Raw genomic sequence first — 55,656 nt, 5'->3', positions numbered from 1 at the left:
GCCGGGTCTGTCCGCCGCGGACCTGTTCACCGAGAGCCTCAGCCTCGTGGTGGGCGACCTCCACCCGCACGCAGGGCGCACCGATCCGCTATCTCTGGACGAACTCGCCGCGGTCCGGCTCGCGCTGCTCAGCGGCGACTTCGCGACGCGCGTGCACATCGACGCCCATTTCACCCGGCACGCGGTGCGGCCGGACGTCGCCGTGGAGGCCACCTCGATCAACGCCCTCACCGAGATCGTCCGGTACTCGCCGCTGGCCACGGTCCTGCCCGACGCCCTCACCCGCGACCGCCCCGGCCTGCACACCGTCCCGCTCGACCCCGCCCTGCCCGCGCGTACGGTCACGCTGCTGCACCGCGAAAGCGGCTATCGGAGCGCCGCCGCGCGAGCCTTCACCGGGCTGGCCCACGAGTGGTCCCAGACGCAACTGGCGAACCAAGAACATCAGTTGAAGGGTTGACGGAGACCCGACAATCAGTAAGGTCTAGGCCAATGAGTCGACCGAGGCGCCCGGTTGCCTCTTCCCCCTCATCCCCCCATGCCCAGAGGGAGCAGAGATGCATTCGAAGCGGAAACTGGCCGCGATCATCGGCGCGGGCTTCGCACCCGTACTGGTCCTGACCACGGTCTCCCCTGCCGGAGCCCACGGCTACGTCAACTCGCCCCCGAGCCGACAGGCCCAGTGCGCGGCCGGCACCGTGGCGTGCGGCGACATCACCCACGAGCCGCAGAGCGTCGAGGGCCCCAAGGGCCAGACGACCTGCAGCGGAGGCAACGACCGGTTCGCCGAGCTCGACGACGACAGCAAGGGGTGGCAGACGACCGACGTCGGCTCCTCCCAGGACTTCAGCTGGAAGCTGACGGCACGTCACAGCACCAGCACCTGGCAGTACTTCGTCGGCGGCAACAAGATCGCCGAGGTCGACGACGGCGGCGCCCAGCCGGGCGAGACCGTCACCCACAAGGTCGACTTCGGCGGGCTCACCGGGAAGCAGAAGGTTCTCGCCGTGTGGAACATCGCGGACACCGCGAACGCGTTCTACGCCTGTATCGACGTGAACATCAAAGGCTGAGGAGACCCGAGGAGATTCGCCTCGGCCGAATGGATCCCTGAGGGATGACTGAGGGATCCTGAGGTGGTCCCCCACATTTGCCACCTCGCCCGTTTCGCCGGACCACGATCGGTCCGGCGGAACGGGCTTTTTTTATTTTGCACTCCATGTGTTTAGCGGCGCTTCGACAGGACACCCGGAGTCCAGGAGCGGTTGATCATTGCGACTCCCTCCGATAATCATCATCCTGCACTGCAGGCATCGATCTAGGAGTCCTGAATGAACAACGAAATGTGGAGCTACGTTCCGACCGCCGGTCACGGCCCCGACAGTGATCTGACGGGTTACAAGGTCGAGGCGGCGGACGGCCATATCGGAAAGGTCGACAAGCATTCCGACGAGGTGGCCAATCAGTACATCGTCGTCGACACCGGTGTGTGGATCTTCGGCAAGGAGGTCCTGCTCCCTGCCAGCACCGTCACGGCCATCGACAACGAAGAGCGGCGCATCCTGGTCTCGCTCACGAAGGAGCAGATCAAGAACGCGCCCGAGTTCGACAAGGAAAAGCACCTCGGCGACCCGGCCTACCGCGATCAGCTCGGCGGGTATTACGGATCCGGTCACTGAAACGGACCGAGAAACTCTAGCCGTTCGGAGAGTTTCAAGAGTTCCTGAGAGTTGCCAAGAGTTTCCGAGAGTTGGAGGATCCATGATCGCACTCGGCCTCATCCTGCTCGTCATCGGTCTGCTGGCCGGTGTGTCCATCCTCTGGACCATCGGCGTCGCACTCCTCGTCATCGGTGCGGTTCTGTGGGTCCTCGGCACTGCGGGACACGCGGTGGGCGGCCGAAAGCATTATTGGTGAAATGTAAATGCGGGAAGGGGCCCGGGCCGTAGCCCGGGCCCCTTCCTGTTCCCGGCAGCCGGGTGCGGCCCGTGTGACCTCACGGGCCGCACCCGGCTGCGCGGGCTTGTCACCCAAGTGCCAAGACTCCGGACAGGGATGCGCATGTGCGCGCGTAGTGAGCTGCAAGATCGTGAACTACGTTGCACGAGCTCCACCCCCCACGCACCCCTCCCCGGAGGAGAACCCTCATGCGCATGCCCAGACCGCATCGCACAGTGGCAGCCGTGGCCGCCGTCACGGGAATCGCCGCACTCGGCCTCGGCGCAGGTCCTGCCGCCGCCGCTCCCGACACCCGGGATCCCTTGCACTACGTCGCCCTCGGCGACAGCTACAGCGCCGGGTCGGGCGTGCTGCCCCTCGACCCCGGCGCGCCCCTCCTGTGCGCCCGCACCTCGCTGAACTACCCGCACCTCCTCGCCTCCTCGCTCGGCGCCCGCCTCACCGACGTGACCTGCGGCGGCGCCCAGACGACGCACTTCACCACGTCCCAGTACCCGGGGGTCGCCCCGCAATTCGACGCGCTGAAGAGCGACACGGAGCTGGTGACGCTCACCATCGGCGGCAACGACAACAGCACGTTCATCAACGCGATCCTCGCCTGCGGCAGCGCGGGCATCGTCTCGGGCGGCAGGGGCAGCCCCTGCAAGGACCTCTACGGCAGCAAGTTCACGGACCAGATCGACGCGACGACGTACCCGGCGATCAAGAACTCGCTGAGCCGGATCAAGGCGAAGTCACCGAAGGCGAAGGTCGCGATTCTCGGCTACCCCTGGATCACCCCCGCGAAGGCCGAGCCCGGCTGCTTCGCCAAGATGCCCATCGCGGAAGGCGACGTGCCCTACCTCCGGGATCTGCAGGCGCACTTGAACGGCGCCGCGCAGCAGGCCGCCGCGGAGACCGGCACGACGTTCGTCGACATGGCCGCCGCGTCCGACGCGCACGACGCCTACCGGCCGGTGGGCCAGCGCTGGATCGAGCCGGTCCTCTTCGGCACGAACTTCGTCCCCGTGCATCCCAACGCCATCGGCGAGGCCGGGATGGCCAAGCAGACGGCCAAGGCCTTGAACCTGTCCTGACCCGCACGCCCCGCATTGACCCGCCCTTAACCGCTGAACCCGCCCTTACCGGACGCCCGCCGCACAGGCCGCACACAGGGCCTGAGATCCTTGCCGGGTGAACGGGATCAAGTGGCCTACCAGCAACAACCGCTCCGAGCGGACCGATGAGACCCCTTCGGCGCGGCCGACCGGCGGCGCCGCAAGGGGCCGGGCCCTGCGGGCCGGTCTGGGCGGCACGCTGCTGCTGGCGCTCCTCGTCGGATGCTCGACCGCCGGATCCGACACCTCCGCCGGGTCCGGCGCATCCACCGGATCCGGCGCGGACGACGTCCGGCAGCCGCCCGTCGACGCGAAGTTCGACTATCAGCTGGGCGGCCCGTACGCGCCCCCCGCCAAGGTGCGCGCCGTCTCCCGCGACCGCACGGCCGACCCCGCCCCCGGCCTCTACAACATCTGCTACGTCAACGCCTTCCAGACCCAGCCCGGCAAGAAGGCGAAGCGCTGGTGGCAGCGCGAACACGGCGACCTCCTGCTGCGCGACGACGAGGGACGGACGGTCGTCGACGAGGACTGGCAGGAGCCCCTGCTCGACATCTCGACCCGGAAGAAGCGCGAGGCGCTCGCCGAGATCGTCGGGAAGTGGATCGACGGCTGCGCGGAGGCGGGCTTCGACGCGGTGGAGCCCGACAACCTCGACTCCTACGAACGCTCCGACGGCCTGCTCACCACCGACGACGCGGCGGCCTTCGCCCGGCTCCTCGCCCAGCGCGCGCACAGCAAGGGCCTGGCCATCGCGCAGAAGAACACCACCGACCTCCTCGACGAGCGCAAGCGGATCGGCTTCGACTTCGCGGTGACCGAGGAGTGCGCCCGCTACAAGGAGTGCCCCGACTTCGCGTCCGCGTACGACGGGAAGGTCTTCGACATCGAGTACGTGACGAAGGACTTCGACACCGCCTGCCGCGCCTGGGGCAAGAAGCTGTCCATCACCCTGCGCGACCGTGACGTCCTGCCTGCGGGCGAGGACGGGCACGTGTACCGGCACTGCTGATACCGGCACCGCGCACACCGTGCAGTATCGGGAGGGGCCGCCCGGCGCGGCGCCCTCCACCGACCGGAAGGATTTCCTTGCCCACCAAGACACTGCAGATTCCCACCGCGGACGGCAGCGCGGACGCCTTCGCCGCCTTCCCCGAGGGCGGCGAGCGGCACCCCGGAGTACTGCTGTACCCGGACGCGTTCGGCCTGCGGCCCGAGCTGGAGCAGAAGGCCCGCGAACTCGCCGGGCACGGGTATTACGTGCTCGTACCCAACCTCTACTACCGGCACGGACCGGCCCCCGTGCTCGAACTCCCCGCGCACATCGGCGCGGAGGAGCGGCCCGCGGTCTTCGCCCAGGCGATGCCCCTGGTCGAGGCCCACACCACCGAGCGCGTCCTGCGCGACGCCGACGCCTACCTCGGGTTCCTCACCGCCCAGCCCGAGGTCGGCCCCGGACCGGTCGCCGCGATCGGCTACTGCCTGGGCGCCGCCCTGGCGATGCGCACCGCCACGGCCCACCCCGGCCTGGTGGCCGCCGTCGCCGGATTCCACCCCGGCTTCCTGGTCACCGAGGCACCCGACAGCCCGCACCGCCTCGCCCACGAGCTCACCGCGGAGGTCCACCTCGGCCTCGCCGAAGGGGACTTGACGCCCGAGGCGATCAGCGAGCTCGACCAGGCATTCGACGCCGCAGGGGTCGGCCACACCACCGAGATCTACCCCGGCACCGTCCACGGCTTCACCATGTCCGACACCGACGCCTTCGACCCCGCGGCGCTGCGGCGCCACTGGGAGCGGCTGCTCCCGCTGCTCGACCGCACCCTCGGCAAGAACTGAGCCCCGCCCGCAGGCGGTCAGCCCGCGGGCTTCGGCCCCGCCACCAGCTCGGCCAGCTCCTCCGCCGTGCGCGGCCCTTCACCTGCTCCGGTCGGCAGGCCGTGCGCGCGGAGCAGCTCTCCGACGGCGATCCCCCACGGCAGGTGCAGGCCCGCCTGCGCCAGGAGGTCCCGTTGCCCGAGCATCTCGGTGACCGGGCCGGTCCGTACGCCGGAGGGGGTGAGCAGCGCCGCGTCGTCGGCCCAGCGCAGGGCCAGGTCCACGTCGTGGGTCGCCATCACCACGGTCGTGCCCGCGTCCCGCAGCCCTTGCAGGGTGGCGAGCAGGCGCTCCTGGCCGTCGGGGTCGAGCCCGGCGGTCGGCTCGTCGAGGATGAGGACGCGGGGGCGCATCGCGACGGCACCGGCGATGGCCGTCCGCTTCCGCTGGCCGTAGGAGAGGAGATGGGTGGGCCGGTCGGCGAGCGCGACGATGTCGAGGGCGGCGAGCGACTCGGCGACCCGGGCGCGGACCTCGGGGTCGGGCAGGCCGAGGTTGAGCGGGCCGAAGGACACGTCCTGCTCGACCGAGGCGGCGAACAGCTGGTCGTCGGGGTCCTGGACGACCAGCTGGACGGTCGTACGCAGCCGGGTCAGGCCCTTGCGGTCGTACGTGACGGGGGCGCCCTCCAGGGTCAAGTTCCCCCGGTCCGGGCGCAGTCCGCCGCTGAGCAGGCGCATCAGGGTCGTCTTGCCGCTGCCGTTGCGCCCGAGGAGCGCGAGCGCGCGCCCCTCGACGACGTCGAAGTCCAGGCCGCTGAGCACGGTGGGCCCGTCCTCGTACGCGTACGCCGCCGCTTGCAGGGCGACCACGGACCCGCGGGGTCCGCTGGGAGCGTCCGGCTCGCGAAGAGCCCTCGGCTCACTCATGGCAGGAACCTTTCCAGTACGAGGGTGAGGGCCACCAGGCCCACGAGAAGTGCCGCGCCCGCCGTGATGAAGGGGCGCGAGATGCGGGCCTCGGGCACCAGGACGCGCAGGGTGCCGTCGTAGCCGCGGCCCGCGAGCCCGGCCTGCAGACGGCTCGCCCGGTCGAAGGCGCGCACGAACGCGGTGGCGCCGAGACCTGCGAGGGAGCGCCAGGTGGCGGCGCGGGTGGTGTGCCCGAGCCGGGCGGCCTGCGCCTGCCGGATGCGGCTCATGGAGTCCAGGAGCAGGAAACTCATCCGGTAGGTGACGAGTGCGACGTCCACGACCGGTGCGGGCACGCCCGCTTTCACCAGGCGGGGCAGCAGGTCCGACATCGGTGTGGTGAAGGCGAAAAGCAGCACGCCGAGCGAGGCGGCGGAGGTCCGCAGGAGCAGCCCGCCCGCACGCGCCGGACCGCCCTCCGCGAAGGTCACGAACCCTTCGGGGCCGCCGACTTGGACGAGCAGGGTGAGTGCGCCGGTGACACAGAAGCCGAGCGGCACGCGGTAGGCGCGCCACAGCTTGCGGGGCGGCACACCGGCGGGGCCGAGCAGCAGGACGACTGCGGCGGCCAGGACCAGGACGGCGCCCGGCCAGGGCGGCAGCGAGATGGCGAGGATCGTGAGGCCGAGCCCGAGCACGGCCTTGTCCACGGGGTGCCGGCGGCGCCAGCGACTGCTGTGCGCCGCCGCATCGAGGGGCAGCACGCCGGGTCAGACCTGCTCGGTCTCGGCCCGGGCACCGTCCGCGCCGACCGGCGCGTCCGGCCCGGCAGCCCGCTCCGCACGCGCCTGTTCCGCACGCGCCTGTTCCGCGCCTTGCTTGCGGCCCTTGCGCAGCCCGAAGTAGTAGGCGAGGACGCCCGCGCCGAGGGCGGCCTGCAGGGCGAAGAGCGCCGACTCGACCTCCCCGGACGGGGGTTCGTACAGCGGCGAGAACCACGGCTCGTAGTCCGGCTTGATCTCGGTGATCGCCGTCTCGGCCTGGGCATCGGCCCCGGCGAACGGCTCCTCCTCGTCGTCGCCGAGTCCCAGCGCGATCGGCAGCACGGCGAGCGCGGCCACGATGAGGAGCAGCAGGGTGTTGATCTTCGCGTTGCGGCTCATCAGGCACTGGCCCCCGTCTGCGTCTCGGTCGACTTTGTCGGCTCGGCCGACTTGCTCGGTTCGGTCGGCTTGGTCGTCACGTCCGTCTGCTTGCGCTGCAGCAGCACGCCGAGGCGCGTGAGTTCGCCCTTGCTCGACTGCACGAGGAGCCGCATCACCAGGACGGTGAGGAGTCCTTCGCTGACCGCAAGCGGAATCTGCGTGACGGCGAAGATGCCGCCGAACTTGCCCAGGGCGCCGAGGAAGCCGCTGCTGGGGTCGGGGAACGCCAGGGCCAGCTGGACGCTGGTGACGCAGTACGTGGACAGGTCGGCGACGAACGCGCCGAAGAACACGGCGACCATGAGCGGCACGTCGTACCGCTTGAGGAGCCGGTAGACCGCGTATCCCGCCCAGGGCCCGACGATCGCCATGGAGAACACGTTGGCGCCCAGGGTGGTGAGCCCGCCGTGGGCGAGCAGCAGCGCCTGGAAGAGCAGGGTGATGGTGCCGAGCACCGTCATGATCGGTGGCCGGAACAGGATCGCCCCGAGTCCGGTCCCCGTCGGGTGCGAGCAACTGCCCGTCACAGAAGGGATCTTCAGGGCGGAAAGGACGAACGTGAAGGCTCCGGAGGCGCCGAGGAGCAGGGTGCTCTCCGGGTGTTCCTTGACTTCACGGGTCAGGGAGCGGACTCCGTGTACGACGAACGGCGCGGACGCTACGCCCCAGGCGATCGCGTGCGCCGGTGGGAGGAAACCCTCGGCTATGTGCATGGCTCGGCAGACCCTCTCCAGCACCTCGTGGATGGACAACGCGCCTTGGCCGGTCTCCTGGCTGACGGGTCGTACCGACCGGACTCCGCCTTCCCGGGCACGTGAGTACCCAGTGGCTGCCGCGAGGGCTGGAGCCGGACTTCCCGATCACAGTGGCGAGGGCCGCACCGGCATCACACCGGATTTCCCGTTCACCAAGGCGTGGCGACATTAGTGCGCAACGGACGTGCTGACAACTTGCGGGCTCGTTGCGCCGGTGGCACGCGCGAGCGCGCATACACCACGTGCGCCCCTGTTCAGAGGCTGTGCACCGAGTTGGCAGGTGGCGTGGAGCGGACGCGGCAGGGGGGCGCACAGGGGACGCAGAAGTGGGTCTGGAGCCGTCAGCTCCGGGCGTCCGGCGGCGGGGGCGGCTTCGGCGCTCCGCGCGGGGGTGCGATCTTCGCGTACGCGACGGGGGATCCGGCGGCGGCCGGGACCTTCTCCGCGGCGCGGTCCGGGTTCGGCGGCAGCAGTACGTCACGGCGGGCACCCGGGTCCCAGCCGGTCTCCACGACGCGCTTCTGCACGACGATCGCGCCGAAGAGGACGGCCACGCCGATCAGCAGCATCAGGACGAACCCGCCAGTCTCCTCCGTCTTGGCCGCATAACCGACGAGTGTGCCGAACCAGCCGAAGTCGGCGCCCCCGAAGGTGGTGTTCTCCTCCCCGAAGGCGCCGAGGACCTTCAGGAGCAGCGCGGGCAGGAAGGTGATGATGACGCCGTTGACGAAGGCGCCGAGGGCCGCGCCGCGGCGGCCGCCGGTCACGTTGCCGTAGCCCCCGGCCGCGCGCCGGTGAAGAAGTGCGGGACCAGACCGGGCAGGACGAGGGCGAGTCCGAAGGCCGGGTGGAAGATCCAGGCGAGCAGGCAGAGGCTGACGAGGCCGCCGACGAAGCTGGAGATGAAGCCGATGGGGACGGCGTTCTGTGCGTAGGGGAAGACGATGGGCGCGTCGAGGGAGGGGACCGCGCCGGGCCCCAGTTTCCTGGCGATGCCCTGGAAGGCCGGGACGAGTTCGCCGAGGATCGTGCGGACGCCGAAGAGGATCACGGCGACGGCGATGCCGAACTGGAGGCCCTGCATGTTCGCGCCAGTCGGCCGCGGGCGCGTCGAAGGGCACGGCTGCCACGGGGAGGATCTCGTTCAGCGCTGCCATGTCCATGATTCTCTCCGACGCGCGCGGCCCGGCACGTCCGCAGCGCCGTTCGGGGCGGAGCCACGCTGGGGCGCCCCCGGAAAGAGTGACCTGGCGAGGGTGGATGGCCCAGGGGTGATTGGCCCCACCGCTGCGGGAGGTACATCTGCGGCTGCACCGCCACGGACCCTGCGGCGGCCGCACCGCCACGAATGGAGACGCCTTGAAGGCAGCAACGACAGTCCGGGCCACCCGCCGCACCCGGATCGGCGCGAAAGTGCTCGCGCTGGTCGCCACGGCCTCGCTCACCGTGGGCGCACCCTCCTACGCGAGCGCCCCCGCCTCCGAGGACGCCCCCGCCCCCCGGAGCACCTCGCCCTTCACCGGGCAGTCCGCACGGCAGAACCCGGTCCTCGCCGTGAAGTTCGACAACGCGCGCCGGGCCCGGCCGCACACCGGTCTCGACCGGGCGGACATCGTGTACGTGGAGAAGGTCGAGGGCGGGATGAGCCGCCTGATGGGCGTGTACTCCAGCAAACTCCCCCACGCCGTCGGGCCGGTGCGCAGCGCCCGTGAGTCGGACATCGAGCTGCTGCGTCAGTTCGGGCGGCCCGCCCTCGCCTACTCCGGGGTGCGCAGCGCGCTGCAGAAGGTGCTGAGGAACTCCTCGCTGTACGCCCGCTCGCACGGCCGGCTGCCCGGTGCGTACTTCCGCCAGAGCGGGCGCCCCGCCCCGCACAACCTCTTCGTGCGGCCGAAGGCGGTGCTGCGCTCGGCGCCGCGGGCCGACCGCCCGGCCGACATCGGCTTCCGCTTCGGCCCGGCCCCGGCGGGCGGTGCCCGCACCGCGGCCAGGACCGTCCGGTACCCCTCCGCAAGCCACACCTTCCGCTGGTCGCCGCGGCAGGGCCGCTGGCTCGCGTCCTTCGACGGCGTCCCGGCCCGCAGCACGTCGGGCGGGCAACTCGGGGCCCGCACCATCGTGATCCAGTACGTGAACATGCGTCCGTCGCGCTTCAAGGACGTCAACGGCGCGGTGACGCCGTACATCGAGACGGTCGGCCGCGGCAAGGCGCTGGTGCTGCGGAACGGCAAGCGCTACCTGACCCGCTGGGAGCGTTCCGCGGCCACCGGCGGCACCACGTTCACCCGGCCGAACGGGCAGCCGATGCCCTTCGCCCCGGGCCAGGTCTGGATGGTCTACGCGGACCGCCACTGACCCGCGGGAAAGACCGAACGGGCCGGTCGGGGCACTCCCCCCACTTCAGGGGTGTCCCGACCGGCCCGCTCAGCGAGGACCGCGGTGTGTCACCTGCCCACAGGGGCCAGTTCCCGGTCCGTCTCGGCGTCAGGCGTGCCCGTGTCGCCGAGGTTCTTGTGGAGCTTCTCGCCCTCCACGTCCACGTTCGGCAGCGCCCTGTCCAGCCAGCGCGGCAGCCACCAGGCGGACTTGCCGAGCAGTGCGAGGACGGCGGGCACGATCGCCATGCGGACGACGAAGGCGTCGAAGAGGACGGCGATCGCCAGGCCGAAGCCCATCATCTTGATCATGTCGTCGTTCTCCATGATGAAGCCGGAGAAGACGCTCATCATGATGATCGCGGCCGCGGCCACGACCCGTCCGCCGTGGGTGAAGCCGGTCACGACCGACTCGCCGGGGCGCGCCCCGTGGACGTACGCCTCGCGCATCCGCGTCACGAGGAAGACCTCGTAGTCCATCGCCAGGCCGAACACCACGCCGATCATGAAGATCGGCATCATGCTCATGATCGGGCCCGGCTGGTCGACGCCCACGACGTCGGCGAGCCAGCCCCACTGGAAGACCGCGACCACGGCGCCGAGCGCGGCGGCCACCGAGAGCAGGAAGCCGAGCGCCGCCTTGAGCGGGACCAGGATCGAGCGGAACACCAGCATCAGGAGCAGGAAGGCGAGTCCGACGACCAGGCCGAGGTAGGGCAGGAGCGCGTCGTCCAGCGTCTGGGAGAAGTCGATGGTCATCGCGGTCTGGCCGGTGACCAGGATCTCGGAGCCGGTGTCGGCCCCGATGCCGTCGGCGGTCGAGCGGAGCGACTTGACCAGTTCCTCGGTCTTGTGGTCGCTCGGGCCGGTCTTGGGGATGACGTTCAGGATCGCGGTGTCGCCGGCCTTGTTGGCCTGGGCGGGCGTCACGGCGGCGACGCCGTCGATCTTGGCGATCGAGTCGCCGACGGTCTTGGCAGCGCCCGCCACGTCGGAGTCCTTGCTGACCGTGACCATCAGCGGGCCGTTGAAGCCTGCGCCGAAGGACTCGGACAGCATGTCGTAGGCCTTGCGCTGCGTGGTGTCCGGCGCCGACGTGCCCTCGTCGGGCAGGCCGAGCTCCAGGCTGGCCGCGGGCACGGCCACGGCGCCGAGGCCGAGGACGGCGACCAGGAGCACGGAGAGCGGGTGGCGCAGCACGAAGCGGGCCCAGCGGGTGCCGAGCTTCGGCTTGGCGTTCGGGTCGCGCAGCTCGCTCGCGGACTTCTTGCGGTCCTTGCGGCGCAGCACCTTGCGGCCCGCGAAGCCGAGCAGCGCGGGGATCATGGTGAGCGCGATGAGGACGGCGATCACGACGGTGGCCGCCGCGGCCAGACCCATCTTGGTGAGGATCGGGATGTTGACGATCGCGAGGCCGGACAGGGCGACGACGACGGTGAGGCCGGCGAACACGACGGCAGAGCCTGCGGTTCCGGTCGCCCGGCCCGCGGCTTCCTCCGGTTCGCGGCCCTCGGCTATCTCCGCTCGGTAGCGGGAGACGATGAAGAGGGCGTAGTCGATGCCGACGGCGAGGCCGATCATCATCGCAAGCGTGGAGGTCGTGGCGGAGAGGTCGAGGACGCTGCCGAGCGCCGCGATGCCGGAGATGCCGATGCCGACACCGATGATCGCGGTCAGCAGCGGCATGCCCGCGGCGACCATCGAACCGAAGGTGATGATCAGGACGACCGCGGAGATGGCGATGCCGATGAGTTCGGCGCTGCCACCCATCTCCTGCTCGGCCATGACGGCGTCACCGCCGGTCTCGACCGTGAGTCCGGCGTCGCGGGTGGTGTCGGTCGCCTTGGTCAGCGCGTCCCGGGCCTTGTCGGTGAGCTCGGTGGCGGCGACCTTGTAGGTGACCGAGGTGTAGACGGTGCTGCCGTCCTTGCTGACGGTCTTGGCCTTGTAGGGGTCGTCGACGCTCGACACCTGCGGGCCCTTGCCGATGGCCGCGACGAGCCGGTCGACCTCGCTCTTGGGCTGTCCCTCGGTGATCTTCTTGCCCTCGGGGGCGCGGATCACGACACGGGCGCTGGCTCCTTCGGCGCTGGCGTCGGGGAAGTTCTTCTCGAGGCGGTCGAAGGCCTTCTGGGACTCCGTTCCCGGCATCGAGAAGGAGTCTTCGGGCGGGGAAGGAGCGGCCGACGAGGCGAAGATGGCGCCGGCCAGCGCCACCACCCACAGCAGCGCCACGTAGCGGCGCCGCCGGAAGGCGAGGCGGCCTAGTTTGTACAGGAACGTAGCCACGGCGAAGGGGACTCCCGTCGGGTTCAGCAGGCAGGGACGACCCACTGCCAATGCGATCGCCGCACGTCAGGGGGTCCAGCAGGATTTCCCCTCTATCCTCACTGCCGATCCAGGGGAACAAGTCCGCCTGCGAGCCGGACTATCGGCCCACGGTCGCTGTACTGCGTCGCGCGAAGTGTCATCCCATGGGAGGAGAGCCGATCTCCCTTTCTAGGCCACAGGGTGCAGTCACGTGTCAACAGTTTCTTCATCATTGGCGCGGAACCATCGACTCCCCTTATCTCGCGCCGCAGCTCGGTCCGCATGTCTGCACCACACACGCATTTCCGCCGCCAGGAGACAGTTACAGCCGTTGGCCGAATTTCGCCCTAACCACTCGCTCTACGTCTCAGCGCTTGAGGGCCGCCATCCCCTCGGCCGCCTGTTCGTCGGCCCTGGCGCGGGCCACCGCGGCCCGCGCGTCCTCTCCCAGATCGTCGGCCAGGCGGGCCTGGGCCCGCCAGTTGTACGGGCAGACGGGCCGCAGGTTGATGCGCTCGCTCAGCAGGGTGCGGGCCAGCTCGTGGCGGCCCGCGCGCAGGGCGGCCTCCAGCAGGGTCTTGTGCACGGCGTCGCGCTGGGCATGACTGCCGCCGCACTCCCCAACACGGTGCCGTACGGGGATCAGCAGGTCCACGGTCCGGTCGTAGTGGTGCTGCCCGAAAGCGATCAGCGCGCGGCACACGGGCAGCCCGACCTCCGCGGTCATGGCGTGGTTGGACATGCCTGAGCCGCTGCCCGCGACATAGCGCTCCCGCTCGCGCACCAGGGCTTCGGCCTCGGCGGTGCGGCCCGCGCCGGTGTACGCCATCACCGCGTGCACGTCGTTGAAGGCGTAGTACGCGCCGTCGTGACGGGCGGCCCAGGCGTCGGCGAGCGGCTGCCACCGGTCCCCCGCGTCCTGCCCGGCCAGCTGCAGCCGCCACAGCAGGGCCGCGGCGTCCAGGAGCTCCATCGCCGCGCCCGTCGACCCCGCGTGGTGCAGGGCGGCGTCGTAGATCTCCAGTACGCGCGGGATGTCACCTGCCTCCAGGGCGTAGAGGCAGTAGTGCCACCAGTTGTGCACGTTCAGGTAGTTGCCCGTCGCCCAGTCCGCGGCGCGGGCGTCGAGGAAGCGGATGCCGTCGCCGAACCGCCCCTGCATCTCGTAGGTGTGCACCACGGCATGGACGGCCCACACGTCGCGAGGGCGGCGCTCGACGGCCTCCAGGCCCGTCTCGCGGGCCCGCTCGTAGTGGCCCGACTCCTCGAGCCCGAAGGCGTACATGCCGAGGATGGGGCCGTAGTGCGGGTCCGCCGCGTCCCAGGCGGACAGCGCGCCGCCGATGCGGTCCCGCAGCCGCGTCGCGTTGCCGGTGAAGAAGTCGATCTGGTGGCCGACGGCCAGCGCGAGCACGTCGTGCGGGTACTCCACGGAGATCTCGCCGAGCACCCGGCCCGCCTGGTGGATGTCGCCCCGCAGCCAGGAGGTGGCGGCGGCGACGTGCATGCGCTCGCGCGGTGTCATCTCGCCGCGGTGCACGTGTTCCTTGAAGCGCTCGAACGCGTTGCGGGCGTCGGCCGCTTCCTTCTCCTCCGTGCCGAGCAGGCCCAGGTGGGCGGCGAGGACGTGGCCCATGACCGAGCGCGGTGCGGCGGCGAGCACCTGCCGGGACGCGTCGGCCACGTCGGCGCGGAAGAACAGCAGGTGTTCCAGCGCCTGTTCGTAGTGCTCGACGGCCTCCGCGCCGGTGCGGGACATCGGGTGGCCGTGCCGGTCGCCTGCCATGGTCGGCTCCTTCCGCAGGGAGGCGCTGAGCGGCCCGGTGGGCGATCCGCTGAGCGACAGGGAACCAATCCTGCCCGCCCCGCAGGCACTTGACGCCCCACGTTCGGTGCCTGGCCCGTCACGGAGAGGCCCTATCGGCACTCTGGCATCACCGCTTCGGGCGGCCTACCTTGGCAGCGGTTGACGCACCACTCGAACGGTTGTTGCACCACCCGAACGGCTTGTCACGCACTTGTCCCTGTTCTTTCGGCAAGAGGCACGAGGTGAGCCATGCTCCTCCGTAAAAGACGCCCCGCACGTGGACCAGCCGCCCGTCGGCATCGCAGCCCGGCCCGTCGCGTCACCGTCGTCGTCGCCACCCTCGCCGCCCTGGCGGCGGCCGCCATGGGAACGGCGCGGGCGACACCCGACGAAACCGGCCCAGACGGCCGCGACCGCCCCTCCATGGCGAGACCCATCGACCCGCAGAACTGGCGCAATCCCGATGACATGACCTGGAGCGAGTACCGCTCCGTGCCCGGCACGGACTGGGCGAACCCCGACATCAAACCGACCGACCGGACCTTCAAGGGCGCACTGGTGCTCCTCGACTACCCCGACGAGGATTTCACCGTCAGCCGGCCGCCCGGCTCGACCGTCTTCGGCAACCCCCAGACCACCGCTTCCGACGTCCCGCGCGCCCACCTTCCGCAGTTCTACGAGGACTTCCTCAACAAACCCGGCGCGCTCAACCGCGGCCACACCATCAACGAGTACTGGATGGAGGACTCCGGCGGCCGCGTCGGCGTCGACCTCAAGGCCTTCGGCGTGTACCGCATGCCGTTCAAGTCGTTCCAGTACGGCATAGAGCCCGGCATGAACCCGGGCGCCTGCCCCACCGGCAGCACGTGCGGCAAGGACATCCGCACCAACGGCAGGGCGGCCTGGATCGCCGAGGTCGGCGAGGCCGAGGCGGCCAAGTACGACTTCGTCTTCTTCCTCACCGCGGGGCAGGACGAGTCGTCCACCTGGCAGGAGTTCGGCCAGATGAAGTTCGGCGCGGAGGGACAGGTGCCGGGCACGTGGGGCCCGCCGACCCCCATAGCCTCCGGCAGCAACGCGGCCGCCACCCGCTACGTGCCGTGGACCTCCTGGCAGGCCGCGGCCCGTATCTGGCCGAACGCCGTCACCGGCTCCTCCACCCAGGCCGAGAGCTCGGGCATGGGGGTGTACGCCCATGAGCTCAGCCACATCCTGGGCATCGGCGACAACTACAACAACCCCTACGGCAAGCCCCTGAGCCGCGCCTACACCGGCATCTGGAGCATGCTCTCGCGCGGCTCGTTCAACGGCCCCGGCGGACCGCACACCCGCTGGAAGATACCGGCCACCGAAGGCGGCTCGATGGGCTCCCAGCACATCCTGCGCGACAAGCTGAAGCTCGGCATCGTGGACGAGAAGAACGTGCTGCGCCTGGACCGCGACGCGCTCAAGGACTCCGGGGTGGTCGTCGCCAAGGTCACCGCCCGCTCCGCGCCGCCCGGCGCGAAGGGCCTGTCCGGCGTCAACATCGCCATGTCCCGCGACCTGTCCCCCGCCTGCGACCGCGCCACCGACCCGCTGTGCGACGGCGGCGGCTACGAGAACTACACGGTCGAGGTCGTGGACCGGATGGGCATGGACTCCTTCACCCCGGACAACGGCGTCCTGATCACCAAGACCAAGAACCAGGACCGGGCCCCGTTCGCCTGGGTGGTCGACGCGCACCCCGAGGACATCGACATGGTGGACTTCACGCGCCCCGACGGCATCAAGCAGAAGATCACCATGGGCGACTACCGGCAGCTCAGCGACGCGCTCTTCCACGCGGGAGCGGACTCCGGCAGCTCCTACGAGTACGTCGACCGCGCCAACCGTCTGCACTTCTACGTCAGCGACATCAGGCGCGGCCGCTCGGGCGTCCTGTCGTACACCATCGCCGTCAAGTCGCTGGACGGCGCGGGCCCGCAGCGCCGCGGGACCGCGCTGGACCGCGGCGAGGCCACGGGCAGCCCCGTGAAGAACCGTGCAACCTGCACCTTCCCGCTGACCAACACCGGCCGCGCCCCGGCCGATCCACCCGGCGGGCACCCCGAGGACGCCGCCCGCTACCTCGACTCCGACGTCTACCGGCTCTCCGCCAAGGCATCGGGACGCGGCTGGTCCGCCTGGCTGCCCAGCGAGCTGGCCACCGCCAGGGCGGGCGCCACGGTCGACGTGGACGTCGCCGTCTCCGCGACGGCGAACGCCCACTCGAAGGGCCGACTCAACCTGACGGCCCGCTCCGTGAGCGACCCGCACAAGGCGGCCACGGCCACCTGCACCCTCACGAAGAAGGGCGGCCGCTGACGGAGAACCGCGCGAGTTCTTCCGCCGTCAGGCCGCGGCCCGCAAGGGGCGGAAGAACTCGCGCAGTTCACGCGCGACCTGCTCGGGCTCCTCGTGCGCCATGAAGTGACCGCCATTGCGCGGGGTGCTCCAGTGGCGCAGGTCCGTGAGGACCCGCTCGGTCAGGCTCTTCGGGTAGTGCGCGAAGGCCGGTTCGTGGCTGAGGGTGACGGCGCCGGGCACGGTGATGGGCGGCACGGGGGTGTTGTGCCGTACGTAGTCGTAGTACTGCCGGAAGGACGAGCCGATGCTGCCGGTGGCCCAGTAGAGGGTGGCGACGGTCAGCAGGGTGTCCTTGTCCCACCGCGCCTCGAGGTCGCCGTCGCAGTCGCTCCAGTCGCGGTACTTGTCGATGATCCAGGCGAGGAGACCCGCCGGGGAGTCCCGCAGGGCGGCGGCGATCGTGTCGGGCCGGGTGCACATGATCTCGCTGTAGCCCTGGTCCTCGGCGTCGAACGCGGCCAGGTGGTCGAGGTAGGCCTGCTCCTCGGCGGTCGGCGGCCGTGCGTCGAAGTCCGCGGAGACCACCGCGGACGTGAGGTGCACCCCGGCGACGTCTTCGGGGTACAGGGCGCCGAGCCACTGGGTGATGCCTCCCCCGATGTCCCCGCCGAAGGCGCCGAAGCGTTGGTGGCCGAGGGTGCGGGTCATCAGCTCGTGCCAGATCCCCGCGACGGCGCGCCTCGTGAAGGGCCCCTGGGGCAGTTCGGAGTGGAGGAAGCCGGGCAGGGAGGGCACGACGACGTCGAACGCGTCGGCGGGGTCGCCGCCGTGGCTGCCCGGGTCGGCGAGGCGCCGCGCGAGGGGCAGCATCTCGACGTAGCTGCTCGGCCAGCCGTGGCTCAGGACGAGCGGCAGCGGGGCGGGGGCGCCCTCGGGCCGTACCCCGCGCAGGTGCACGAAGTGCACACGGGCGCCCGCGACGTCGGCGACGCGGTGCGGGAAGGCGTTGAGCCCGGCCTCGGCGGCGCGCCAGTCGAAGCCGTCCGCCCAGTAGGAGACGAGCTCGCTCAGATAGCCGGGGTCGGTGCCTGCCGCCCAGTAGGTGGGGTCGGAGGCCGCGGTGTAGAGGGTGCGGCGCAGGCGTGTGCGCAGGTCGTCGAGGACGTCGTCCGGGACGGAGACCTGGAAGGGTGTGGCGTTCACGGTGGAGCGGGTCCTTTGCTCAGGAGGGTGCGACGGTCAGTCGCGGTGGGGGCGCTCCTGGCGGTGGCGTCGAGCCCGTGGCGTCGGACGTGAAGTGTCGGACGTCAGACGAGGCTGTGGACGCGCGCTGCGGTCAGGAGGGCCCGGACGGGGTGCTGCGTGCTGTGCCGCGCGGTCATCGGGCTCACCTCCTTGCGTCGCTCGTGCCGCCCCGCGCCGGGTGCGGCGCGTGCGTCGTCGGCGATCGTACACACGTACTGCCGTGCGTCACCGGGTATTTGAGGTGGTCCTGAAGTCCTAGGACCGACGGACGGTGTCGGCGCCGTCCGGGGTCCGTGGCCGGAGCGCCGCGCCCCGACCACACTGGTGCTCATGGACACGGAACAGATCGACGCCTACTTGCGGCACATCGGCGCCGGGCGCCCCGCCGCCCCCACCACGCGGGCCCTGCACGACCTGCATCTGGCGCATGTGCGCAGCGTGCCCTTCGAGAACCTCTCGATCCACCTCGGCCAGGACATCGAGCTCACCGACAAGGCCCTGGTGAGCAAGGTCGTGGACGCCCGCAGGGGCGGCTTCTGCTACGAGCTCAACGGTGCCTTCGCCGCGCTTCTGAGGGCCCTCGGCTTCGATGTCGCGCTGCTGCAGGCCCGGGTGTACGACGACGCCGCGGAGCTCGGCATCCCGTTCGACCACCTCGCGCTCCGGGTGCGCACGGAGGACGGCGGCGACTGGCTGGCGGACGTCGGCTTCGGCGCCCACAGCGAGCTGCCGCTCGCCTACGCCGACCGTGGCGAGCAGACCGACCCCGGGGGCACGTTCCGCATCACGGAGACTCCGGACGGCGACCTCGACGTCGTCAAGGACGGCAAGCCGCAGTACCTGGTCGACCCGCGCCCGCGCGCGCTGGCCGACTTCACGTCAGGCGCCTGGTACCACCGCACGTCGCCCGACTCGCACTTCACGCGCTCCCTCGTCTGCTCCCGCCTCACCGAAAGCGGCCGCATCACCCTGAGCGGACGCACCCTGACGACCACCGTGGACGGCGAGCGGCAGACCACCGAGCTGACCTCGGAGGCGGAGGTCCTCGCCGCCTACGACCAGCACTTCGGCATCGTGCTGGAGGGGGAGCCGCACGTACGGGAGACCGGGTGACCTGAGGCGGCACGACCCGTTCGCCGCATGGCGATGAGTTCCGGGCGGTGCGACGGTCCACATAGACAGAAGGGCGGACAGGACCGCCGCGTAGCCGACAGGAGAACACCATGCCCACGATCACGCCCAGCCTCTGGTTCGACCTGCAGGGCGAGGAGGCAGCGAAGTTCTACGTCTCGGTCTTCCCGAACTCGGAGATCACGAGCGTCTCGTACTACGGCGAAGGCGCCCCGCGCCCGGCGGGCACCGTCCTGACCGTGGAGTTCGTGCTCGACGGCCGGTCCTTCACGGCGCTCAACGGCGGGCCGGACTTCACCTTCAACGAGGCCGTCTCCTTCCAGATCCACTGTGCCGACCAGGCCGAGGTCGACCACTACTGGACGAAGCTCTCCGAGGGCGGCGAGGAAGGGCCCTGCGGGTGGCTGAAGGACAAGTACGGCCTGTCCTGGCAGGTCGTGCCCACCGTCCTGAGCGAGCTCCTCACCGACCCGGACGCCGAGCGGGCGCAGCGGGCCATGCAGGCGATGCTCGGCATGAAGAAGCTGGACGTGGCCGCGCTGCGGGCGGCGGCGGACGGCACGGCGTAGCCACGCCCTCCTGACACGCCTCCTGGCTATGCCTTCCTGGCCACCACCAGCCGCCAGCGGGGGCTGCCGTCGGGGCGGCGGCCGAACTCCTCCAGGGGCAGCAGCCGCACGTCGAAGCCCGCGTCGGCGAGGTCCTCGCGGACCCCGCCGAGCGGGAAGGTCCGGTAGTACATGACGAACGGCGGGCGCCATAGGAGGTTCCGTGCGCGCATGGCGCCGTCGAAGCCGAGGAGCGCCCAGTACCAGGGCGACGCGAAGGACTGCGGGGCACCGATCGGGAACGCGAAGAGGCCGCCGGGCCGCAGCGCCCGGTGGACACCGGCGAAGAGGGCGGGCCGCTCGGCGGGCAGGAAGTGTCCGAACGCTCCGAAGCTGACGGCCAGGTCGAAGCCCGCAGAACCCCCAGACCCCCCAGACCCCCCGGAGAACGGCAGTGCGCGGGCGTCGGCCCGCACCCATTCGACCGCGGGCCCGTCCGGACCGCCGCCCCGCGGCACCGCTTCCGCCGCGGCCGCCAGCATGCCCGCGCTGAAGTCCACCCCGGTGACGCGCTCCCGGCACAGCGAACGCAGTGTGTCGACGCCCGCGCCGGTTCCGCAGCACACGTCGAGCCCCGCGTCGAAGGGTCCGAGGGGGCGCAGAGCGTCGGCCGTGGCCGTCAGGAATCGGCCAGGCGTGCGGAAAGGCGTGCGGTCGAACTTCGGGGCGAGCAGGTCGTACCCGTGCTCGGTGGACGAGAACGCCTGAACTGCGAGCTCGCGCAGCGTGGGACCCTGGGAGGAGAACATCGGCTCCAGGGTAGTCAGCGGGGCGGTGGAAGGGGCCACGGCGAGGTGCTGCCGTGGCCGGATACCGCCATGAGGTCTATCGGCAGGTGGTGAGGGTCGGGTAGAGGTTCACGTCTGCCCCAGACCCGCTCCTCGCTCCCGGAGGTCCCCCATGACCACTGACCGGCACAGGACAAATGCCTCATCGGGCAAGACCCGGTTCGACGACATCTACGACCAACCGGACCCTCGCGCCTACTTCCGGACACTCGCCCCCCACGAGTACGAGATCCCGCAGCACGCCCAGGCGGTCTTCCGCCGCACCCGCGACCTGCGCGCCCACTTGCTCGGCCACGAGGGCCCCGTGACGGTCCTCGACCTGTGCTGCTCGTACGGCATCAACGCGGCGCTGCTCAACCACGACCTGACGCTCGCCGACCTGTACGCGCACTACACCAGTGACGAGGCAGCCGCGCTCACGCCGCACGAACTCATCGAGCGCGACAAGGAGTTCTACGCCTCGCGGCGGCGCGCCGACGCCACCCCGGTCATCGGCCTGGACATGGCGGCGAACGCCACCCGCTACGCCCTGGACGCGGGCCTGCTCGACGAAGCGTATGCCGAGAACCTGGAGCGGCATCCGCCCAGCCCTGAGCTCCGTCGCGCGATGGGCCGCACCGGACTGATCACGGTCACCGGAGGCATCGGCTACATCTCGCACCTCACCTTCGACGCGCTGCTCGACTGTGCACGGTTGCCGGTCTGGGTCAGCGCGTTCGTCTTGCGGTCGGTGCCTTACGGGCCCATCACCGACACGCTCACGGCGCACGGTCTCGACACCGTGACGGACTCTTCGCGGACGTACACGCAGCGGCGCTTCACCAGCCCCGAGGAGCAGCGTGACGCCATCCAGCAGGTGATCCTGGCGGGTGAGGATCCCGCGGGGTACGAGTCGGAGGGGCGGTACCACACGCGGCTGCACGAGTCGCGGCCGCGTACGGAGTGATCCCGGCCGCGCGAGGCGGCCGTCAGAGCGCCAGGGAGTAGCCGGTCCCCGGGCGTCCGTCGAGTTGGATGGCCCCGACGGGCACGAAACCGGCCCGCGCGAGCACGGCCTGTGAGGCCGGGTTGTCGAGCGTCGTCCCGGCACGCAGTGCGGTCAGGCCGTACGCGGTGACGGCGAGGTCGCGGATCTCCCGGACGGCCCGGGTGGCCAGCCCCCGGCCCGCGGCCTGCTCCGCGATCCGGTAGCCGAGCTCGGCGCTGCCGTCCGCGACGTCGACCAGGTTGGCCCGCCCGAGGATCCCGCCGCCGTCGTCCACCAGGACGTGGAAGAAGCAGGCACCCGTGGCCTGCTCGGCCAGGAGGGCGCGGTGGCGGGTGTCGAAGTCGCGGAAGTAGGCGTCTCCGCGGTCGGGCACGGAGGCCGCGAAGTAGGCGCGGTTGGTCTCCTCGAAGGCGCGCAGCGCGGGCGCGTGGTCGGCGCGCAGCAGCTGGAGCTCGGGAGGCGGCGGGAAGGCGGGCATGGAGGAACCTTAAGGAGCGTGCCCGCCGACTCGCGCACCGGGCTGCGGCTGCGCACGGTCGATGGTCGTGGTGAAGCCGTCGAGCAGGGAGCCGAGGCCGAACTCGAAGAGCTCGTCGAGGTGCAGGTCGTAGCCGCCCGGCGCGGACAATTTCCTCGGCCTGGACAACTGGTCGCGCGGCAGGGTGGTGCTGCTCGGAGACGCGGGCCACTGTGCCTCCCCGCTCTCCGGGCAGGGGACGAGTCTCGCCCTGGTGGGTGCGTACGTGCTCGCCGATTCACTCGGCCGCGCCGACGGTGGCCACCGGGCCGCCTTCGCCCACTACGAGCGGCGCCTGCGCCCCTTCGTCGCGGTCAACCAGGCGCTCGCCACGGAGAATCCGGGCGGCCCCGCGACCGAGGAGTCCGTCGACCACGCCAAGAACGCCATCGTGCTCGACGCGTGAGGCGGCGGCATCCGGCGCGGGCCGGGGCCACGGGGTCCCGTCGGCGGACGGGGTCAGGTCAGCGCCCGTCCGGCGGTTGCACCTGCTCGTACAGCGCCACCAGCACGCCGTGCACCGGCTGGTCCTCCGCGTCCTCCTCGGCCTCGTCGACCAACCGGGCGAGCGTCTCGCCGAGTTCGCGCGCCTTGTCGGGGCTGAGGCGCACGTGGCGCAGGGACAGAGTCGTCCGCTCGGACCTCCCCAGCTCCTGGGCCACGGCCCCGAGCATCGCGGCCGTCCCTTCGGCCTGCGGCTCGGCGACGGCCATGCGCTCGGCCACCCGCTGGTAGTACTGCTCGGTGCCGCCCCTGACCTTGCGGGTCTCGGCGACATGGACCAGTCCGGCGGTGCGCAGCACCTTCAGGTGGTGGGCCACATTGCCCTTACCGGTGCTCAACCGCGCCGCCAGCTGGCTGATGGTGGCGGGCCGGTGGCCCAGCGAGAAGAGCAGGCGCTGGCGCAAGGGGTGCGCCAGCGCGGCGTGCTGCTCGGGTGACTCGATCGCGACGACCGGGTGCGGTGGGGACTGCTGATGCTGCTCGGGCATGCATCAAGTGTCCAATCTTCTTGACGCTTTGGGAAGGGTGCTGCTCTACTCACCTGCCATGACCACAACCGAACAGCAGCTCAGCGTCGCCCCCGTCGTCGAGGCGACCGCCCAACTCCTCCTGGACCACTACGTGTTCCCCGAGATCGCGGAACCGCTCGCCGCCCTGCTGCGGCGCCGCACCGCGGACGGCGCGTACGACGTCGAGGACCCCGCCGACCTGGCACGCCTGGTCACCGCGGACCTCCAGTCCCTCAACGGCGACCTGCACCTGCGCCTCAAGCACCACACCGACCCGGTGCCTCCGGAGCAGGGCGCGGCCGCCATGGCGGCCATGCGTGCGCAGTTCGACTCCTCGCTGGGCGGCGCGCCCCGCGTGGAGCTGCTCGGCGGCCGCGTCGCGCTGCTCGAACTGGCCCCGGCCCTGTTCCCCCTGTCGTGGTCCGCCGAACCGCTGGGCGCCGCGCTCTCCCTGGTCGCTCCCGCCGATGCCCTCATCCTCGATCTGCGCGGCAACACCGGCGGGGATCCCGACACGGTCGCCTTCGTCTGCGGCCACCTGCTGGCCGAGCGCACCCACCTCAACTCCATGTACTGGCGGGACGGCGAGCGCCTCGAACAGTCCTGGAGCCCCGCGCACGTGCCGGGCGCACGCTTCGGCGGCACCAAGCCGCTCTACGTACTGACGAGCGGCCGCACCTTCTCGGCGGCCGAGGAACTCGCCTACGACCTGCAGCAACTGGGCCGTGCCGTCGTGGTCGGGGAGACGACGGGCGGCGGGGCGCACCCGCGTGACGGCTGGACGGTGCATCCGCATCTGGAGGCGACCATCCCGGTGGGCCGCTCCATCAACCCCGTCTCCGGCACCAACTGGGAAGGCACGGGCGTACGCCCCGACGTACCCTGCGCCGCCGACGACGCACTCGACCGGGCCCGCGCACTGGCCCTGGCGAGGCTCGACGGAGAGCCCGGCGAGCCTCGCCCCGAGGCGGTCAACCCGGTGCAGTGAACCTCGGGCTGACCGCCGTGCGCGCTACGAAGCGTCGCGCACCGTGCCCGTGATCCCCGGGCCCGGCTGCGGCTCCCACTTCGCGTCGTAGACGTAGAGCTGGCCCTTGACGGACTCGTCCTGCTCGCTCACCCGGTCCTTGATGGTGGGGATGCGCACTTCGGCGCTCTTCTCACCCGCGGGCACGTTCACGAACAGGCCCCGTTCCCCCGACATCGTCGACAGCGGCCTTTCCGGACGGGGCGAAGCGCCGAACTCGCTCTCCAGCCAGCCCGGCTCCACGTCCAGGGTGGACAGTTCCCTGCCGCCGTCGACCGGCTGGAAGGAGAGGGTGCCCATCATGTCCACATCGACCGCCTCCGACAGCGTCATCCGCCAGGTCAAGGGCTTGCCCTCGGTGACGCGGTCCGCGACGGGTTCGAGGGTGACCTTCGGCGCCGGGTCGTCGTTCTCCGCCATCACCCCGCCCCGGTAGGAGCCGACCACAGCACCCCGTACCGCCTTGACCAGCGCGTCGTGTCCCGTGTCCTGGTTGTAACGGGTGTCGCCGCGCACCTCGACGGGCACGTCGACGTGGTCACCCGGGCGTACCGTCACCATCCGGTTCGCGACCTCGCCCGTGTCGCCGTCGGGCACGAAGAGCCTGACCTTGCCGCTGCCCTTGCCGGAGACCGTGATCGGAACCCGGTAGGTGCGCACTCCGGAGTCGCCCTCCTTCACGTTCAGCCTGCCGACGTCGACGCGCGGCAGTTCGGGAGCCCGCACGGCCGGTGTGCCCGGGCGCCAGCCCCAGGCGTCCATCAGCCACGCCTTGCCCGAGCGGGTGCGCGGCGTGAGTTCCACGGTCTTCACGTGCTTGAGGTCCAGCTTCTCCCGGGCCGAGGCCGACAGGGGTACGCGCACCTCGCGGCCCCAGTAGGAGGCGGTGAGGTCGCTGCCCGGCAGTCCGTCGACGCGGACCCGGCCGAGCCCTGCCCGGTGACCCGAGGCGTCGACGAGCGAGACGTCGAACCGCGTCCCTGTGGTGTTGGGCGGCACGATCACCCGCAGCGCCACGTCCTTGGCGCCCGCCAGGGAGAACGGACGCGCGGGGCTCACCCGCACCGGGTCCCCGGCCCGCGACCAGCGCATCGCCACCGCGTCTCGCCCCGGCTCCGGCGCGAACTCCCAGAACGCGAAGTGCGGTGAACTCCCGGACGTGGTGGACGGCAGACAGGCCTTCGTCTCGTCGGTGGCGATCTGAGCGCACAGCCGTCCGCCCTTGACCTTGGTCGAGGCGCCGGGCAGCAGGGCCTGCGTGCGGTGCGCGCCGACGGCGTGGGTCAGCACCCGCGCGGGGTCCGCCGAGGGGGCGCGTCGGCCGGAGCCGTCGAGAAGGGGGCGCACCCGGTCGTCGTCCGCGACGAACAGCCGGGCCGCCGCGGCTATGTAGGTGGCACCGGCGGCCTGCTGCTGCGGTGCGGTCAGCCGGGTCCTGGTGCCCTTCGAGCAGACCGGGTCTGAGGTCTCAGCGGTCGGGAAGTCGTCCTCGGCGGGGGCCGTCGACTGGCCCGGAGTCCACTCGCTGTTGAAGAAGTTGTGGTTGGCGCCGACCATGTACACCGCGCTGTGCAGGGCGGTGCCGCGGCTGACGCCGCGCGTTCCGTCGACGTACAGCTCGCCCTGCAGGTCGGACACGTCTCCGTCGCAGCCCGGCAGGATCGTCACGGAGGGCACGTCGGGGGCCGGGTTCTGACCGAAGAGGGTGGGGCCGATGAGGACGTTGCCGCGGATCTTCCAGCGGACCGGTCCGGTGGGGACGTCCTGGTCGGCGGGCGGACGGTAGAGGCTGTCCAGCGCGGCGCGGTCGACGCCCTCGCCGCCGCGGGAGTGCCCGACGAGGAGGACGCGGGACAGGTCCGCGGGCGCGACGGCGCGCACCCCGGCCGGTGCGGCCGACCGCTTCTCGGCCCAGTCCGCCCAGCGGGCGAGGTGCAGCCGCACCAGGGTCGAACGGGCCTGCGCGCCGCCGTCCTCCGCCCGTTGGTCCTGGCCGTTGATGCCGTTGGCGGCGATGGAGACCGTGACGTATCCCTGGGAAGCGAGGAGCTTCTGGGTCCGCTGGTAACCCTTGTGGCTCGGCACCGGCTTCAGGCCTGCCTTGCAGGGCCACGCCATCTGCCGTTCGGCGCCGTAACAGGTGTAGTGGCGGCCGTGCAGGAACAGGGCCAGCGGCCGCTTGCCGGGCGCGTCGACGGGGCCGACCACGTTGGCCTTCATCTCCACCGGCTCGGGGAACCCGGGCAGCCGCACCGACTTGAGCGTGTACGAGCCGGTGGCGGTGCGGTAGCGGCCCGGCTTTCCGGGGTCGACGCCGTTCGCGGGCAGAGGCGCCGCGGGGCGGGCCGCCTGGCCGGACCGCGGGCCCCGCGACTTCGCGCCGGACCCCGCCTCGTCCAGACGGCGTCCGGCAGCCAGCACCTTCAACTGCCGCGCGGGGCCGATGCTCGCGCCGTGCAGCGGCAGCCGGAACGAGCGCCCGTCCCGCGCCGCCACCGGTCGGCCGAGAAGCCTGTTCCCGGAGTAGAACTCGACCCGCGCGTCGCCCATGGCCACCGGGTCCGGCGAGGCCCACACGAGCTGCTTCCCCTCGCCCTTGCCGGCCAGCCGCCAGCCGTCAGGCAGCCCCTTGCCGTCGCTTCCGGCCGACGCGGCCGACGCGGGCAGCGGGGGCGGCCCGGTCGGCGGGGGCTCGGCGGACGGCCCCGCATGGGCCGCGCCCGGCGACACCGCCGCGAGCGCGAGCACCGCTAAGGCCGCGGTCGCCCCTCTCAGCACACCTCTCAACGTGATTCTCCTCGTCATCCCGAACATCGGGCCACGCCTCGAACTCACGTGTCCCGCTTACTTCTTCGATGACGGCAACGGATGGCCGAGAGTTGCCTCCCGATGCATGCGGGTGGCGAGAGACGGACGGGGTGCCGGAGACGGGGCGCGACTCACGGGAACCCACCGCCCGTCGCCGCACCCCTGCCTGCCAGGATGCGGTCATGCACATCTATGAAGAGCGGCTGAGCGTCCCCCGCTCCTGGTGGGGGCTGGTCGCGCTGGGCGGAGTCGGGCTGGCCGTCGCGGCGATCCCCTTCGGCGCGCTCGCCGCGGTGATCGCGGCCGCGCTCGGCATCCTGGTCTCCGCCACGCTCGTGCACCGGCACGGCAGGGTGCGCATCCTGGTGACGCCCGGCTCCCTCGTCGTCGGCAAGCGGGTCATCCCCATCGAGGCGCTCGGCGCGACGGAGATCCTCGACGAGCGGGAGGCCTTCGAGTGGCGCACGGTCAGGGCGAATCCGTATGCGCTGCTGCTCCTGCGCTCCTACGTCCCCACCGCGCTGCGCATCGAGTTGCGGAACTCCTGGGGAGGCGCGCCGTACGTCTATGTGTCGACGCGACAGCCGATGAACCTCGCGGCCGTGCTGGCGTTCTCCCGGGGCTGACCGCACGCTGGTGCCGTGAAGGATCAAGAAACGGAATCCCCCGCGGCCGAAACCCCCTCCTCGCTCCCCTGGTACGTGCGGCCCGCCGCACGCGCGTGGACCTGCGCCCCTCCCCCGCCGGACGCCCGCGCGTTCCACACGTCACTGACCGGGTACGCGCCCACCACCCTGCATGAACTACCATCCCTCGCACGCGAGTTGGCGGTGGCCCGGGTCTTCGTCAAGGACGAGTCCTCGCGGTTCGGACTGCCCGCCTTCAAGGCGCTCGGCGCGTCCTGGGCGATCGACCGGATCCTGGCGCGGCACGCGAACGGCAGACAGGGAGCGGCCGCCCCGCAGATTCTGCGGTTCGTCACCGCCACCGACGGCAATCACGGCCGGGCCGTGGCCCGCATGGCCCGGCAGCTGGGCCGCCGCGCCCATGTCTTCGTGCCCGCGGGAGTACACCCTGCCGCGGTGGCCGCCATCGAGGGCGAGGGCGCCGAGGTCACTGCGGTGGCCGGATCGTACGACGCGGCGGTGAGCGAGGCGCGGGCCGCGGCCGCGGCGCCGGACGCGGTCCTCGTCCAGGACATGGCGTGGGAAGGGTACGAGGAGATTCCGGCCCTGGTCGTCGAGGGGTACGCGACCCTGTTCGCCGAGGTGGACGCCCAACTGGCGGCCGCGGGGGCACAGTCGCCCGCTCTGGTCGCCGTTCCCGTGGGGGTGGGGTCACTCGCCCAGGCGGCGGTCACGCATTACCGCAGCGGGCGGAGTGCGGAGGCCTCATCCGACGCCGCCCCGCCCGCCATGCTCTCGGTGGAACCCGTCGGGGCTGCCTGCGTGTTGGCGAGCCTCCGTGCGGGACGGCTCACGCACGTACCGACCGGCGTCACGGTCATGGCGGGGCTGAACTGCGGCACGCCCTCCGCCCTGGCCTGGCCGGTGCTCCGCGACGGCCTCGACGCGGCTGTCGCCGTCACCGACGCCGACAGCACGTCGGCCGCACGGGACCTGGCGGATCTGGGCGTCTCGTCCGGCCCGTGCGGCGCCGCCTCCCTCGCCGGAGTGCGCGCCACCCTCACCGGCACCGACAGTTCCGAACGCCGTGCCGCCCTGAGGGTGGGAACCGACGCAATCGTCGTACTGATCAGCACCGAGGGAGCAGACGCCAATCCGGGGTGATAGACCCCGAAACACCAATGATTCGCATGATCAAGAGGCTATTTAGCGATGATTTCCGGACGATGCAAGTGGTCGAAGCGCAAACCAATTTTTCATTTCCGCAGGTCAGACGGTGGTTCTTAGTTATACCAATGCCATTCGTCCACATGCTGGACAGGTAGCACGGAACCGCTCCCACCGCCCCTGAGCTGCCCGAACGAGCGTACGATCACCGCTCACCGGAACGGCACATCCGGAAATCGACCATCCGCATGGCGCTCACTCTCCGCACCGGCAAGACTCCTCACCGCAGTCACCAACCGCATCGATCGAAGGAGAGTTCACCATGCGTCGCACCCTCAAGGCCGTGGGAGCAGCCGCGGCAGCGGCCACCTGCGTCCTCGCCGCGACGGCAGGCACCGCGCAGGCCGAGGCGCCGCAGGCGAAGAGCCTCTACGCCCCGTCCGCCCTCGTACTGGCGATCGGCCAGGGCGAGAACGCCGAATCTGCCGCGGTGGAGCGCGCCGTGACGCTCACCTGCGCGCCCCGTCCCGCGGGCAGCCACCCGTCGGCGGCCGCCGCATGTGCTGAACTCGCCAAGGTCGGCGGAGAGTTCACCCAGCTGGTCGGCACCACGTCCGACGCCATCTGTACCAAGGAGTGGCGTCCGGTCACGGTCACCGTGGGCGGCGTGTGGAACGGCAAGCACGTCAACTGGACGACCACCTTCGCCAACCAGTGCACGATGAAGGCGGGTCTCGGGGAAGGTGCCGCACTGACCTTCTGACGGGATCACAGACCCTGACCACACTCAGGGGAGTCCCGGTGACCTTTCGTGGGGGAAGGCAGTCGGGACGCGGGGCGGCCCCCGGTGTCGGGCGACACCGGGGGCCGTAGTGTCTTCACCCGACCCCGACCCCGTTCCCGTCCACAGCAGCAGCCGACGTCGCGAGGAGTCCATGGTGAACCGACCCCACCGAGCGCAAGCGATGCCCGTCCCGTACGAGGGACTGCCCGGCGGCATCGGGGTGTCGCGGCTGAGCGTGTACAACTGGCCCGCCACCGACGGCCGTCGCGGCGGAACTCCCCATCTGCACCTGACCTGTTCGGAGGGGTATGCGGTGACCGGCGGGAGCGGCGCCGTGCAGACCCTGACCGCGGACGGCTTCCGCGAGACGCCCCTCTCCCCCGGCGCCCTGGTCTGGTTCACCCCGGGGACCATCCACCGCCTGGTCAACGACGGCGGACTGACCATCAACGTCCTCATGCAGAACTGCGGGCTGCCCGAAGCCGGGGACGCCGTCCTGACGCTGCCGCCGCCGCTGCTCGCCGACCCCGGGACCTACCGCACGGCCGTCGCCCTGCCCGCCGAAGGGAGCGAGGCCGAGCTGGCCGCCGCGGCCCGGTGCCGCCGCGACCTGGCCGTCGAGGGCTTCACCGCGCTCCGCGAGGCGACCGAGGCGGGGGACCCGGAGCCGCTGGCCGCCTTCCACCGGGCCGCGGTCGCCCTGGCGCGACCGCTGGCCTCGGCATGGCGGGAGCGCTGGCGGGCGGGCGCGGCCGCCGCGGCGGAGGCGACCGGCGACCAGCTCGACCGGCTTGAGCGCGGCGACGCAGGCTATCTGGCGGGGGCCGCGGTGCGGGCCGAACAGCCCTCGGTCCGCGGCAGGTTCGGGATGTGCGGGCGGCTCGACGTCTACGACGTGGCGTGAGCGGGCGCCGCCGGTGATCCTCCGCCCCGTTCGGCGAGTCTGTGCAGCACCCGGGTGCGCAGCAGTTCGTACTCCTCGCGGCAGCGGCGGATCTCCGGCGGCCGGGTGACGGCGACGCCGTCCGTGACGGTCTCGTCCGGCAGGAACTGGCCCCGGGTGAGGTCGAGCTCGAAGCCCGAGTCCAGGCGGTTCCACCAGTGGTATCCCGTCCGCGCCCCGCCGACGTGGACCTCGGCGCATATCAGCTCGCCGCCCAGCAGGTCGTTCAGGATGAGCGCGGTGACGCCGCACTGGTCCCGCTCGGGGTTGTCCGGCAGCCACGTCTCACCGGAGTCGGGATCGGCCGTGTCCGCGCCCCAACTGTCGCGCAGCGCCGTCTCGATGTCGGTGAGTCGCAGTGGTGTCATGCCTGCCACCCTCGCACCCGACACTGACAATCACGCGTCGTCCCTGGTCACGGCCGACCGCACCACCCCTCGCCCGACCACCCCTTCGATCGCCTCCTCGTCGAATCCCCGCGCAGCGAGCACCTCCCGCGTGTCCGCCCCCGCGCTCCGCACCTCGGCCCGCACCGAAGCGGGCGTACGGGACAGGGACACGGGCGAGGCGATCCCCCGGTAGTCGCCGTCCTCGACGACCAGGCCGCGGTGGCGCACCTGGGGTGCGGTGAGCGCCTCGGCGACGTCGTGCACGGGTGAGGCCGGGATGCCCCGTGCCGTGAGGAGCGCGGTGAGCTCGGCCCTGGGGCGGGCCGCGATGGCCTTCTCCAGTGCGGCGCGCAGCTCCTGCTGGTGGCGTACGCGGTCGGGGTTGGTGCGGAAGCGGGGGTCGTCGGCCAGCGCGGGCACCTCCAGGACCTCCGTGAGCGCGGCGAACTGCCGGTCGTTGCCGACCGCGACGAAGAGCGGCCCGTCGGCGGCGGTGAAGGCGTCGTAGGGGGCGATGCTGGGATGCGCGGAGCCGGTGCGGCGCGGCACGGAGCCGTCGGCGAGCCACGACGCCGAGTGCGGGTGGAGCAGGCTGACCACGGTGTCCAGGAGGGTGCAGTCGACGAGCTGGCCGAGGCCCGAGCGGTGGCGTTCGTGCAGGGCCAGCAGGATGCCGGAGAACGCGAGGATGCCGGTGACCTGGTCGACGACCGGCACACCGACGCGCAACGGCGGACCGTCCGCCTCGCCGTTGACGCTCATCAGACCGCCGTAGGCCTGCAGCACCGCGTCGTAGCCGGGCTGTCCGCCGAGCGGTCCGTCGGTCCCGAAGCCGGTGACGCGGCAGTGGACGAGGGCCGGGAACCGGCGCCGCAGCTCCTCGTCCGGGTAGCCCCACTTGGCGAGGGTGCCCGCCTTGAAGTTCTCCACCAGCACGTCGGCGTCGAGCAGCAGTGTGTCGAGGATGTCGCGGCCCTCGGGCACGGACAGGTCGACGACGATGTTCTTCTTGCCGCGGTTGAGGTTCTGGTAGTACGCGGAGGTGTCAGGCGCCACGAACGGCGGGCCCCAGCCGCGGGTCTCGTCACCGGCGGGGGGTTCGACCTTGATGACGTCGGCGCCGTGGTCGGCGAGCAGCTGCGCGCAGTAGGGCCCGGCGAGGACACGGGACAGGTCGAGCACCTTGACTCCGGTGAGGGCGCCGCCGTGCGGGCCCGCGCCGGTGGGCGGCTGCGTCATCAGTAGGACCTCGGCAGACCCAGCACGTGGCTGGACACGTAGTTGAGGATCATCTCTTGGCTGATCGGGGCCAGGCGCAGCAGCCGTGACTCCCGGAAGTACCGCTCCACGTGGAACTCCTTCGCGTATCCCATGCCGCCGAGGGTCTGCACGGCCCGGTCCGCGGCCAGGTAACCGGCGTCGGCGCACAGCCACTTGGCCATGTTGGCCTCCTTGCCGCAGGGCAGCCCCTGGTCGTAGCGCCAGGCGGCGTTGCGGGCCATCAGTTCGGCGGCGTCGAGGCGGGTGGCGGCTTCGGCGAGCGGGAAGGCGATGCCCTGGTTCTGCCCGATGGGGCGGTCGAAGACGACACGCGTGCGTGCGTAGTCGACGGCGGCGCGCAGGGCGGCCCTGCCGATGCCGACGGCTTCGTGGGCGAGCAGGATGCGTTCCGGGTTGAGGCCGTCGAGCAGGTGGCGGAACCCCTGGCCCTCCTCCCCCACTCGGCAGCTCGCGGGCGCGCGGAGCTCGTCGATGACGACTTCGTACGAGGCGACGGCGTTGCGCCCCATCTTCGGGATGGCCCGCAGCCGTACGGCGTCGGAGTCGATGTCGACGAGGAACAGCGTCATGCCCTCGGTGGGCCGCTCCGGGTCGCGCGGCGCGGTGCGGGCGATGAGGACCATCTTCTGGGAGTGGCCCGCCTTGGTGATCCACACCTTGCGGCCGCTGATGACGTAGTCGTCGCCGTCGCGGCGGGCGACGGTGGTGATGCGGGTGGTGTCGGTGCCCGCGTCGGGTTCGGTGACGCCGAAGCAGACGTGCAGCGAGCCTTCGGCGGCGCGCGGCAGGATCTCCCCGCGCAGTTGTGGACTGCCGTGCTTGACCAGGGTGTTGAGGCCGAAGATGGTCAGGTGCAGGGTGCTGCATCCGTTCATGCCCGCTCCGGAGGCGGCGATCTCCTGGAGCAACAGGGAGGCCTCCAGGATGCCGAGCCCACCGCCCCCATACTCCTGGGGGATCGCCATGCCCAGCCAGCCGCCCTCGGCGAACGCGTCGTAGAAGTCCTGGGGAAACGCCGCTCGTTCGTCGTGGTCGGCCCAGTACGTGTCGGGGAAGCGGGCGGCGAGTTCGGCGACGGCGCGGCGGATGTCCTCCTGTTCCTCGGTCAGCGCGAAGTCCATGGATTCCTGCCCCAGTTCGGTCGAGTTCGTATATACGATTGCCGAGTCGGATATGCGTGAGGCTAAGAGCCGTATGATCGGCCGGTCAAGAGCCACTCGGCGGAGGGGAGCCGGACCGTGAGCATGGGGCCCGCGCCCAAGGAGCACCGCACCGTCAGCCGGGTGACGGGCATCCTGGAGTGCGTGTCGCGGCGGGGCGGCGCCCGGATGCAGGAGCTCGCGGACGTCCTCGACGCCCCCAAGTCTTCGGTGTTCGGCCTGGTGAAGGGCCTCGTCTCGACCGGCTATCTGGTCGAGGAGCAGGGCGTCTACCGCCTGGGTCCCGCACTCGGCAGTCTCCTGGCGCGGCCCTCGCGGGATGTCGCGGCCGCCGCGCTGCCCACCCTGGAGGCGCTGCGGGACCGCTTCGACGAGACGGCGATGCTCGGCACCGCGGTGGGCGACTCGCTCGTGTACGCGACCGCCGCCGAGTCGCACCGGCTGATCCGCTACTCGGCGCCGCTGCGCACCCGCCGCCCGCTGTATCCGCCGAGCGCGGGCAAAGTACTGCTCGCCCATCGCCCCCTGACCTGGCGCGACACGTATCTGCGGATGCTCATCGACGATCCGGCCGCGCGGCAGGCGGCACACGACGAGCTGGCCGAGGTCCGTGCGACGGGTGTGGCGTTCAACCGCGGCGAGACGCTCCCCGACGTGACCGCGGCGGCCCGGCCGGTCCTGATCGGCGGGCAGGTCCGCGCGGTGATCGCCGTGGCGGGCCCGACGTCGCGGACCGCGGAACGCCTCCCGGACATCGCGGACGCCCTCGTGGACGCGGTGCGCTCGGTCGCCGACCGGCTCGGCACAATGCACTCATGATCCCCACCGAGATCCGCACGCCCCGCCTCGACCTCGTACCGCTGCGCGTCGAGCACGCCGACGAGATGGCCGCCGTGCTCGGCGACCCGGCGCTGCACGCCTTCATCGGCGGCGCTCCCGACGACGTCGGGGCGCTGCGGGCCCGCTACCGGCGCATGCTCGCGGGCTCGCCCGACCCCGGTGTCTCCTGGTGCAACTGGGTGCTTCGGCTGCGTACGGAGGACGGTCCGAGCCTCGTCGGGACGGTGCAGGCGACCGTCGTTCCGGAGGGGCACGCGGAGATCGCCTGGGTGGTCGGGACACCTTGGCAGGGACGCGGCTTCGCGTCGGAGGCGGCCCGTGGCCTGGTGGAGTGGCTGGCGGGGCAGCACGTGCGTACCGTCGTCGCGCACGTCCATCCCGACCACCGGGCGTCCGCGGCCGTGGCGAGATCGGCGGGTCTCGCCGCCACCGAGGTGATCCAGGACGGCGAGATCCGCTGGGAGGTCAGGCTCTGAGCACCGGCCCCCGTCCGCGTCAGTACGGCAGGTCGCCCGCGATGGCGACGCGCTCCGCGACCCGCCGGTACGGGGCGTAGTCGTCGACGGCGTAGTGCTGGGTGGCGCGGTTGTCCCAGAAGGCGATGTCGCCCGCCTGCCAGTGGAACCGCACCTGGTACTCCGGCACATGGGCCTGCCGCACCAGGTAGCCGAGCAGCCGGTCGCTCTCCTCGCGCTCCATGCCGACGATGTGCGTGGTGAAGGACGTGTTCACGAAGAGCATCCGCCGCCCGGTCTCCGGGTGCGTGCGCACCACGGGGTGGGTGACGGGCGGGAAGCGGTCCTGGAGCGGGGCGAGCTTGTCCGGGCCGTAGAAGCGGGCGAAGCCGGGGATGAAGTCGTGCACGGCACGGGCACCGTCGATGCGCGCCTTCACGGTGTCGGGAAGATTGTCGTACGCCGCCGCCATGTCCGCCCACATCGTGTCACCGCCGAACGGCGGCACCTCGTGGAGTTGCAGCACCGCTCCCAGCGCGGGGCGTTCGCGGAAGGTGACGTCCGCGTGCCAGACGTTCTCGTACGTGGGGGTGGCGCTGCCGCCCTTGTCGAAGCGGACGACGTCGTCGGCGGAGCCGCGGGCGAGCAGCGGATTGGTCTCCAGCTCGCCCCAGTTGAGGGCGAAGGCGCGCTGCTGCTCGGAGGTGATGCGGGCGCCGCGGAAGAACAGCACCTTCCACTCGAGGAGGGCGCGGTTCAGCTCCTCGCGCAGGGCGGGCGTCAGCGGGCGGGTGAGGTCGACGCCGCGGATCTCGGCGCCGATGACGCGGCCCTGGGGCACGACGTCGAAGAGCTCGTACGGACGCTCCTGCCAGTCGTCGGGCAGGCGGCGCAGGGTGCGGCGGCCCTCGTACATGCCGTCGGCGGGGACGCGCGCCTCGCGCAGGGCTGCGGTGACGGGAGATTGGGGTGCGACAGTCATCGGATCTGATCCTTCGGATGCGTGAGCGGGCAGGGGCCGTGCGGAGCCGGACTCCGGACAGCTAGCGGCCCGATCGCTCGCACCCGCGCCGCCACGGGACGTTGAACGTCCGTGCGGCGGCGGTCAGGTGCTGGATCATGGTCGTCATTGTGGGACGTCGATCCCGCCAGGTCAAACGTTCCGTCACGGCTTGCGCAGCACTCCGCCGTACTCGTAGATCCCCTTGTTGGCGTCGGTCACGCCGAGGTAGGGCACGAGGTCCGGGTCGACCGGCGCGAGGGGCGGCTGGTCGGGGTCCGGGCGCCAGTCGACGAGGTTGACCACGCCGGGCTCCACCGGTTCGAGGCCTTCGAGCAGGACGTCGACCTCGGCAGGCGTGCGGGTCTGCCACGGCACGCCGCCACCTGCGATGTGCTCGGTCATCGCCGCGCCCCGGACCGGGTCCTCGCAGATGACCTGCGAGAATCCGACGAAGCTGCCGGGCGCCGCGCGGTCGACGATGGTGCGCAGGATGCGGTGCGGGTCGTCGGCGTCCACGAGGTGGTGTCCCACCGACAGGAAGAGCGAGGCGACCGGCTCGTCGAAGTCGATGAGACGCGCCACGTCCGGGTGGTTCAGGATCCCGTCCTGGTCGCGCATGTCCCCCATGATCACCGTCGTGGAGGAGTCGTCGGCGAGCAGCGCGCGGCCGTGCGCGAGGACGATCGGGTCCACGTCCACGTAGACGACGCGGGCGTCGGGGGCGAAGCGCTGGGCGACCTGGTGGACGTTGTTGTCGGTGGGGAGCCCGCAGCCCATGTCGATGAACTGGCGGATGCCCATCTCGCGCGTCAGATAGCGCACCGCGCGGAAGAGGAACTGGCGGTTCTGTCGGCAGATGTCGACGACCTCGGGGAACGAGGGCACGGTGGAGAGGATGAACTTCCGGTCGATCTCGTAGTTGTCCTTGCCGCCCAGCATCCAGCCGTAGCCGCGCGCCGAGGTGGGGACGTCGTAAGGAATGGAAGGATTGGACGGCCCGGACACCGTCTCGGACTGGTTGTCACTCGCCACAGCGCGCTCTCCACCTCTCCCGCGGGATTCACAGAACGTGTTCCTTGTCGCGACACTATCCGGTGATCCACGTTCGGGTGAACGGACTGCACAATCTTCAACACACTTGTGGATGCCGGTGGTTGGCGGTGACTCAGGCCCCCTTCCCTTCCGCCTCCCCGCCCCGTTCCCGCTCCTTTCCCGCCACCGCCCCTCGGCCAGGGCTGTGGTGTCCCTCACCCGCCGACCGTCCGGACCTGCGCATGGCGGATGATCGGGGAAGAGAGCCATCCGCACCACCGGATCCGTACCACCCAGAGAGGACCTCCCCATGGAAGACCGCTTCGACGTCGTCGTGCTCGGAGCAGGACCCGGCGGCTACGTCGCCGCCATCCGCGCCGCCCAGCTGGGCAAGCGGGTAGCGGTCGTCGAGGAGAAGTACTGGGGAGGTGTCTGCCTCAACGTCGGCTGTATCCCGACGAAGGCCCTGCTGCGCAACGCCGAGCTGGCCCACCTCTTCACGCACGAGCAGAAGACGTACGGCATCAAGGTCGACGGCCAGGTCTCCTTCGACTACGGCGAGGCGTTCAGCCGCAGCCGCACGGTCGCGGACGGCCGCGTCAAGGGCGTCCACTTCCTGATGAAGAAGAACGGCATCACCGAGTTCGACGGCCGGGGCACGTTCCTGGACGCGAACACGCTGCAGGTCGCCAAGTCCGACGGCACGACCGCCACGATCGGCTTCGACAACTGCATCATCGCCACCGGCGCCACGCCCCGGCTGCTGCCCGGCACGAGCCGCAGCGAGCGCGTGGTGACGTACGAGGAGCAGATCCTCGCCGACTCGGTGCCGCAGTCCATCGTGATCGCGGGCGCCGGTGCCATCGGCATCGAGTTCGCGTACGTCCTGCACAACTACGGCGTGAAGGTCACGATCGTCGAGTTCCTCGACCGCGTCGCGCCGCTGGAGGACGCGGACGTCTCCAAGGAGCTGGCCAAGCAGTACCGCAAGCTCGGCATCGACGTGATGACCTCGACCCGCGTGGAGTCGATCGACGAGTCGGGCGAGCAGGTCAAGGTCACCGTCACGGGCAAGGACGGCAAGCAGCAGGTCCTGGAGACGGACAAGGTGCTGCAGGCGATCGGTTTCGCGCCGAACGTCTCCGGCTTCGGTCTGGAGGCGACGGGCGTGGCGCTCACCGAGCGCGGCGCGATCGACGTCGACGGGCGCTGCCGTACGAACGTCCCGAACATCTACGCCATCGGCGACGTCACCGCGAAGCTGATGCTGGCGCACACCGCCGAGTCCATGGGCGTCGTGGCCGCGGAGACCCTCGCGGACGCCGAGACGATGGAACTCGACTACCCGATGATCCCGCGCGCCACGTACTCGCAGCCGCAGATCGCCAGCTTCGGCTGGACGGAGGCGCAGGCCAAGGAGAAGGGCTTCGACGTCAAGGTCGCGAAGTTCCCGTTCCAGGCCAACGGCAAGGCGCACGGCCTGGGCGACACCGTCGGCTTCGTCAAGATCATCAGTGATGCGCGGTACGGCGAGATCATCGGCGCCCACCTGATCGGCCCCGACGTCACCGAGCTGCTGCCCGAGCTCACCCTGGCCCAGCAGTGGGACCTCACCGTCCACGAGGTGGCGCGCAACGTCCACGCCCACCCGACCCTCGGCGAGGCCGTCAAGGAAGCGGTGCACGGCCTGGCCGGGCACATGATCAACTTCTGACGGGACGCGGGCGCCCCGCCGCGACGCGAGTGACCGAAAGTGAGTTGCTCGAGTGGCGGGGCCGCCCGCTCCGGCCGATCCTTGGCGGGACACGACTCTTATGCCTCGGGGGCGAGGAGAGGCAGTAGCCGATGTTCTCTGGCCTGGGCCGATTCGTGGTGCGCCGCCCCTGGTGGATCATCCTGGCGTGGGTGGTGGCGGCCGGCGCCGTGATCTCGCTGGCGCCGAAACTCACCTCCAGCAGCGACGAGGCGAGTTTCCTGCCGGACCACTACGAGTCCATTCGCGCCGCCGACGTGCAGGAGAAGGACTTCCCCAAGCAGCAGAACGTCGGCGCGATCATTGTCTTCCAGCGCTCAGACGGCGGGAAGCTGACGGCCGCCGACTCCGCCGACGTGAGCCGCGTCTCCAAGGATCTGCAGAACCGGAAGATCCCCGAGGTGCAGGCCGTCGTGCCGGGCGAGGTCTCGCCCAACAAGCTGGTGCAGACCTCGGTCGTCGCCATGCCGAAGATCACCAACCCCGAGGACACCGCGCAGCAGGACGCCGTGAAGGAGCTGCGGAGCGACCTCAAGCCGGAGCTGAAGGGCACGGACCTCTCGGCGGGCATCACCGGATCCGCCGCCCAGGCCCTCGACGAGAGCGACGCCTCCAAGAAGGCGGGGCTGCTCGTCGGCGTCGGCACGATCGTGATCATCGTGGTGCTGCTGCTCGTGATCTTCCGCAGCCCGATCATCGCGCTGCTGCCGGTCGTCCTCATCGGTCTGATCTCGCCGATGGCGACCGGTCTGATCGCCTCCGCCAACAAGGCCTTCGACATGAAGGCCGACTCCTCCATCCAGGAGCTCCTGACCGTCGTCCTGTTCGGCGTCGGCACGGACTACATCCTGTTCCTGCTCTTCCGCTACCGGGAGGCGCTGCGCGCGGGCGAGGATCCCAAGAGCGGCATGGTGCACGCCGTCGAGCGGGTCGGTGAGGCCATCACGTCGGCGGCCGGGGCGGTCATCGTGGCCTTCGCCGCGCTGACGCTGTCCTCGCTCGGCATGCTGCGGTCGATGGGCCCCGCCTTGGCCATCGCGGTGTTCGTGACGCTCCTCGCCGGACTCACCCTCGTCCCCGCGGTGGTGTCGCTGCTCGGCACAAAGGTGTTCTGGCCTTCGAAGTCCTGGCAGCAGGAGCCGCAGGGCACGGGATTCGCCAAGCTCGGCGCGTCCATCGCCCGCAAGCCCGCCGTCTGGGCGCTGGTCTCCGCGCTGTTCATGGGTGCCCTCGCGCTCGGCGCGCTCGGCTACAAGGCCAACTTCGACCTGGCCGGATCCTCGCTCCCCAAGGACAAGGAGTCGATGGTCGCCCTGGACGACCTCCAGAAGGGCTTCCCCGCGGGCAGCACCGACCCGACCTCCGTGTACCTCAGCTCCACGACCGACAGGCCGGTGACGGAGCCGCAGGCAGCCGCCTTCCGCAAGCAGCTCTCCGGCGTCCGCGGCGTGGGCGAGGTCGCGGCTCCGCGGCTGAGTCCGGACCGTACGACGGCCTCGTACTCCGTGATCCTCTCGGACCCGCCCGCCTCCGACAGCGCCCTGGAGACGGTCAAGGGGCAGCTGCGCCCGGCCGCCCACGAGGACGCGCCGTCCGGCACGGAGGCGCTCGTCGGCGGCACCACGGCCGTGTACGTCGACATCAACAAGGCGGTCGACCGGGACTACTCGGTGGTCTTCCCGGTGGCGGCGCTGGCCATCATGGTGATCCTCGGGCTGCTGCTGCGCAGCCTGGTGGCGCCCTGGTACCTGATGCTGTCCGTCGCGCTCGGCTTCGGCGCGACGCTCGGCGCGACCTCGCTGATCTTCCAGCAGATCGGCAGTCAGCCCGGGCTGATGTTCATGCTCCCCGTGATCATGTATTTGTTCGTGGTCGCGCTGGGCACGGACTACAACATCCTCATGGTGTCGCGGCTGCGGGAGGAGGCCCGCGAGGGCCGCTCCCCGCACGACGCCGCGGGCACGGCGGTGCGCCACTCGGGACCCACGATCGGCTCGGCGGGCGTGATCCTCGCGGGTACGTTCGCGACGCTGATGCTCGCGGGCAACTCGACGCTCTCCCAGATGGGTTTCTCGCTCTCCTTCGGCATCCTCATCGCCGCGTTCGTCATGGCGATGATCTTCACTCCGGCGCTGACCGCGCTCATCGGGCACGCGGCCTGGTGGCCGGGGCACGGCGACGAGAAGCGGAACGGGCGCGGCGGGCCGCCGCCGTTGACGGACGCGGACGGGCGCGCGGGCGAGGGCGAGCAGACGGCCGGGGGCGCGACGCGCTCCCGGTAGGCCCTCGCCGCCGGGCCGCCGAGGCGCGCGGTGTCACGCGGTTTCCGTCGCCGACTCCGCCGCCTCGTCCGCCTCGTCCGCCTCGTCCGCCTCGTCCGCCTCGGGTGCCTCGGGTGCCTCGGGTGCCCGGGACGCGTCCGGTGCCTCTGCTCGTACGATCCCCGTCAACGTCCCGCTGAGCGCCACGCACACCACGCCCACACCGACGGCCAGGCACACCCGGGCCACCCCGAACCCGGCAGCGGCCGCGGTGACGGCGGCGGCGCCGAGGGGGCCGAGCGAGTAGTGCGTGGTCCAGAACGCCGCGGTGACCCGCCCCAGGAGATGCCCCGGCGTCACTTCCTGCCGCAGCGACATGGAGCAGATCCCGGCGACGCCGGTGGCCAGCAGCATGGTCGCCGAGAGTGCGCCGATCACCGGCACGCTCTCCGTCAGTCCGAGGCAGGCGACGGCGATGCCGCCCAGAGTGACGGCGCCGATCCAACTGGGCCCGAATCCGATGCCCTTGCGCAGCCGGGCGACCAGGAAGGAGGCGATGAACGTGCCGACGGTGCCCGCGCTCAGCACATAGCCCACCGTGCCGTCGCCGTGGCCGAGGTCCTCCTTGATCCGGAAGATGATGACGTCGGTCATGCCGTGCGTGAGGAAGATGAACAGGGACAGCAGCACCGTCAGCGGGCGCAGGACGGGGTGCGCCCAGAGGAAGCGGAAGCCCGCCAGGAACTCGCCGCGCACACCGGCGCGTTCGGCTCCCTTCTCATCGGCTCCCTTCTCGCCGATTTCCTTCTCGCCGATTTCCTTCTCGCCGATTTCCTTCTCGTCGGTCGGCCGCGGGGTCGGCCGCAGGGTGACGAGGAGGAGCCCGGCGGCCGACATGGCGAACGTCGCGGCGTCGATCCCGATGGCGGCCACGGGGCCGAACGCCGCCGCGACGAGACCCGCGAGGGTGGGCCCGCCGACCGTCGCCACCGCATACGTGCCGTAGAGGTGCGCGTTGGCCTTGATGATCTGGTCGGGTTCCACGATGGCGGGCACCACCGTCACGTACGTCACCTGGAAGAGCATCGCGAAACCGCCCGTGAGCGGAACGACCGTGTAGATCAGCCACATCGGGGTCGCGAAGAGCCAGACCAGCGGGATCAGCGCGTACAGCAGGCAGCGCGCCACGTCGGAGAGCATCAGGAGCCTGCGCCGGTCGAACCGGTCGGCGATCACACCGGCGAAGAGTCCTGTGACGATCGACGCGACGCCGGTCAGGCCGGTGACCAGGCCCATCTGGACGACCGACCCGGTGCTGTGCAGCACGAGCAGCGGGATCGCCACGAACGAGAACGAGTCGCCGAGGGCGGAGAGCGTCTGGATGACGAGGAACACCCGGTAGTTGCGGTTGCCCCACAGTGAGGCGGTCGGCGCCCGGTCGGTCACCGCCGACCGCCCGCGCGCTCCGCGGCCAGCGCTTCGGCGACCGCCTTGCGGCCCGCCTCGCGGAACACCCGCTCGTTGGCGTCGACTTGGTGCACCCAGGCGCGGTGCACCCGCACCGTGCGGGCCTCGCCCGCGAGCCCCTCGCGCACCCCCTCCTCCAGGGCCTCGGCAAGACCAGGGTCCAGGACGTCCTTGCCGAGGGGGTTGAGGAAGGCGTACGTTCCCGGCTCGCGCTCCAGGTCGAGGGTGACCCGGGCCCAGCCGCCGCAGCTGGTCTGGCTCCCTGCGGTGGCGGTCCGCCGGACCGGGAGCTCGCGCCGCGCCAACTCCGTTGCCTGGGACGCGAGTTCGTACTGCGTGCGCCAGTCGTCCTCGGGGAAGCTGAGGACGAGCCTGTCGACACCGGCGCGCGCGAACTCGACGATCTTCTCGGCGGCCCGCTCCGGCGTGCCGTCGACCGGCATCGCGGCCGCCCGCTCAGCGTCGATGCCGTAGCGGCGCAGCACCGTCGCGTCCGGCTGCTCCCGTCGCGCGCGCGTCCCTGGCGCGGCGAGGGTGGACGGGACGGCGACACTCACCGAGGGCCTGACGACGCGGCCGGTCTCGGCGCCCAGCGCGGACAGCCGGGGCAGCATGCGGGCGATGTACGCGGGCGAGGCGAGGTTCGGGAACCAGGCGCCGTAACGGACCGCGCGGCGCAGGTCGGCGTCCGACTCTCCGCCGATGAGGAAGGGCGGCCGGTCGACGCGCGGCCGCAGGGTCAGCTCGGCGCCGCCGACCTCGGTCGGATGCGCCACGAGCAGGCTCCGCAACTGGTCCAGTGCGCGATCGGTCAGCTCGTCTCGCCCCTCGTACGGCACTCCCGACGCCGCCCAGACAGGCGAGTCGACCACTCCCCCGCGCCACTGAGCCCAGGCGCCCCCTCCGGCATCGGCACCAACCAACAGGCGCCCCTGGGAGAGGAATTGGAGGCTCACGAGCTGGTGGGCGAGGTGGGCGATCCGGTGGACGGGGGCCGTCAGGACTCCGTAGCCGACCCTGACGCGGGTGGTGGCCGCGGCGACCGCGGCGAGGGTGACCGTCGGGTCGAGCATTGGGACGCGCCCCGTCAGATGACCGCTCGCCCACACCGATTCAAAGCCGAGCCCCTCCGCCTTTCGGGCCGCCGCGACGAACTCTCCGGCCTGCCCCTGCCCCTCCGCCCGCAGCATCGGCAGGAACACCCCGATATCGACAGCCACGGTCTCCCCCATTCGCAGTCCTGAGGGTGAACGTTAGTACAAGTTGCCATTTCGAGAAAAGTGTGAGCACAGCGCCCGCATCCACCGAGCCTCTGATTGCCCACAGTCCGAGCGAAAATGCAAGTGAAATCCATAAAGCCTGCAAAAGTCGGCAGCCTAGGAATGGAAGCAAAATGTCAAGTCCGTCGACGCACTGGCTTCAATTTGTTCCGCACGGCCTCCACCAGGGGTTTTATGGTGTTAGGGTTTCCACTCGTCCCGAGCCGGGCCGCATTTTCACCGGCGCACCGCTCGGATTGCGCTGCGGTGCACCGCCTCTTCCCGGCGGCCGCCGTCGCCCCTCACACCGGAATGGAAGAAGGCCTTCCACATCTGATTCCTGTTCCGGCGGAATGTGTCCACGCCTCGTTCTGGAGCTCTTTCATGTCTGCTGACAGCACGGCTGTCACCACCCACGCATCCGCGGACACCGCCGCCGCGCCACCCGGCGGCGGCCGCCATCTCGGCCTGGCGCTGTTCGTCATCGCCGCGGCCCAGCTCATGGTGGTGCTCGACGGCACCATCACCAACATCGCCCTGCCCAGCATCCAGACCGCGCTGGACGTGTCCGACGCGAATCTGGCCTGGATCGTCAACTCCTACGCGCTGGCCTTCGGCGGGCTGCTGCTGCTCGGCGGCCGGGCCGGGGACCTCTTCGGACGACGACGGATGTTCCAGCTGGGCATCGCCCTGTTCACCCTGGCCTCCCTGCTCGGCGGGCTCGCCCCGAACGAGGGCCTGCTCATCGGCGCGCGCATCCTGCAAGGCGTCGGTGCGGCCGTCGCGGCGCCCAGCGCGCTCTCCCTGATCGCCACGACGTTCCCCGAGGGCAAGCAGCGCAACAAGGCGATGGGGGTCTATGCCGCGATGGCCGGGATCGGCGCCACCGTCGGCCTGCTGCTCGGCGGCGTCCTCACCGACGCCCTGGACTGGCGGTGGGTGTTCTTCGTGAACATCCCGATCGGCCTGGCCGTCCTCGCCGGTACGAAGACGCTCGTCGAGGCGGAGCGCCACCGCGGGCGGCTCGACCTCCCCGGCACCATCACCGGCACCGGCGGACTGATCGCCCTGGTCTACGGCATCACCCGCGGCGGCGAGCACGGCTGGACCGACAGCCTGACCCTGTCCTGCTTCGCCGTCGCCGCCGTCCTGCTCAGCGCCTTCCTGGTCATCCAGAGCCGCACCGCCCACCCGATGATGCCGCTGCGGCTCTTCAAGGACCGCAACCGCTCGGGATCCTTCGCCACGATGCTGTTCATCGGCGCCGGGATGATCGCCACCTTCTACTTCCTCACCCTCTACATGCAGCTGATCCTCGGCTACAGCGCGGTCAAGACGGGCTTCGCCAACCTGCCGTTCAGCCTCGGCATGGGAGTCGCCGCCGCGCTCAGCGCCAAGCTGGTGACGCGGCTGGCCCCGCGCGCCATCGCCGGGCCCGGTCTGCTGGTGGCGGCCGTGGGCATGTTCTGGTTCGCCACGCTCACCCCGGACTCGTCCTACACCGGGCACCTGATGCCCGCGATGTTCGTCACCGCGCTCGGCCTGGGCATGGGGTTCGTCCCGATGACCCTGGGCGCCGTCAGCGGTGTCGACCACCAGGACACGGGCATCGCCTCCGCGCTCCTGAACACCGCCCAGCAGATCGGCGGCGCCCTGGGCCTCGCCGTCCTCGCGACGGTCTCCACGTCGGCGGCGAACGACCGGCTGCCCGACGCGGCCTCCTCGTTCTACCGGGGCGTGGCCACCAAGGACCATGGCCTGGTGGCCAAGGCGGCCGACGCCCTGACCCACGGCTACACGCTGGCCTTCGTCGGTGCGGGTGCCATGTTCCTGGCCGGTCTCGCCGTCACCGTGCTGGCCATCAACGCCAAGAAGCAGGAGACGGCCGAGGGCCCTGCCCCGGTCCACATCGGCTGAACCCCCGCCCGTAGGTACCTAGTTCAGCCCTGGGGCCTCCAGTCCCCGAGCCAGTCGGCGCGCTCCTGGCTCGCGGCCTGGGCGTCCGTCAGGTGCGGGCGGTCACCATGGGGACCGCCCGCACCCGGCCCGCTGTTCCGGTACTCGGCGAAGCGGTCGTCCTTCCAGGAGAAGCCGCCCATGTCCGTCCAGGGAGCAGGCCTGACCGCGGCACCGAGGGTGGTGTCGCGGACGGTCGTCTGCGGGTCCAGGCCCGCGTCGCCGCCCGCGTGCCAGGGGCGGCCGAGGAAGAAGCTCCGCGCGGACACGTCGCCGTTCACCGTGGAGCGGGTGATGAGGAATCCTTTGCGTCCGGCGGCCGTGCTGGGGGCGGTGACATAACCGGCCGACGTACCGTTCCAGCGCTTCTTCAGGGTGAGGTCGGACTTGTCGATCACCGCGGTGGCCCGGCCGAAGACGAAGTCGGTGTTGCCGACGACATAGGAGTCGGTCATGAGGACGCGGCCCGCCTTGTCCTTGCCCGCCGTGTCGAGGAGCAGGGTGTCCTGGTCGCCGCTGACAATGAGTGAGTCGAGGCGGACGCGGTCGGCCGCGGTGCGCAGCGCCACCGCCTGCTGGCCGTTCACGTCCTGGTTGCGCGCCTCGTCGAAGTCGTTGGAGACGGTGAGGTTGCGGGCCTCGAAGTCGTCGGCCTCGGCGGCGAAGGTGGCGCTGCCGCTCGTGCCGTACGTCCCCGAGCCGTCCGGTTTCGGCATCCCGGCGGCATTGCCGAAGACGATGACGGTGTCCTTGCGGCTGGTGCCGGTGCCCTCGACGGTGACGTGCGGCTTGTTCGCCGGGATCTTGACCGTCTCGCGGTAGGTGCCGGGCGCGACGCGGATCACGACGCGCGAGGTGTTGCCCGCGGGGACGGCGTCGACGGCCTGCTGCACGCTCGTGAAGCGGCTACTGCCGTCCCTGGCGACGGTAAGGGTGCGTTCGGCGCGGGCGCCGGACGTCGTGCCGAGCGAACTACGCGGCCCCGCACCGGACTTGAGGAGTGCGGGGACGTCGGTCGCCTTGTCGAGGGTGTACTTGTAGTACGCCTTCGGGTCGAAGGCCGTGCCGCCGCTCTCGTTGCGGCCGCTGGTTCCGGAGAACACGTTGCCGCGCTGGACGACGGCGGCGGTGCCGTCCTTGATGACCGGGTTGTTGATGCCCTTGAAGTAGCTGTTCTCCAGGACCATCTTCGTCCTGCCGCGCGAGTAGTTGCCGTAGGACGAGGTGATGTCGGTGCCCGCGTCGTCCTGCAGGTAGTTGTTGTAGAGGTGGGCGTGCGCGACGTTGTCGGTGGACGGGTTGCGCTGCTCGGTCTCGCGGAACCAGTTGTGGTGGATCGTGAGGTCGGCGGTGGCGTTCTCGGTCCAGCCGATACCGAAGGTCTTGTTGTTGTCGGACAGCCTGTTCCAGGACACGGTCACATTCGTGGTGTCCTTGCGGCTGTCGATCAGGCCGTCGGCCATGTGCCGCAGATCGTTGTGGTCGATCCACACGTGGTGCGCGCCGTCCATCTGGATGGCGTCCCAGTCGTGCTCCTTGTCGTTCCAGATGCCCTCGTACGAATCCCGGATCGTGAGGTTCCGGATGATCACGTTGTGGACGCCGCCGCCGAGGAAGAAGCCGCCGCCGACGATCTGCCCCGCCGTGCCCGCCCCCACGATCGTCTTGTCCGACGCGACCTTGATCTCTCTGCCCTTGGGCTCCATCGTGATCGCCGCGGCCACGACGATGACGTACGGCTCCGGGGCGGTCGCGTACTTCTCCAGGTCGGCGAGGGTCCGCACGGTGACGGTCCGCCCGCCGCGTCCGCCGTAGGTTCCCTGCTGCCCCTGAGCGTGGACCGACGCGAAGCCGTCGGCGGTGTCGTCGGCCCAGGCCGGTGCGGCGGCGGAGGGCGCCTGCGCGGCCGCCGCACGGGACTCCGCGTCCTCGCCGGACGCCCCGAACGCCGTGCCGTAGGCCATGACCCCCGCGGCGGCGACGACCAGCGGGACACCGATCACCAGGACCGTCTTCCTTCTGCGGTGCCGCGCCTTGCCGTGGAGCTCACTCATGCGTCGCTTCCCATCTGTACGGACGTAGGGGGGATGCCCGTGTCCGGTGGCACGGGCCGCTCAGCAGTCGCCGCCGAGGACAGGGAAGGTTGCCCTCGATAAAATTTCTTCTTGCGAGGTGTCGAGAACGCGTCGTCCGCGCCGACGTCCCCTGTGAGAGTCGCCCGCAAGGGGCGACCGCGCAGCCGAGGAGCGAAATCATGAAGTATCTGGTGATGGTCCAGGGCTCGCAGGCCGACTACGAGGCGATGTCGGGCAAGCCGTCCGCGGACAGTCCGGCCTGGAGCGAGAAGGAGCTGCAGGCGATGTTCGCCTACATGGGCGAGATCAACAACGACCTCGCCGAGTCCGGTGAGCTCATCGAGGCGCAAGGACTCACCGAGCCCTCGCAGGCCCGTTTCGTCAGCCAGGACAAGGACGGCCGCCCCGTGATCACGGACGGTCCCTACGGCGAGACGAAGGAGGTGCTCGCCGGGTACTGGCTGCTCGAGTGCGAGAACCTGGAGCGGGTCACCGAGATCGCCCTGCGCGTCAGCGCGTGCCCCAGTCCGGAAGGGTTCGTCGAACCGCCCGTCGTGATCCGTCCCGTCCAGGACGCCGCCGGAGGCGACTGTTGAGACGCACCGGCGCCCGGTGAGACGTACGACCGAGGTCGAGAACCTGCTGCGCCTCCACGCGCCGCAGGTACTCGGCGCGCTCGTACGCCGGTACGGACACTTCGGCGCCGCCGAGGACGCCGTGCAGGAGGCGCTCATCGCGGCGGCTCGGCAATGGCCCGACGAGGGGATTCCGGAGAATCCGCGCGGCTGGCTGATCAAGGTCGCCTCGCGCCGCCTCATGGACCAGCTGCGCGCCGACGATGCGCGGCGGCGGCGCGAGGAGGACGCGGCCCGGCTTGCTCCCCGCGACGCGTTCACCGCTCCCCCGCCGGGCGAGAGCCGCGCCCCCGCGGACGACGACACGCTCACGCTGCTGTTCCTGTGCTGCCGCCCCGAGCTGACCGCGGCCGCGCAGATCGCGCTGACGCTGCGCGCCGTCGGCGGACTGACCACGGCCGAGATCGCCCGCGCACATCTGGTGCCCGAAGCGACCATGGCCCAGCGGATCAGCCGCGCGAAGGCGAAGATCAAGGGGGCACCCTTCCTGCAGCCGGGCCCCGGCGACCGCGACGCGCGGCTCGCCGTCGTCCTCCAAGTGCTCTACCTGATCTTCAACGAGGGCTACACGGCCACCTCCGGTGACGCCCTGCACCGCGCGGACCTCGCTCGCGAGGCGATCCGCCTCACCCGTTCGGTACGTCGGCTGCTGCCCCAGGAGGGACCGGTGACGGGGCTGTTGGCACTGATGCTGCTCACCGAGGCCCGCAGCGCCGCGCGAACCGGGCCGCACGGCGAGCTGATCCCCCTGGACGAGCAGGACCGCACCCTCTGGGACCGGCAGGCGATCGCCGAGGGCACGGAGCTCGTCGAGGAGGCGTTGTCCCAAGGCCCGCCGGGCGCCTATCAGTTGCAGGCAGCCATCGCGGCCCTGCACGACGAGGCGGACGAGGCGGACGCCACCGACTGGCCGCAGATCCTCGCCCTGTACGACGTTCTCGTACGCCTCGTTCCCGAGCCCATGGCCGGGCTGGGGCGGGTCGTCGCCTACGCGATGGTGCACGGGCCGCGATCCGGGCTCCGCGAACTGACGGCACTGGAGGACGGGTTGAAGGGGCACTACCGGCTCGAAGCCGTCCGCGCCCATCTCCTGGAGCGGGCGGGCGACACCGACCTCGCCCTCGCCGCCTACCAGTTGGCGGCCAAGGGGACGTTCAGCCGCCCCGAGGCCCACTACCTTCAGACACGCGCCGCGCGACTCGCTCCCTGATCGGGCCCCAGCAGCCCGCAGTGTCCGGCGACGGTGTCGGCGAAGGCGCGGGCCAGCGGGCTCAGCGCGTCCCAGCGGCGCACCGCCCACCCCACCGACAGCGGCGGCAGCTCCGGCACCGGCACGAGCCGCAGCCCCCCGGGCCCGCACGCGCGCCAGCCGGGCAGCAGCGGCACGACGGCCCGGCCGAGCCCGAGCTCCGCGAGGAGGGCAGCGGTGTCCCAGTCGGCGGCGCTGGTGACCGTCGGCAGCACCACGTCCAGCTCACCGAGACACGCGTCGAGGCGGCCGCGCGAGGTGGACCCCTCCGGCGGCGTGATCAGCTGCGCCGCGGCCAGCTCGGCGGGCTCGACGCGCGGCCGCCCTGCGAGCGGGTCGTCGGCACGGACGGCGAGGACCCAGGGCAGCTCGACGACAGGCCGTTGTTCGATGCCCCGCACGGGCTCCCCCAGCGTGATCCAGGCGAGGTCCAGGTCGTCGGCCGCGAGGGCGTCGAAGCAGCTGCGGCTGGAGCTCATGGTCTGAAACTCCAGGCTGACGTGCGGATAGCGGTCCCGGAAGTCGACGACGGCCTCGGCCATGAAGTGCCGTACGGAGGTGGCCCCGGTGGTGATCCGCACCGTGCCGCCCTCCCCGCGGACCTGCTCCCTCAGCCGCCGTACGGCGAGATCGATGCCGCCGATCCCGTCCGAGGCCGCGGCCTGCAGGATCCGCCCGGCGGAGGTGGGCACGACACCCCGCGCATGCCGCTCCAGGAGACTCACGCCCAGCTCCCGCTCCAGGCGTTTGACGTGCTGGCTCACGGCGGACTGCGTACAGGAAAGATCACGGGCAACGGCGCTGAGGCTGCCCGCACGGCACACGGCGATGAAGGTGCGGAGGTCGTCGAGGGTCACAGCGGATGAAGTTATCCCTTGGGGGGATGCAAGGAAACCCGAGGATTGACTTGGGTTTTCACGGTGCACCAAGATCGTTCATGGCCCGGGCGGCGACCCGGCGACGGGCGTCGACCCGGGGGCACGGAACACGTCCCCGGGCCGCGCGGGCCGTGCACCCGCCGGACGTGCGGCGGGAGTTCGAAAGGAGTTCGACGGGAACTCGGCGGGGATCGGGAAAGGTGACGCGTGGAAGCGCTCGAAATGGTGGCCGTCGGAGCCGCCGGTGTCGCGGCCGGCGGGCTCAACGCGGTGGTCGGGTCCGGCACCCTCATCACCTTCCCCACGCTGCTGGCCTTCGGCCTGCCGCCGGTGCTCGCGAACGTGTCGAACAACCTTGGCCTCGTGCCGGGCACCCTGAGCGCCGCATACGGCTACCGCCGGGAGATGAAGGGGCAGTTCAGGCGTCTGGTGCGGTTCGGCACCGCCTCGCTCATCGGCGGTCTGATCGGGGCGCTGCTCCTCCTGAAGCTCCCCGCCGACGCCTTCCGCGCGGTGGTCCCCGCTCTCATCCTGACCGCCTGCCTCCTGGTGCTGCTCCAGCCCTGGCTGGTCCGCAAGCTGAAGAACCGCGAGGGCGGCGGAAAGGTGGACGGCGGCATCCCGATGTGGTGCGGGGTCCTCGCCACCGGGGTCTACGGCGGCTACTTCGGAGCGGCCCAGGGGGTCCTGCTCATGGCCCTGTTCGGCACGTTCCTCCTGGACGACCTGCAGCGCCTGAACGCCGCGAAGAACGTGCTGGCCTCGATCGTGAACGGAGTCGCCGCCGTCGTCTTCATCGTGGTCGCGGACATCGACTGGACCGCGGCCGGACTGATCGCCGCCGGTTCGACGGTGGGCGGCCTGGTGGGCGCGCGCTTCGGCCGCAAGCTGCCTCCCCTCGTGATGCGCACCTTCATCGTCGTCGTGGGAACCACGGCTTCGATCATCATGCTCATCCAGTGAGGACCGGGGTGCCGGGCAGCGCAGGTGCCGGGCAGCGCAGGTGCCGGGTAACGCAGCTCACACCGGCAGGCCCCCCGCCTCGGAACTTCACCCTATGGTTTATCGTTGAACATGATGTGGCCCCGACCGCGATTCCCCCGTCCGGTCGGGGTCACTTCCCGTTCACACCGGCTTCATGCCTGCGCCTTCCCCGGTTTTCACGCCTTCGAGGGCGAATATGCCAACCGCGCCGCGTCACACACGCCCGAGCGGCATCATGCGTCCATGGACGGTGCCAAGCCTGTGCAGGTCTTGTTCACGCCCGACGAGTACGCCGCGCTCCTGCGGCATGCGGACCGGCTCGGATTGCCGGTGGCCGAGTTCATCCACCGCACAGTGACCGTCCGGGCCGAGGAGTCGCCCGGCCCGTGCCAGACCTCCGACACCCGGCGCGGGGCGGCCGTGCCCCCGGTCAAGCGGGACCTCGGCCCGGACGGGGCACCCGCGCTCCGACGGTTCCTCGACACCCTCGCCGCCACGGCGGACCCCGAAGAACAACAGGGACGGTGACCGGGACGCGGCACACAGCTCAGCTCAGGTCAGGTCAGGTCGATCTCAGGGCTGTAGAGGTCCAGCCAGAGCGCAAGGTCGAGCGTCCGCTCCAGATCGCGCCGCGAGGCCTGCGTGATCTGCGGCGCCTCCCGCCCCGCGGCCTTCACCGCACGTTCCCGGTCCACCAGGTCGAAGACCGGATGCCCGGGCCGTGCGAGCAGATCCTTGACGTGACCCTGGAGGGCGACCGCGTACTTGGGGTCCTGAGTGGAGGGATACGGGCTCTTCACCCGGTCGTAGACCGACCGCGGCAGCACATCGGCGGTCGCCTCGCGCAGCAGACTCTTCTCCCTGCCGTCGAAGGACTTCAGCGCCCAGGGCGTGTTGTACACGTACTCCACGAGCCGGTGGTCGCAGAACGGCACGCGCACCTCGAGGCCGACCGCCATGCTCGCGCGGTCCTTGCGGTCGAGCAGGATGCGCACGAACCGGGTCAGGTGCAGATGACAGATCTTCCGCATCCGGAATTCGAAGTCGCTCTCCCCGTCCAGGCGCCGGATGCCGGAGACGGCCGTCGCGTAGCTCTCCTTGATGTAGGCGGGCAGGTCGAGCGCGGCGGTCACGTCGGAGCGCAGGATGCGGGCATCGTCCCCGAAGTGGTCGGCGAAACGCACCAGCCAGGGGAAGGTGTCGGCCGCGCGCGCCGTCTCGTCGAAAAACTGCAGATAGCCGCCGAAGACCTCGTCCGCGGACTCTCCGGACAGCGCCACCGTGGAGTGCTCGCGGATGGCACGGAAAAGGAGGTAGAGGGAGGCGTCCATGTCGCCGAAGCCCATCGGTATGTCACGCGCGCGGATCATCTTGGCGCGTACGTCCGGGTCGGCGAGGGCGTGGGAGTCCAGGACGATGTCGCGGTGGTCGGTGCCCGCCGACTGCGCGACGTCGTGGACGTAGGGGGTGTCGGGTGTGCCGCGCAGCTCGTCGGCGACGAAGTTGTCGGCCTGGCCGACGAAGTCGACGGCGAAACTGCGTACCGTCTCCCCCACCTCGGCCAGCTGTCGGGCCGCGAGTGCCGTCATCGCCGAGGAGTCGAGGCCGCCCGAGAGCAGCGTGCAGCGCGGCACGTCCGAGACGAGCTGGCGGCGCACGATGTCGTCGAGGAGTTCGCGGACCTTCGCGATGGACGCGTCGCGGCTGTCGGTGTGCGGACGGGTCTCCAGCGACCAGTACACGTGTCGGCGCAGACCGGAGCGGTCCACCGTCACGACCGTGCCGGGCTCGACCTCGCTCATGCCGTCCCACACGGCGTGACCGGGCGTCTTGACGACGGCGAACACTTCCCTGAGGCCGTCGAGCGTGACCCGGCGCCGGGCGAGCGGGTTGGCGAGGATCGCCTTGGGCTCGGAGCCGAACAGGACGCCGTCGGACGTCTCGTAGTAGTAGAAGGGCTTGATGCCCATGCGGTCGCGGACCATGACGAGCTTGTCGTGGCGGGCGTCCCAGATCGCAAAGGCGTACATGCCGTTCAGCCGCTCGGCGAGGGCCTCGCCCCATTCGAGGTAGCCGCGCAGCACGACCTCGGTGTCGGACGCGGTGGTGAACCGGTGGCCGCGGCCCGCCAGTTCGCGGCGGAGCTCGGTGAAGTTGTACGTCTCGCCGGAGTAGACCAGGGCGACGGTGCCCGTCGGCGTCTCGACGGTCATGGGCTGGCGACCGCCGGGCAGGTCGATGATCGCGAGCCGACGGTGCCCGAGCCCGGCGGGCCCCGCGGTCCACCTGCCGCGGTCGTCGGGACCGCGGCAGGACATCGTCTCCGTCATGGCGTCCAGGGTGGTGGACTCGGCCGTCAGATCACGGTCGAAGGAGACCCAGCCGGTGATGCCGCACATGCGTTTTCCTTCCGCTCGCCGAACTAGGTGTAACTAGCACCTATGTATGCAGCGTGCTCCCGTGCCCGCGTACGGTCAACGCCCCCGCCGCCCGCCTGCTCCGCCGACCCCGGCGGTTTCGGCCGCGCTTTGCCAGTCCCAGGTACGTGACTCGTGTCAGTTCCACCGACTGACCCCGTCGGACGCCAGGACCCCCGCGCCCGGAAGCGAACATTCCAGCCACGGGCAAAGACTTGTCAACGCTCTCCGGACACCCGGCCCCGCCCCTGCTCGACGGCGGCGCGGGACAGCACCTCCGCTTCCCCACGGGCCTCATTGATGGCATCGGGAAACAGATGCAGGCCGTGCGCGACGAGCGCACCCTCGTGCAGCAGCATCAGCGCCCGCCCCAGCCGGGCACCCGCGCCTACGCCTCCACTCGGCGCGATCTCCTCGGCGAGGCCGGTGAACAGCGCGAGCATCCAGGCCTTCTGGCCCATGATGATCGGGTACGCGGGGTGGGCGGGGTCACTGATCTCCGCGTGCGCGTTGACCATGCTGCACCCCTTCGTCAGATAACCGTCGGCCCAGTCGCGCGAGGCGTCGAAGACGGCGAGGATCCGGGCCCGAGGCGTGGCGGCGGCCTCCAAATACGGGGCGAGGAAGGCGCGCCAGCGCTCGTCCCGGTCGGCCAGGTACTCCACGACGATCTGCTCCTTGGAGCCGAACCGGTCATAGAGGGTCTTCTTCGTCACCCCGGCCTCAGCGGCGATCAGATCCACTCCGACGGCGTGGATGCCGCGCTCATAGAAGAGGCGCCCCGCGGCGTCGAGGGCGCGGCGCGCGGCCGGGGTCATGGCGATGCGATGCGGCGCGGCGACTCCGGGCCCAGCCCCACGGTCCGACCCGCGATCCGACCCGCCCTGCACCTCGCCTTCCGCCCCGCCTTCCGCCCCGCCTGCCGCCCCGCCTGCCGCCTCGGCTTCCGTCCTGTACGCGTCATCACCCATGCACCCCATGGTAGACCGACCTGTATACACGAGACCTATACCGATCTGTATACTCACTATCGCCATCCCAGGTAGACCGATCTGTCTACTCACTTGCGCCGAGCCGCCGCACGACGGGAGAAACCCATGAACGTCCTGCTGTCGACCGCATTCGTGCTGACCTGGAGCTCCGGGTTCATCGGGGCGAAACTGGGCGCGGGCAGCGCGTCCGCGGTGACGGTGCTGATGTGGCGCTTCCTGCCGCTGGCCGTGGTGCTCGGGCTGGTCGCCCTGGTGCTCTCCCGGGCGTCCTGGCGGGGTCTGACGGCGCGCGATGTCGGGCGGCAGGCGGTCGTCGGCGCGCTGTCGCAGAGCGGCTATCTCCTGACCGTGTACCTCGCGATCCAGCTCGGCGTGTCCAGCGGTACGACCGCCCTGATCGACGGCACCCAGCCGCTCGTCGCGGGCGCTCTCGCCGGGCCCCTGCTCGGCCAGTACGTCTCGCGCACGCAGTGGACCGGCCTCGGCCTCGGTGTGACCGGCGTCGTCATCGTCACCGCCGCGGACTTCGCGCACGGCGGCGACGCCCCTGCCTGGGCCTATTTCGTGCCGTTCCTCGGCATGCTCTCGCTGGTGGCGGCGACGTTCCTCGACCGGCGTGCGCCCCGCCCGGTCGCCCCTTCGGTGTCGATGACCGTCCACTGCGTCACGAGCGCCGTGGTCTTCACGGGCCTCGCGCTGGCGGCGGGGGCCGCGACGCCACCGGCCGAGGCTTCCTTCTGGGCGGCGATCGGGTGGCTGGTGGCGCTCTCCACGTTCGGCGGGTACGGCCTGTACTGGCTGATCCTGCGGCGCTCGGGGGTCACCCAGGTCAACACGCTGATGTTCCTCATGGCGCCCGTGACCGCCCTGTGGGGCGCCCTGATGTTCGGTGAGCCCTTCGGGCCGCAGACCGTGTCGGGCCTGGCCGTCGGGCTCGCGGCGGTGGTGGTCGTACGGCGGGGCGCGGCTCGACGGGGGCCGAACCGGTGTGAGGCCGAACGGCCGGGTGCCGTCGCCCCGGCGGCGCGGGTCAGCGAGGCGTCAGGAAGGCCTGCACCAGGGGCGCGTACCGGTCGGTGATCTCGGCGATCTCCGTGGCGCGCAGGTGCGGGCCGCGGGCGATGCCGTACATCACGCCCAGGCCGAGCAGCATGCCCACGGCCAGCTCGGCCCGGAGCCCCGCGTCCGGCCCCGAGAGCCGCTCGGTGAGCCGATCGGCCACCTGGACGCGGAAGTTGGCGCGCAGTATGTCGCCCTGCTCGCCCTGGAGCGGGGCGAAGACGATGCGCAGGATCGGGTCGGCGCCCCGCTCGGCCTGACCGGTGAGCAGGTGCCGGACCATGTGGCGCCCGAGGTCGAC

The 55,656-nt window shown here is 71.0% G+C and carries 52 protein-coding genes, 2 pseudogenes and 1 riboswitch (2 of these 55 only partly in view); of the genes and pseudogenes, 28 read left to right on the top strand and 26 right to left on the bottom strand.

Going from position 1 to position 55,656, the window contains the following annotated elements:
- From cynR to AC068B_RS27715, 7 genes are all read left to right on the top strand, one after another.
- Positions 1-460, top strand: partial view of a transcriptional regulator CynR gene (cynR, locus tag AC068B_RS27745; protein ID WP_478674345.1) — the 3' end only. 461 nt of this gene lie to the left of the window's left edge; 460 of the gene's 921 nt are visible here — the last part of the coding sequence; the start codon falls outside the window, past its left edge; its stop codon occupies positions 458-460.
- Between the two features lie 97 nt (positions 461-557).
- Positions 558-1,073: a lytic polysaccharide monooxygenase auxiliary activity family 9 protein gene (locus AC068B_RS27740; RefSeq protein WP_356267613.1), complete on the top strand. Its 516-nt coding sequence runs from the start codon at positions 558-560 to the stop codon at positions 1,071-1,073.
- 258 nt (positions 1,074-1,331) lie between these two features.
- The gene (locus tag AC068B_RS27735; RefSeq protein WP_042820572.1) at positions 1,332-1,679 is read left to right on the top strand and encodes a PRC-barrel domain-containing protein; all 348 of its coding nucleotides are present in this window, start codon (positions 1,332-1,334) and stop codon (positions 1,677-1,679) included.
- Between the two features lie 82 nt (positions 1,680-1,761).
- Positions 1,762-1,917, top strand: a complete 156-nt coding sequence (locus AC068B_RS27730; RefSeq protein ID WP_356267617.1) for a DUF6131 family protein — start codon at positions 1,762-1,764, stop codon at positions 1,915-1,917.
- A gap of 236 nt (positions 1,918-2,153) precedes the next feature.
- Positions 2,154-3,035 carry an SGNH/GDSL hydrolase family protein gene (locus tag AC068B_RS27725; RefSeq protein WP_478674344.1) on the top strand — a complete coding sequence of 294 codons (882 nt, stop codon included), beginning with the start codon at positions 2,154-2,156 and terminating at the stop codon, positions 3,033-3,035.
- Between the two features lie 106 nt (positions 3,036-3,141).
- Positions 3,142-4,068 carry an endo alpha-1,4 polygalactosaminidase gene (locus AC068B_RS27720; RefSeq protein WP_478674485.1) on the top strand — a complete coding sequence of 309 codons (927 nt, stop codon included), beginning with the start codon at positions 3,142-3,144 and terminating at the stop codon, positions 4,066-4,068.
- A 77-nt stretch (positions 4,069-4,145) separates the two neighbouring features.
- Entirely contained in the window at positions 4,146-4,895 is a 750-nt protein-coding gene (locus AC068B_RS27715; RefSeq protein WP_478674343.1) for a dienelactone hydrolase family protein, read from the top strand.
- A 17-nt stretch (positions 4,896-4,912) separates the two neighbouring features.
- Here AC068B_RS27715 and AC068B_RS27710 read toward each other — a convergent pair whose 3' ends face one another.
- The 5 genes and pseudogenes from AC068B_RS27710 to AC068B_RS27690 all read right to left on the bottom strand — a co-directional run.
- Entirely contained in the window at positions 4,913-5,803 is an 891-nt protein-coding gene (locus AC068B_RS27710) for an energy-coupling factor ABC transporter ATP-binding protein (protein WP_478674342.1), read from the bottom strand.
- Positions 5,800-6,549, bottom strand: coding sequence for a cobalt ECF transporter T component CbiQ (gene cbiQ, locus AC068B_RS27705; protein WP_478674341.1), 750 nt, complete (start codon positions 6,547-6,549; stop codon positions 5,800-5,802). The genes AC068B_RS27710 and cbiQ overlap by 4 nt, the downstream gene beginning before the upstream one ends.
- Positions 6,550-6,555: 6 nt before the next feature.
- Positions 6,556-6,948 (bottom strand): energy-coupling factor ABC transporter substrate-binding protein, encoded by a 393-nt coding sequence (locus tag AC068B_RS27700; RefSeq protein ID WP_478674340.1) that lies wholly within the window; start codon positions 6,946-6,948, stop codon positions 6,556-6,558.
- Positions 6,948-7,703 carry an energy-coupling factor ABC transporter permease gene (locus AC068B_RS27695; RefSeq protein WP_478674339.1) on the bottom strand — a complete coding sequence of 252 codons (756 nt, stop codon included), beginning with the start codon at positions 7,701-7,703 and terminating at the stop codon, positions 6,948-6,950. Before AC068B_RS27695 ends, AC068B_RS27700 begins: the two co-directional genes overlap by 1 nt.
- 30 nt (positions 7,704-7,733) lie before the next feature.
- A riboswitch (cobalamin riboswitch) is annotated at positions 7,734-7,917 on the bottom strand.
- Positions 7,918-8,086: 169 nt separating this feature from the next.
- Positions 8,087-8,829 (bottom strand): annotated as a pseudogene (locus AC068B_RS27690) (PTS transporter subunit IIC); the annotation flags it as partial.
- A 275-nt stretch (positions 8,830-9,104) separates the two neighbouring features.
- Between AC068B_RS27690 and AC068B_RS27685 the strand changes: the two are divergent.
- The gene (locus AC068B_RS27685; RefSeq protein ID WP_478674338.1) at positions 9,105-10,100 is read left to right on the top strand and encodes a DUF3048 domain-containing protein; all 996 of its coding nucleotides are present in this window, start codon (positions 9,105-9,107) and stop codon (positions 10,098-10,100) included.
- 89 nt (positions 10,101-10,189) lie between these two features.
- Here the strand turns inward: AC068B_RS27685 and AC068B_RS27680 are convergent, their stop codons facing one another.
- Together AC068B_RS27680 and AC068B_RS27675 are read right to left on the bottom strand one after the other, a co-directional pair.
- Entirely contained in the window at positions 10,190-12,409 is a 2,220-nt protein-coding gene (locus tag AC068B_RS27680) for an MMPL family transporter (RefSeq protein WP_478674337.1), read from the bottom strand.
- A 388-nt stretch (positions 12,410-12,797) separates the two neighbouring features.
- Positions 12,798-14,216, bottom strand: a complete 1,419-nt coding sequence (locus tag AC068B_RS27675) for a tetratricopeptide repeat protein (RefSeq protein WP_478674336.1) — start codon at positions 14,214-14,216, stop codon at positions 12,798-12,800.
- Between the two features lie 270 nt (positions 14,217-14,486).
- On the opposite strand from AC068B_RS27675, the gene AC068B_RS27670 reads away from it, so the two are divergent.
- Positions 14,487-16,583, top strand: a complete 2,097-nt coding sequence (locus AC068B_RS27670) for a M6 family metalloprotease domain-containing protein (RefSeq protein WP_478674335.1) — start codon at positions 14,487-14,489, stop codon at positions 16,581-16,583.
- Positions 16,584-16,610: 27 nt separating this feature from the next.
- Here the strand turns inward: AC068B_RS27670 and AC068B_RS27665 are convergent, their stop codons facing one another.
- Positions 16,611-17,768, bottom strand: a complete 1,158-nt coding sequence (locus tag AC068B_RS27665) for an epoxide hydrolase family protein (protein WP_478674334.1) — start codon at positions 17,766-17,768, stop codon at positions 16,611-16,613.
- 104 nt (positions 17,769-17,872) lie between these two features.
- Positions 17,873-18,022: a hypothetical protein gene (locus AC068B_RS27660; protein WP_478674333.1), complete on the bottom strand. Its 150-nt coding sequence runs from the start codon at positions 18,020-18,022 to the stop codon at positions 17,873-17,875.
- Positions 18,023-18,140: 118 nt separating this feature from the next.
- Between AC068B_RS27660 and AC068B_RS27655 the strand changes: the two genes are divergently transcribed.
- A complete protein-coding gene (locus tag AC068B_RS27655; RefSeq protein WP_478674332.1) occupies positions 18,141-18,923 on the top strand; it encodes an arylamine N-acetyltransferase family protein in 783 nt (260 codons plus the stop codon).
- Between the two features lie 110 nt (positions 18,924-19,033).
- A complete protein-coding gene (locus tag AC068B_RS27650) occupies positions 19,034-19,510 on the top strand; it encodes a VOC family protein (protein WP_478674331.1) in 477 nt (158 codons plus the stop codon).
- A gap of 26 nt (positions 19,511-19,536) precedes the next feature.
- Here AC068B_RS27650 and AC068B_RS27645 read toward each other — a convergent pair whose 3' ends face one another.
- The gene (locus AC068B_RS27645; protein ID WP_478674330.1) at positions 19,537-20,298 is read right to left on the bottom strand and encodes a class I SAM-dependent methyltransferase; all 762 of its coding nucleotides are present in this window, start codon (positions 20,296-20,298) and stop codon (positions 19,537-19,539) included.
- 151 nt (positions 20,299-20,449) lie between these two features.
- On the opposite strand from AC068B_RS27645, the gene AC068B_RS27640 reads away from it, so the two are divergent.
- Positions 20,450-21,283 (top strand): hypothetical protein, encoded by an 834-nt coding sequence (locus AC068B_RS27640; protein WP_478674329.1) that lies wholly within the window; start codon positions 20,450-20,452, stop codon positions 21,281-21,283.
- Positions 21,284-21,305: 22 nt separating this feature from the next.
- Here the strand turns inward: AC068B_RS27640 and AC068B_RS27635 are convergent, their stop codons facing one another.
- Entirely contained in the window at positions 21,306-21,803 is a 498-nt protein-coding gene (locus tag AC068B_RS27635) for a GNAT family N-acetyltransferase (RefSeq protein ID WP_478674328.1), read from the bottom strand.
- A gap of 9 nt (positions 21,804-21,812) precedes the next feature.
- The gene (locus tag AC068B_RS27630; RefSeq protein WP_478674327.1) at positions 21,813-21,953 is read right to left on the bottom strand and encodes a hypothetical protein; all 141 of its coding nucleotides are present in this window, start codon (positions 21,951-21,953) and stop codon (positions 21,813-21,815) included.
- A gap of 10 nt (positions 21,954-21,963) precedes the next feature.
- On the opposite strand from AC068B_RS27630, the pseudogene AC068B_RS27625 reads away from it, so the two are divergent.
- A pseudogene (locus AC068B_RS27625) lies at positions 21,964-22,248 on the top strand (FAD-dependent monooxygenase); the annotation flags it as partial.
- Positions 22,249-22,306: 58 nt separating this feature from the next.
- On the opposite strand, the gene AC068B_RS27620 reads toward AC068B_RS27625, so the two are convergent.
- Entirely contained in the window at positions 22,307-22,834 is a 528-nt protein-coding gene (locus AC068B_RS27620; RefSeq protein ID WP_478674326.1) for an ArsR/SmtB family transcription factor, read from the bottom strand.
- Between the two features lie 58 nt (positions 22,835-22,892).
- Between AC068B_RS27620 and AC068B_RS27615 the strand changes: the two genes are divergently transcribed.
- On the top strand, positions 22,893-23,843 hold the full coding sequence (locus tag AC068B_RS27615; RefSeq protein WP_478674325.1) for a S41 family peptidase: 951 nt from the start codon (positions 22,893-22,895) through the stop codon (positions 23,841-23,843).
- 24 nt (positions 23,844-23,867) lie between these two features.
- On the opposite strand, the gene AC068B_RS27610 is transcribed toward AC068B_RS27615, so the two are convergent.
- Entirely contained in the window at positions 23,868-26,687 is a 2,820-nt protein-coding gene (locus AC068B_RS27610; protein ID WP_478674324.1) for an alpha/beta hydrolase, read from the bottom strand.
- Positions 26,688-26,872: 185 nt separating this feature from the next.
- Here AC068B_RS27610 and AC068B_RS27605 point away from each other — a divergent pair, with 185 nt between their 5' ends.
- The 4 genes from AC068B_RS27605 (at position 26,873) to AC068B_RS27590 (ending at position 30,171) form a co-directional block, all read left to right on the top strand.
- Positions 26,873-27,316: a DUF3093 domain-containing protein gene (locus tag AC068B_RS27605; protein ID WP_478674323.1), complete on the top strand. Its 444-nt coding sequence runs from the start codon at positions 26,873-26,875 to the stop codon at positions 27,314-27,316.
- Between the two features lie 15 nt (positions 27,317-27,331).
- Complete coding sequence (locus AC068B_RS27600) at positions 27,332-28,480, top strand: diaminopropionate ammonia-lyase (protein WP_478674322.1); 1,149 nt, start codon at positions 27,332-27,334, stop codon at positions 28,478-28,480.
- Positions 28,481-28,805: 325 nt separating this feature from the next.
- The gene (locus tag AC068B_RS27595; RefSeq protein ID WP_356267664.1) at positions 28,806-29,246 is read left to right on the top strand and encodes an SSI family serine proteinase inhibitor; all 441 of its coding nucleotides are present in this window, start codon (positions 28,806-28,808) and stop codon (positions 29,244-29,246) included.
- A gap of 172 nt (positions 29,247-29,418) precedes the next feature.
- On the top strand, positions 29,419-30,171 hold the full coding sequence (locus tag AC068B_RS27590) for a cupin domain-containing protein (protein ID WP_478674321.1): 753 nt from the start codon (positions 29,419-29,421) through the stop codon (positions 30,169-30,171).
- Here the strand turns inward: AC068B_RS27590 and AC068B_RS27585 are convergent.
- From AC068B_RS27585 to AC068B_RS27575, 3 genes are read right to left on the bottom strand one after another with little or no spacing between them, the layout of a single operon-like run.
- Positions 30,156-30,578, bottom strand: a complete 423-nt coding sequence (locus tag AC068B_RS27585; RefSeq protein ID WP_478674320.1) for a YunG family protein — start codon at positions 30,576-30,578, stop codon at positions 30,156-30,158. The two genes, AC068B_RS27590 and AC068B_RS27585, sit on opposite strands and share 16 nt — an antisense overlap.
- A 30-nt stretch (positions 30,579-30,608) precedes the next feature.
- Positions 30,609-31,838, bottom strand: a complete 1,230-nt coding sequence (locus tag AC068B_RS27580; RefSeq protein WP_478674319.1) for a CaiB/BaiF CoA transferase family protein — start codon at positions 31,836-31,838, stop codon at positions 30,609-30,611.
- On the bottom strand, positions 31,838-33,001 hold the full coding sequence (locus AC068B_RS27575) for an acyl-CoA dehydrogenase family protein (RefSeq protein ID WP_478674318.1): 1,164 nt from the start codon (positions 32,999-33,001) through the stop codon (positions 31,838-31,840). The genes AC068B_RS27580 and AC068B_RS27575 overlap by 1 nt, the downstream gene beginning before the upstream one ends.
- 123 nt (positions 33,002-33,124) lie before the next feature.
- On the opposite strand from AC068B_RS27575, the gene AC068B_RS27570 reads away from it, so the two are divergent.
- Entirely contained in the window at positions 33,125-33,859 is a 735-nt protein-coding gene (locus AC068B_RS27570; RefSeq protein WP_478674484.1) for an IclR family transcriptional regulator, read from the top strand.
- Entirely contained in the window at positions 33,856-34,356 is a 501-nt protein-coding gene (locus AC068B_RS27565) for a GNAT family N-acetyltransferase (protein ID WP_478674317.1), read from the top strand. Before AC068B_RS27570 ends, AC068B_RS27565 begins: the two co-directional genes overlap by 4 nt.
- Positions 34,357-34,375: 19 nt before the next feature.
- On the opposite strand, the gene AC068B_RS27560 is transcribed toward AC068B_RS27565, so the two are convergent.
- Positions 34,376-35,251 carry a TauD/TfdA dioxygenase family protein gene (locus AC068B_RS27560; RefSeq protein ID WP_478674483.1) on the bottom strand — a complete coding sequence of 292 codons (876 nt, stop codon included), beginning with the start codon at positions 35,249-35,251 and terminating at the stop codon, positions 34,376-34,378.
- A 249-nt stretch (positions 35,252-35,500) separates the two neighbouring features.
- Positions 35,501-36,370, bottom strand: coding sequence for an SAM-dependent methyltransferase (locus tag AC068B_RS27555; RefSeq protein WP_478674316.1), 870 nt, complete (start codon positions 36,368-36,370; stop codon positions 35,501-35,503).
- Between the two features lie 310 nt (positions 36,371-36,680).
- Here AC068B_RS27555 and lpdA point away from each other — a divergent pair, with 310 nt between their 5' ends.
- A complete protein-coding gene (gene lpdA, locus AC068B_RS27550; protein ID WP_468567066.1) occupies positions 36,681-38,084 on the top strand; it encodes a dihydrolipoyl dehydrogenase in 1,404 nt (467 codons plus the stop codon).
- Between the two features lie 131 nt (positions 38,085-38,215).
- On the top strand, positions 38,216-40,405 hold the full coding sequence (locus AC068B_RS27545) for an MMPL family transporter (RefSeq protein ID WP_478674315.1): 2,190 nt from the start codon (positions 38,216-38,218) through the stop codon (positions 40,403-40,405).
- 33 nt (positions 40,406-40,438) lie between these two features.
- On the opposite strand, the gene AC068B_RS27540 is transcribed toward AC068B_RS27545, so the two are convergent.
- Both AC068B_RS27540 and AC068B_RS27535 read right to left on the bottom strand, forming a co-directional pair.
- Positions 40,439-41,830, bottom strand: a complete 1,392-nt coding sequence (locus tag AC068B_RS27540; RefSeq protein WP_478674314.1) for an MFS transporter — start codon at positions 41,828-41,830, stop codon at positions 40,439-40,441.
- The gene (locus tag AC068B_RS27535) at positions 41,827-43,071 is read right to left on the bottom strand and encodes an LLM class flavin-dependent oxidoreductase (RefSeq protein WP_478674313.1); all 1,245 of its coding nucleotides are present in this window, start codon (positions 43,069-43,071) and stop codon (positions 41,827-41,829) included. Before AC068B_RS27535 ends, AC068B_RS27540 begins: the two co-directional genes overlap by 4 nt.
- Positions 43,072-43,494: 423 nt before the next feature.
- Here AC068B_RS27535 and AC068B_RS27530 point away from each other — a divergent pair, with 423 nt between their 5' ends.
- Positions 43,495-45,027 carry a DHA2 family efflux MFS transporter permease subunit gene (locus AC068B_RS27530; protein WP_478674312.1) on the top strand — a complete coding sequence of 511 codons (1,533 nt, stop codon included), beginning with the start codon at positions 43,495-43,497 and terminating at the stop codon, positions 45,025-45,027.
- Between the two features lie 23 nt (positions 45,028-45,050).
- On the opposite strand, the gene AC068B_RS27525 is transcribed toward AC068B_RS27530, so the two are convergent.
- Positions 45,051-47,120 (bottom strand): pectinesterase family protein, encoded by a 2,070-nt coding sequence (locus AC068B_RS27525; RefSeq protein WP_478674311.1) that lies wholly within the window; start codon positions 47,118-47,120, stop codon positions 45,051-45,053.
- A 200-nt stretch (positions 47,121-47,320) separates the two neighbouring features.
- Here AC068B_RS27525 and AC068B_RS27520 point away from each other — a divergent pair, with 200 nt between their 5' ends.
- Together AC068B_RS27520 and AC068B_RS27515 are read left to right on the top strand one after the other, a co-directional pair.
- Complete coding sequence (locus AC068B_RS27520) at positions 47,321-47,737, top strand: YciI family protein (protein ID WP_478674310.1); 417 nt, start codon at positions 47,321-47,323, stop codon at positions 47,735-47,737.
- 16 nt (positions 47,738-47,753) lie between these two features.
- Positions 47,754-48,986, top strand: a complete 1,233-nt coding sequence (locus tag AC068B_RS27515; RefSeq protein ID WP_478674309.1) for an RNA polymerase sigma factor — start codon at positions 47,754-47,756, stop codon at positions 48,984-48,986.
- On the opposite strand, the gene AC068B_RS27510 is transcribed toward AC068B_RS27515, so the two are convergent.
- On the bottom strand, positions 48,956-49,882 hold the full coding sequence (locus tag AC068B_RS27510; protein WP_478674308.1) for a LysR family transcriptional regulator: 927 nt from the start codon (positions 49,880-49,882) through the stop codon (positions 48,956-48,958). The genes AC068B_RS27515 and AC068B_RS27510 overlap by 31 nt on opposite strands.
- A gap of 228 nt (positions 49,883-50,110) precedes the next feature.
- Here AC068B_RS27510 and AC068B_RS27505 point away from each other — a divergent pair, with 228 nt between their 5' ends.
- Complete coding sequence (locus tag AC068B_RS27505) at positions 50,111-50,866, top strand: sulfite exporter TauE/SafE family protein (RefSeq protein ID WP_478674307.1); 756 nt, start codon at positions 50,111-50,113, stop codon at positions 50,864-50,866.
- A gap of 264 nt (positions 50,867-51,130) precedes the next feature.
- Positions 51,131-51,415 carry a hypothetical protein gene (locus tag AC068B_RS27500; RefSeq protein WP_356267694.1) on the top strand — a complete coding sequence of 95 codons (285 nt, stop codon included), beginning with the start codon at positions 51,131-51,133 and terminating at the stop codon, positions 51,413-51,415.
- Positions 51,416-51,444: 29 nt separating this feature from the next.
- Here AC068B_RS27500 and asnB read toward each other — a convergent pair whose 3' ends face one another.
- The gene (asnB, locus tag AC068B_RS27495; RefSeq protein ID WP_478674306.1) at positions 51,445-53,286 is read right to left on the bottom strand and encodes an asparagine synthase (glutamine-hydrolyzing); all 1,842 of its coding nucleotides are present in this window, start codon (positions 53,284-53,286) and stop codon (positions 51,445-51,447) included.
- 236 nt (positions 53,287-53,522) lie between these two features.
- On the bottom strand, positions 53,523-54,122 hold the full coding sequence (locus AC068B_RS27490; protein ID WP_478674482.1) for a TetR/AcrR family transcriptional regulator: 600 nt from the start codon (positions 54,120-54,122) through the stop codon (positions 53,523-53,525).
- 279 nt (positions 54,123-54,401) lie between these two features.
- Here AC068B_RS27490 and AC068B_RS27485 point away from each other — a divergent pair, with 279 nt between their 5' ends.
- Positions 54,402-55,376, top strand: coding sequence for a DMT family transporter (locus AC068B_RS27485; RefSeq protein WP_478674305.1), 975 nt, complete (start codon positions 54,402-54,404; stop codon positions 55,374-55,376).
- Here the strand turns inward: AC068B_RS27485 and AC068B_RS27480 are convergent.
- On the bottom strand, positions 55,327-55,656 hold the end of the coding sequence (locus AC068B_RS27480; RefSeq protein ID WP_478674304.1) for a TetR/AcrR family transcriptional regulator. Its footprint extends 348 nt past the window's final position; the window shows 330 of its 678 coding nt (coding positions 349-678); its start codon lies beyond the right edge, outside the window; the stop codon is at positions 55,327-55,329. The genes AC068B_RS27485 and AC068B_RS27480 overlap by 50 nt on opposite strands.

The organism is Streptomyces sp. NPDC042371 (assembly GCF_056437465.1).
Note: the sequence above shows the minus strand (reverse complement) of the source record. Positions and strands in the feature narration are given on the sequence as shown.

Excerpts from the sequence above, each read along its gene's own strand:
- AC068B_RS27740 (WP_356267613.1), top strand. The coding sequence starts at position 558 with ATGCATTCGAAGCGGAAACTGGCCGCGATCATCGGCGCGGGCTTCGCA.
- AC068B_RS27735 (WP_042820572.1), top strand. The coding sequence starts at position 1,332 with ATGAACAACGAAATGTGGAGCTACGTTCCGACCGCCGGTCACGGCCCC.
- AC068B_RS27730 (WP_356267617.1), top strand. The coding sequence starts at position 1,762 with ATGATCGCACTCGGCCTCATCCTGCTCGTCATCGGTCTGCTGGCCGGT.
- AC068B_RS27725 (WP_478674344.1), top strand. The coding sequence starts at position 2,154 with ATGCCCAGACCGCATCGCACAGTGGCAGCCGTGGCCGCCGTCACGGGA.
- AC068B_RS27710 (WP_478674342.1), bottom strand. The coding sequence starts at position 5,803 with ATGAGTGAGCCGAGGGCTCTTCGCGAGCCGGACGCTCCCAGCGGACCC.
- AC068B_RS27700 (WP_478674340.1), bottom strand. The coding sequence starts at position 6,948 with ATGAGCCGCAACGCGAAGATCAACACCCTGCTGCTCCTCATCGTGGCC.
- AC068B_RS27695 (WP_478674339.1), bottom strand. The coding sequence starts at position 7,703 with ATGCACATAGCCGAGGGTTTCCTCCCACCGGCGCACGCGATCGCCTGG.
- AC068B_RS27675 (WP_478674336.1), bottom strand. The coding sequence starts at position 14,216 with ATGGCAGGCGACCGGCACGGCCACCCGATGTCCCGCACCGGCGCGGAG.
- AC068B_RS27670 (WP_478674335.1), top strand. The coding sequence starts at position 14,487 with ATGCTCCTCCGTAAAAGACGCCCCGCACGTGGACCAGCCGCCCGTCGG.
- AC068B_RS27655 (WP_478674332.1), top strand. The coding sequence starts at position 18,141 with ATGGACACGGAACAGATCGACGCCTACTTGCGGCACATCGGCGCCGGG.
- AC068B_RS27650 (WP_478674331.1), top strand. The coding sequence starts at position 19,034 with ATGCCCACGATCACGCCCAGCCTCTGGTTCGACCTGCAGGGCGAGGAG.
- AC068B_RS27645 (WP_478674330.1), bottom strand. The coding sequence starts at position 20,298 with ATGTTCTCCTCCCAGGGTCCCACGCTGCGCGAGCTCGCAGTTCAGGCG.
- AC068B_RS27640 (WP_478674329.1), top strand. The coding sequence starts at position 20,450 with ATGACCACTGACCGGCACAGGACAAATGCCTCATCGGGCAAGACCCGG.
- AC068B_RS27635 (WP_478674328.1), bottom strand. The coding sequence starts at position 21,803 with ATGCCCGCCTTCCCGCCGCCTCCCGAGCTCCAGCTGCTGCGCGCCGAC.
- AC068B_RS27620 (WP_478674326.1), bottom strand. The coding sequence starts at position 22,834 with ATGCCCGAGCAGCATCAGCAGTCCCCACCGCACCCGGTCGTCGCGATC.
- AC068B_RS27615 (WP_478674325.1), top strand. The coding sequence starts at position 22,893 with ATGACCACAACCGAACAGCAGCTCAGCGTCGCCCCCGTCGTCGAGGCG.
- AC068B_RS27610 (WP_478674324.1), bottom strand. The coding sequence starts at position 26,687 with ATGACGAGGAGAATCACGTTGAGAGGTGTGCTGAGAGGGGCGACCGCG.
- AC068B_RS27605 (WP_478674323.1), top strand. The coding sequence starts at position 26,873 with ATGCACATCTATGAAGAGCGGCTGAGCGTCCCCCGCTCCTGGTGGGGG.
- AC068B_RS27595 (WP_356267664.1), top strand. The coding sequence starts at position 28,806 with ATGCGTCGCACCCTCAAGGCCGTGGGAGCAGCCGCGGCAGCGGCCACC.
- AC068B_RS27590 (WP_478674321.1), top strand. The coding sequence starts at position 29,419 with ATGGTGAACCGACCCCACCGAGCGCAAGCGATGCCCGTCCCGTACGAG.
- AC068B_RS27585 (WP_478674320.1), bottom strand. The coding sequence starts at position 30,578 with ATGACACCACTGCGACTCACCGACATCGAGACGGCGCTGCGCGACAGT.
- AC068B_RS27580 (WP_478674319.1), bottom strand. The coding sequence starts at position 31,838 with ATGACGCAGCCGCCCACCGGCGCGGGCCCGCACGGCGGCGCCCTCACC.
- AC068B_RS27575 (WP_478674318.1), bottom strand. The coding sequence starts at position 33,001 with ATGGACTTCGCGCTGACCGAGGAACAGGAGGACATCCGCCGCGCCGTC.
- AC068B_RS27570 (WP_478674484.1), top strand. The coding sequence starts at position 33,125 with ATGGGGCCCGCGCCCAAGGAGCACCGCACCGTCAGCCGGGTGACGGGC.
- AC068B_RS27565 (WP_478674317.1), top strand. The coding sequence starts at position 33,856 with ATGATCCCCACCGAGATCCGCACGCCCCGCCTCGACCTCGTACCGCTG.
- AC068B_RS27560 (WP_478674483.1), bottom strand. The coding sequence starts at position 35,251 with ATGTACGAGGGCCGCCGCACCCTGCGCCGCCTGCCCGACGACTGGCAG.
- lpdA (WP_468567066.1), top strand. The coding sequence starts at position 36,681 with ATGGAAGACCGCTTCGACGTCGTCGTGCTCGGAGCAGGACCCGGCGGC.
- AC068B_RS27545 (WP_478674315.1), top strand. The coding sequence starts at position 38,216 with ATGTTCTCTGGCCTGGGCCGATTCGTGGTGCGCCGCCCCTGGTGGATC.
- AC068B_RS27530 (WP_478674312.1), top strand. The coding sequence starts at position 43,495 with ATGTCTGCTGACAGCACGGCTGTCACCACCCACGCATCCGCGGACACC.
- AC068B_RS27525 (WP_478674311.1), bottom strand. The coding sequence starts at position 47,120 with ATGAGTGAGCTCCACGGCAAGGCGCGGCACCGCAGAAGGAAGACGGTC.
- AC068B_RS27520 (WP_478674310.1), top strand. The coding sequence starts at position 47,321 with ATGAAGTATCTGGTGATGGTCCAGGGCTCGCAGGCCGACTACGAGGCG.
- AC068B_RS27500 (WP_356267694.1), top strand. The coding sequence starts at position 51,131 with ATGGACGGTGCCAAGCCTGTGCAGGTCTTGTTCACGCCCGACGAGTAC.
- asnB (WP_478674306.1), bottom strand. The coding sequence starts at position 53,286 with ATGTGCGGCATCACCGGCTGGGTCTCCTTCGACCGTGATCTGACGGCC.
- AC068B_RS27490 (WP_478674482.1), bottom strand. The coding sequence starts at position 54,122 with ATGACCCCGGCCGCGCGCCGCGCCCTCGACGCCGCGGGGCGCCTCTTC.
- AC068B_RS27485 (WP_478674305.1), top strand. The coding sequence starts at position 54,402 with ATGAACGTCCTGCTGTCGACCGCATTCGTGCTGACCTGGAGCTCCGGG.